The organism is Vibrio sp. 9-16B-A1 (genome assembly GCF_056726165.1).
In genome coordinates this window covers 1-53648 of record NZ_JBSDZD010000021.1, presented here as the reverse complement: position 1 = coordinate 53648, position 53648 = coordinate 1, and the positions used below count along the sequence as shown (strand labels likewise).

Below are 53648 nucleotides of genomic sequence, written 5' to 3'. Positions count from 1 at the left end.
TGTTCTCTGAAACTGAACATGCGCCGCAAGGGCAAAAAACGCTTACCCAAGCGCGAGCCCGCGCCCCTGATATGCCCGGACTGGGTCAACAGCTGTTGGTCTATCGACTTTATGAGTGACTCACTGAACTGTGGCAGACGCTTTCGCACATTCAATGTCGTGGATGACTTCAACCGTGAAGTACTCGCGATTGAAGTGGACCTGAATCTGCCCGCTCCACGGGTGATACGGGTTCTCGAACGTATCATTGCCTGGAGAGGCTATCCCGGAAAACTGCGAATGGACAATGGGCCAGAGTTTATCTCAACCGCTTTGGCTGAATGGGCAGAAAAAAACAAGGTGGAACTTGAGTTCATTCGGCCAGGAAAGCCCACAGAAAACTCGTATATCGAGCGTTTTAACCGGACGTACCGGACAGAAGTTCTGGACATGTATGTGTTCAAAACACTGAGTGAAGTCCGGGAACTGACGGAAAACTGGATGAGGGAGTACAACGATGAACGCCCTCATGAATCACTGAATGATCTGACTCCCTGGGAGTATTTAGCAAGGCATGAAAACAGGAAAACCTCTAATTTAGAATGCCACTAAAACAGGGAGGGTTACACAATCAATACCAAATGAAATTTGTTGCTTAAACAGCACAAATCTAAACCTCTCCCATTGATCTAAAAAGATTTTTACATAAAAAATAGATGCAATTGATGTAAAGGCCTAATGCATATGTCCAAAGTTCTTTTAACGTTCTTACTCGTATTATCAACTATTCTAGGTAGCTCAATAACTTTCGTAGTGATTGCAGTATTCTTTGGTGGGGACGTCCAAAAGCTTCTAACTGCAGATCCTTTCCTTCTGAGTGATAGCACTTCTAAACTAAGCTATGTAGATCAACTCCGAGTTGATCGCCTGATAGAGAAAAATCTCATTTTTTCGAGTGAGGACTTACTAGGCCAAATCGGTTCTTTTTACTCAACCATAATTTTAGTATTGGTAACTCTCATAACTATTGTGAGTCTATTTACATACTTTTTCGTGAAAGGTAGTGCTGAAGAAAAAGCGGAAGCACAAGCTAAAGCTGTAGCGAAGCAGGTTGTAGATGATAAAATCAGCCCTAAGCTATCTCATCTAGACGATGCTTTGCAGAGAATAAGCGAAGACTCACTAAACAATACAATTGATGTTCAACTCCAGCATAAATTGTTTGATTCTCTTTCTTTTTGGTCAAAAGTCGAAGCGGTCATCTACAGCAAAAATGAAGAAGCGCTAGAAGACTACAGCATCAGCTCAATCAAAGATGACTTAGCGAAACACCAGTTGGAAATCGAGAAAATCACAGCTGCAGTTCAAGATATCAATGCCCTCTTAGAAGCCTCAACTGCTTCTGATGAAGGCAATGTTGTAGACATTGGCACTCAATAGACATGGCAATCAGAATTAGAAAGAAACAACAACGTTCTACTACCGGACTTCACTACCAAAAAAGCCCACAAGAGCTTATAGAAATAGCGAAACAGAACGGTATAGAGACCGAGCCTCTAGATCTGACATCTCTTTGCCAGATTCTTAACTTGGGTATCAAGTTTATGCCTCTTGAATCAGAACTATCTGGGTACCTTGAACATGATGGGTATCGTTGGGTTATATGTGTAAATGCTTTACATCACCCACGAAGACAGCGATTTACGCTAGCCCATGAACTTGCTCACTACTTCTTACACAGAGATGAACACAACCAGATCATTGAAGAAGTTAGGTTTCACAGAGGAAAGCAATACGATACCAAGGAGCTAGAGGCAGATAACTTTGCGGGAGCTCTGCTTATGCCAAAATCAGAGTTTGTCCGGTTTGTTAGTGAAAACTCCAATAAAATTGACGATATCGCTGAGCACTTTGGTACATCAGGTATCGCAGTTAAAAAAAGAGCCGATGTAATAAGGAGCAATGCATATGAGTTCTGAACACTACTTTCCAATATTGAAAACGACCGTATCCGAGATCAGAGCCCTAAGGCATACAAACTGCTTGCAAGGGAGTAAAATTCATCCCATTTTTGAGCTTACTAAGGCGAGAAAATCCAAGAAAGATGAGATTGGAGATGTTTTCAAAAGAGTAGAGGAAGTACGTGATATCGTAGGAGAAAACCACTTCATCCTAGATCTCACATCAGAACAAAGCCTTACTAATGCTCAGATAGAATCTTACTTTGATGATCACAATGACTTTGAAAACTGGAGAAATTTTGTAGCATCACTAAGGTTATCAGGGTTAAACATATGCCCTGTAATTCAAGCCTATGACGATAGCACAACCGGTGAACTGACATCCCAGATGCGCTCATTTACCGAAACCTGCGGTCAGTTCGCGATTCGACTTAAGCCTTCTTACTTTGAAATGGATATCGCTAAGAGGCTACTACAATCCGCTCAAGATTTTTCCTTTACATGCATACTCGACTTGGAGTACGTAAACGAAGATAACCATCACCAAAGAATTGCTGAAGCAAGCTCTTTTATTAACAAATGCCTTAACGACAACCTATCCTTAGGGAGTCTTATCATTTGCTCATCTTCATTCCCAGCAATGGTAAACCATAATAACAAGTTCTCAGGCTCATTTAACACATATGAGCGCTCTCTATATGAAGCCTTAGTTAAAGCATATCCTAAGCTTTCACTACGCTATGGTGACTATGGCTCTGTGCACCCATTCAGGAATGATGTCACAGCATATAACTGGGTACCAAGAATTGACTACCCTCTTGATAGTTCGGTTATTTTCTTCAGAAAGCAACGAGATGCTGGTGGCTACAAAGACTGTGCAAAATCACTTGTTCTCGAACCACTGTTTAAACGCTATCCCATTGAATGCTGGGGATATGATGAGATAATAGCAGCAAGCACGAAACCCAATGGCAAGAGCCCATCTTACTGGATATCAGTAAGAATCAATCTACACATGCACAGGGTGGCTGACTGGCTAAAATAAGTGAACCTTGTCACTACGCAATGACAGAATTCCCAAATCGGCGGGGCTGGTAGTAGCCCCTCCTCTTTCTTTGCAAAATAGTGCATAGAGAGGCTCGTATCGTGTGCACAGCCAATTCACATATAGATCATTTATGGATTGTTGTTCACTATCAAGAACCAGTTGTGGCCGAGCACTGAGCTTTTCGATTAAAGCCCGTTTCCGCGCTTTTCTTACAAGTACAAGCTTCCCTGCCTCATTATACTTAAGCACACCAAACCATAAGCCAAACTGCTTGACTACCTCTACGTACTTTTCTGTCGTCACAACATATACATAGTTAAACGTGTCTCTATAATCGTCAAGCTGCCCCTCTAGTCGCCCCAAGTTGTCGACATCACTCTTTATTTCGAAAGCATATGTACTCATACTTTTCTTACAAGCAGCCACCAAATCAGCACGCCGCCTTCCTGAGCAAAAAGGAACTTCTCTCGCTATAAAATCAAAACTAAAAGCGCCCTCTAAGTAATCAATCAGGCCACATGTTATTAGCTGCTCGTCAACCATAAAGCCTTCGAATCCTCATAAAAAGTGCAAGTACTCTACCAGTGTAAAGCAAGGTGTTCGCCATTCTAGATAGTTCCTATATTGAAGCCAAGTATGCTAATTAAGAATCATCCACACTTCTCCCCCTCTTAAAGGCTGCGTATATCATTAAGAAGCTTACAAGCTTTTTCAAAGTCCTTGGCTTCCAAGGACTCACCGATAGCTTCACATATGTACTCTGTAATATACCTGTTCCGAGCCACATTTTGACGGCCATCTCTAATCCACGAGCTAATAGTCCTTTCTGACACACCAATTATTTCGGATAACTGCCGCTGGGTAGCTCCCGCCTCCCATAGCACCAAAACTGCTGATGTGCGCCAATTGTAAGTATCGACAGAAACAGCTTTCTGCCCTCTCCCAACACGCCACGCTTTCTTGCCCTCAGCCTCAAGTTCTAAGTTCCCAAGGATGTATTCTAATAGTCTTGTATCTGGCTTCTCCCCAGCCCTCATAACAGACACAAACCTATTAATAAGAGCCTGCTTCTCTTCCGTGCTTGAAGCTTGGTACAGTTCTTCTGCTGGTGGCTCTTCAACAACCATGTTGTCCTCGGATAGCCATTCAATCATCTCATCAGTATCCATATCCTCGATGTTGTCCGGTAGATCCTGATCGTTCATAAGAAATTTTCCCCATTACATTGTCAATAAGCTTAGACTTGTGCTTTGTACACAAGTGGGCATACCGCTGAGTCATTTGGATTGATTTATGTCCAAGCACTTCGGAGATCTCCAAAAGAGAGGCCCCCGACTTAGCCAGTATCGAAGCTGCTGTATGTCGGAGGTCATGGAATCGAAAATCCAATACAGCGGCTGTTTTAAGGGCTGTTTGCCAGTGCTTGTCAAAGTTTCGAAAGTAGTTTTGCTGGTGGTTCGGATGAGGGAAAACATAAGCCTTGCCCACCTCACGAAAACGGGATAACTCTTCAATACCCGCTGGCGTTAAAGGCAGTACTCTTGGTTCACTGTTTTTGGTTCTCTCCAAACGTGCCGTACGACTTCTGAAGTCAATACAGTCCCATGTAAGACCAAGTAACTCACTCCGTCTTGCCCCTGTAGTTACCGCAAGAAGAACAAGCAGGTACAAACGATCCCAACTTGAGTTTCGGGTTGCGGCCAGCAAGCGATCCAGTTCTTCATCACCAAGGAAGCGAGTACGTCCATTATCTTCTTTAAACTGCTTCACCTCCCTCGCCGGGTTGTGTGTACAGTCAAACTCATCCCCAAGAAAAGCGTACAGAGCGCTCAGAGCGGCTTTATAGCGATTCAGTGTTGCAGGGGCCTTCCCTTCCCCCTTTAGCTCTCTTAGCGCATCTCTGACGTTCGCCTTTGTCACCTTACCAGTTGGCTTATCACCATACATTTCACACCACCAGCGCAATCGCTGGCCGATAGAGGTATCCCTGCCGGTGTGTTGAGAAAGGTATTCACGACACGCTTCGCTCAGTGTCATTTTTGCGGTGGCATTGTTCGTCAGAAGATTTGAAAGATCGTCATTAGCCAGAATCTGGGCCAGATATAGCTCAGCATCTCGCTTACGAGGGAAAACTTTGGAAATACGCTTACCATTACGCATCAAATGGGCACGGTAACGCTTGCCAGACTTACGCTGGATAACTTCAATAGGCATGGGCTGATCCTCATTACGCATATTTACACACGAAAAGTTTCAACCGCAGTTTGTGAGAGAGAGAGTTCCGTACCCCAGACACGAAAAAACCCTGCTAAAGCAGGGTCTTAGAATATGGTACCGGTGAGCGGACTTGAACCGCTACGCCCGAAGGCAACGGATTTTGAATCCGTCGTGTATACCAATTTCACCACACCGGCATTTGGGGCTGTTGCCTCAATTGTTCTGGCATTATACGGAAGGCCTGACGGCGTGCAAGTGGTTAATGTTTAAAAACCATTTGTTTGGCGATTATTTCAACATTGCCTTCGTCGCTGTGCGCCAAATCACTTTCCTAAATCCGCGCATCTTTATATGCTGTCGCACAAACTAAAAATGCAATGGAACACTATATGCAAAATCCACCAGCAGGCCTGCTGCGAAGACTTGGGGCGCTCTGTTATGATGCGCTGATCATTATTGCTGTTGAGATGATGGCCGGGGGGCTGGTTATCGCGCTCATGTTTGCGTTCAACGCGATGGGGCTGCTCAGTTACGGTGAATATCTGGACGCCAGTGATATGCTGACCCGTCATCCTCAGCTTGGCCCGATCTATACCCTTTATCTTGCCACGGTTTGGGTTAGCTTCTTCGTTTTTTTCTGGACCCGAGCAGGGCAGACACTTGGCATGCGCGCCTGGAAACTGAGAGTACAAAATGAAGATGGCTCAGCTATCACTGTCACCCAGGCGCTGATCCGCCTTGCGACCTCGGTATTTGGTCTGGGTAACCTGGCGGTCCCGTTTGATCCGAAAAAGCGCAGCTTTCAGGACATCTGGGCAAAAACTGAGATGGTGGTACTGCCCAAAGCTCAATAGCCAAACTGAAAAGATCAAAAAAGGAGGCCAGGCCTCCTTTTTTTGATTTCGCTCGTTTTTACAGTTTTCGTCGCATCATAAACAGCGCAATCACCATAAACACCAGACTCGGCACCAACGCGCCAACCGGGGCTGGCAGGCTGTAAAGCAGACTAACGTTAGAGAAGGTTTCAGCAAAGATATAGAAACCAAAGCCTGCGACCACACCTGACAGGATCCGGGTACCCATGGTCACACTGCGAAGCGGACCAAAAACAAACGACATCGCCACAAACATCATCACCGCTACTGACAGTGGCTGGGTTGCCTTACGCCAGAAAGCCAGTTCATAACGTGAAGCATCGAGCTGAGAATCACGCAGGTAGGTGACATAGCTGTAAAGGTCACTCAGTGCCAGCTCCGATGGCTGAACCGATACCACCTGAAGCTTGTCAGGAGAAATGCTGGTCTGCCACTCCAGGCTGTCGTAGCTCTGGCGGCTGATCTCTTTGCCATCCACAAACTCCGTTTCCACCACATCCATTGCGCGCCAGGTTTTATCCCCCAGGAACTGCGCCTTTTTGGCACTCATAACCCGGTCAAGTTCCTGGTTCTGATTAAACTCCCAAACATTCACGGCCGTCAGCGTCTCGTCATTGACCTGACCGATAAAGATATAGTTTTCCGCATCCTTGGCCCAGACACTGTTTCGTACCGACACTATACTGCCGCCAGAGACGGCAAACGCCCGCAGATCACGGGCCATTTTCTGGGTCGCAGGCGCACCCCACTCGCCCAGCATCATTACCAGCAACATGATAGGCACGGCGGTTTTAAGTACCGACACACCGATGTCCACTTTTGAAAAGCCCGATGCCTGCATCACCACCAGCTCAGAACTGGTCGCCAGCATCCCCAGACCAATCAGCGCACCAAGCAGTACCGCCATTGGGAAAAACAGCTCAATATCACGGGGAACCGACAGCAGGGTGAAGTAAAGTGCCAGCAGGGCGGTGTATGCCCCCTGCCCCACTGACTTCAGCTGCTCCACATACTTAACGATGGCAGACAGCCCCACCAGGGTCGTCAGTGTCAGGCCGGTGGTAGCCATAATGGTGCGGCCAATATACAAATCTAGGATCTTAAACACGGATCAGGCCACCTTTTTACGGAATTTATCTTTCATGCGACGGAACCAGATGCTGTCCATACCATTGATGGCGATACCGATAAACAGGGTAAGACCGTTAAGCCCCCACATACCGATGTAGGTCGGCAGGCTCCCCTCCTGCATCGCAGACTGACAGGTACTCAGCAGCAGGAAGTAGGTCAGGTAAATCATTACTGCCGGTGCCATCTTGGCAAAGCGTCCCTGACGCGGGTTTACCGCGGACAGCGGGATCACAATCATGGTCAGCAGCGGAATACAGACGATAAGGGAGATCCGCCACTGCAGCTCCGCCTGGGCATAGCGATCATCATCGCCCAAAAGCTCGATAGTCGGTTTGGTTGTCCAACCAGAACTGCCCCTGGTCACTTCTTTCTGACCAATCAGAGCTTCGTACTCATCATAGTCGGTCACCATATAGTCCTGACGGGTCGGGATCCCTTCGTAGCGCTTACCATCCTTCAGCTTAAGGATCTGGCGGCCATCAGACAGCTCATGAGTCGTACCTGTTTTCGCCAGCATCACACTCGGGCGGATTGAATCACGGGGGCGCAGCTGCGCAATAAACACGTTCTTCAGGTTCTTTTTATCAATATCATCAATAAACACCACCGCCGAACCATCCGGTGATGACTGGAACTGTCCTTTTTGCAGCAGTTCTACTGTGTTGTCGGTTGCTACCTGCTGGTACACCTCGGCGGTGCGGGCCTGACTCCACGGCGCAAGAAACAGTGAGTTACCCGCAGCCAGTGCGCCGGTAATGATGGCCAGCAGCATCGCCGCCTGAATCAGGAACTTATTACCGATACCCGTGGCGTTCATTACGGTGATTTCACTCTCGGCGTACAGGCGGCCAAACGTCACCAGAATACCGATATAGAGGCTCAGGGGCAGCATCAGCATCGCCATGGTCGGCATGTTCAGTCCGACCAGCGGCAGGATAAGTCCGGAAGGAATATCACCGTCAGAAGCATCAGCCAGCACAGCGATAAATTTCTGGCTGATAAAAATCAAAAACAGCACCACAAAGACCGCCAACTGTGTCTTGAGTGTTTCGCGGATCAAATATCTAACAATAATCACGCTGAAAATACCTATAGAAAACTTGTTTTTTTAATTGAATCACTATAATTTTCCGTTGAATCTATTATTTTTTATTTTTTGGCCAAATGTTAGTCAACAAAAATCACCAGCCGTTCCGGCGCTGATGCGTGAACCGAATGGCATTATCTAACATTTAGCCGAGTTTGTCTTCAGGATGTAGGAGTACGCATGGAGTTCAGTGTAAAAAGTGGCAGCCCTGAGAAACAGCGCAGCGCATGTATCGTTGTCGGTGTTTTTGAGCCCCGCCGCCTCTCTCCTGTAGCCGAGCAGCTGGATAAGATCAGCGATGGCTACATCAGTTCACTACTGCGCCGCGGCGATCTGGAAGGAAAACCAGGTCAGATGCTGCTTTTGCACCAGGTTCCGGGCGTTCTGTCTGAGCGTGTACTGCTGGTAGGTTGTGGTAAAGAGCGCGAACTCGGTGAGCGCCAGTACAAAGAGATCATTCAGAAAACCATCAGCACCCTTAACGAAACCGGTTCGATGGAAGCCGTCTGCTTCCTGACCGAGCTGCACGTTAAAGGCCGCGACACCTACTGGAAAGTGCGTCAGGCAGTAGAGTCTACCAAAGACGGTCTGTACACCTTCAACCAGTTCAAGAGTTCCAAACCAGAAACCCGTCGCCCGCTGCGCAAGCTGGTATTTAACGTACCAACGCGCCGTGAGCTGAACATTGGCGAGCGCGCGATTAACCACGGTCTGGCAATCTCTTCCGGTGTTAAAGCGAGTAAAGATCTCGGCAACATGCCACCAAACGTAGCCAACCCGGCTTACCTTGCTTCTCAGGCTCGCCGCCTGGCTGACGAGTACGAAACCGTCAGCACCAAAATCATCGGCGAGCAGGAGATGGAAAAGCTGGGTATGACCTCCTACCTGGCTGTCGGTCGTGGCTCGCACAACGAATCCATGATGTCGGTTATCGAGTACAAAGGCGCTGCGGATCCGGATGCCAAGCCAATCGTTCTGGTTGGTAAAGGTCTGACTTTCGATTCAGGCGGTATCTCGCTGAAACCAGGTGCGGGCATGGACGAAATGAAGTACGACATGTGCGGCGCTGCTTCTGTATTCGGTACCATGAAAGCACTGGCGAAACTGAACCTGCCGGTGAACGTGGTGGGTATTCTGGCTGGCTGTGAAAACATGCCTGGCAGCAACGCTTACCGTCCGGGTGATATCCTGACCACCATGTCAGGCCAGACCGTTGAAGTACTGAACACCGATGCGGAAGGCCGTCTGGTTCTGTGTGACGCCCTGACCTACGTTGAACGCTTCGAACCAGACTGCGTTATTGACGTAGCCACCCTGACCGGTGCATGTGTTATTGCCCTTGGCCATCACATCAGCGGCGTTATCGCCAACCACAACCCTCTGTCTCACGAGCTGGTGAATGCTTCCGAGCAGGCTGGTGACCGCGCATGGCGTCTGCCGATGAGCGACGAGTACCAGGAGCAGATCGCCAGCCCGTTTGCCGACATGGCGAACATCGGCGGCAAGTCTGCCGGTACGATTACCGCGGGCTGCTTCCTGTCACGCTTCACCAAGAAGTACAACTGGGCCCATATCGACATCGCCGGTACGGCCTGGAAATCAGGTGGTAAAGACAAAGGCTCAACCGGTCGTCCGGTCTCTATGCTTGTCCAGTTCCTTTTGAACCGCAGTGGCCAGGAGACCGAAGAGTAATTCTTCAAAACAGTAAAAGGGCCGCAAGGCCCTTTTCTTTTATCAGGCAGCTTTTATTTAGCAGACAGCTCTCTTTTTACAGGCAACAGAGATGGCAACGGCAACTTTCTACATCATAAAACCAGACAGCCCGCAGGCAGAGCGCGACGGGCAGCTCAGGTATGTGGTTTTTCTGGCCGGACACTTTGCCCGCCAGGGCGCCAAAGTCTATCTCAATTGCGCTGATAAGAGAGAAGCGGAGCAGCTTGCCGAGTACCTCTGGCAGGCTGAACCCAAAGACTTCATCGCCCATAACCTGACCGGTGAAGGGCCGCGAAGCGGAACTCAGGTCGAGATTGGTCATTCCGGTGTAAAGCCCGGCTGGCACCGTCAGCTGGTCATCAATCTGGCCAATGATCAGACAAATTTTGCCCCGGGGTTCCAACAAGTGATAGACTTCGTTCCCTGCGATGAAAAAGCCAGGCAGCTGGCCCGGGATCGGTATAAAATTTACCGTCAGGCGGGCTATGAACTGCAAACAATCGAAATTGAACACAACTAACTAAACCTTACAGGTAAACGAGCTCATTACCTGTACGGTTTAGCCACATACAACTATCGGTATCCATTAAGAACGCTATGGAAAAGACATACAACCCAACATCAATCGAACAGGCACTGTACCAGGCCTGGGAAGAGAAAGGCTACTTTAAGCCACACGGTGACACGACCAAAGAATCATACAGCATCATGATCCCGCCACCGAACGTCACCGGCAGCCTGCACATGGGCCACGCGTTCCAGGACACCATCATGGATACGCTGATCCGTGCAGAACGTATGAAGGGTAAAAACACCCTGTGGCAGGTGGGTACTGACCACGCTGGTATCGCAACTCAAATGGTTGTTGAGCGCAAGATCGCCGCAGAAGAAGGCAAAACCAAGCACGATTACGGCCGTGATGCTTTCATCGACAAGATCTGGGAATGGAAAGGCGAGTCTGGCGGCACCATCACCAAACAGCTGCGCCGTCTGGGTGCATCTGTAGACTGGGACCGCGAACGCTTCACCATGGATGACGGCCTGTCTAACGCGGTTCAGGAAGTATTCGTACGCCTGTTCGAAGAAGACCTGATCTACCGCGGCAAGCGCCTGGTTAACTGGGATCCGAAACTGCACACTGCAATTTCTGACCTGGAAGTAGAGAACAAAGACAAGAAGGGCCACATGTGGCACTTCCGTTACCCGCTGGCAGACGGCGTAAAAACCGCAGATGGCAAAGATTACATCGTAGTTGCGACTACCCGTCCTGAGACCATGCTGGGTGATACCGGCGTTGCAGTAAACCCGGAAGATCCGCGCTACAAAGACCTGATTGGTAAAGAGATCATCCTGCCGATCGTCGACCGTCGCATTCCGATCGTAGGCGATGAGCACGCCGACATGGAAAAAGGCACCGGCTGTGTGAAAATCACCCCGGCACACGACTTTAACGACTACGAAGTTGGTAAGCGCCACCAGCTTCCAATGATCAACGTACTGACGTTTGACGCCAACATCCGTGACGCAGCAGAAGTATTTACTACCAACGGTGAGCCAAGTGACGCGTACAGCACTGAACTTCCGGCCAAATACCACGGCGTGGAGCGCTTTGCTGCGCGTAAAGCGATCGTTGCTGAATTTGATGAACTGGGCCTGCTTGAAGAGATCAAAGACCACGAACTGACCGTACCGTACGGCGACCGTGGTGGCGTGGTTATCGAACCTATGCTGACCGACCAGTGGTACGTGCGCGCTGCGCCTCTGGCAGAGACAGCGACCAAAGCCGTAGAAGACGGCGAAATCCAGTTCGTACCTAAGCAGTACGAAAACATGTACTTTGCCTGGATGCGCGATATTCAGGACTGGTGTATTTCCCGTCAGCTGTGGTGGGGTCACCGCATTCCTGCGTGGTACGACAACGACGGTAACGTCTACGTTGGCCGCAGCGAAGAAGAAGTGCGTAAGAATAACAACCTGGCACCGGTTGTGGTTCTGCGTCAGGACGATGACGTACTGGATACCTGGTTCTCATCTGCACTGTGGACTTTCGGTACCCAGGGCTGGCCTGAGCAGACTGATGATCTGAAAACCTTCCACCCGTCAGACGTGCTGGTAACCGGTTTTGACATCATCTTCTTCTGGGTTGCACGCATGATCATGATGACCATGCACTTCTGTAAAGATGAAAACGGCAAGCCACAGGTTCCGTTTAAGACCGTGTACGTAACCGGCCTTATCCGTGACGAGAACGGCGACAAGATGTCCAAGTCGAAAGGTAACGTACTGGACCCTATCGACATGATCGACGGTATCGACCTGGAATCTCTGGTTGAGAAACGCACCGGTAACATGATGCAGCCTCAGCTGGCCGCCAAGATCGAGAAGAACACCCGTAAGACGTTTGAAAACGGCATCGAAGCCTACGGCACCGACGCCCTGCGCTTTACCCTGGCTGCCATGGCTTCTACCGGCCGTGACATCAACTGGGATATGAAGCGTCTGGAAGGTTACCGTAACTTCTGTAACAAACTGTGGAACGCAAGCCGCTACGTGCTGATGAACACCGAAGAGCAGGATTGCGGCTTCGGCGAAGGCGAGATTGAGTACTCGCTGGCAGACAAGTGGATCGAATCCCAGTTCGAACTGGCAGCAAAAGAGTTCAACGTACACCTGGACAACTACCGTCTGGATATGGCCTCGAACACCATCTACGAGTTCATCTGGAACCAGTTCTGTGACTGGTACCTGGAGCTGACCAAACCGGTTCTGTGGAAAGGTAATGAAGCTCAGCAGCGTGGCACCCGCCGCACTCTGATCACCGTACTGGAGAAGACCCTGCGTCTGGCTCACCCTGTGATCCCATACATCACAGAGACTATCTGGCAGAGCATCAAACCTCTGGTAGAGGGCGTGGAAGGCGACACCATCATGCTGCAGGCGCTCCCTCAGTACGACGAAGCCAACTTCGACCAGAAAGCTCTGGATGACATCGAGTGGGTAAAATCGTTCATCACCAGCATCCGTAACCTGCGTGCAGAGTACGACATCAACCCGGGTAAACCTCTGGAAGTGATGCTGAAAGCCGCGAGCGAAGAAGATGCTGCCCGCCTTGAAGCGAACAAGCAGGTTCTGGTTTCTCTGGCGAAACTGGAAAGCATCCGCGTACTGGCTAAAGGCGAAGTGACACCAGCCTGCGCGACTGCGCTGGTAGCCAAATCAGAGCTGATGATCCCGATGGCAGGTCTGATCGACAAAGACGCAGAGCTTGCGCGTCTGGACGGAGAGATCAAGAAAACCCACGGTGAGATCAAACGCATTGAAGGCAAACTGGGTAACGAAGGCTTCGTTGCCAAGGCACCGGAAGCGGTTGTCGCCAAAGAGCGTGAGAAGCTGGAAGGTTACAAAGAGACCCTGACCAAGCTGGAAGAGCAGAAAGTGACCATCGCGGCACTGTAAGCATCTCCCCTCCCTTCTGAAGACCGGCTTTCGAGCCGGTCTTTTTTTGCCTGTCTTCTTTTGTCAATTGATATGACCTTTCGCACTGATAGTCATTTTCCGCTTTACTAAATGAGAATGATTATCAATAATGGGCATATCAAGGTTACAGATGAACAGGTGACACCATGAAAAAGACACTCTCCTTTGCCGTTATCCATTTCAGCATTGCTTCCCTGGTGGCTTACGCGCTGACCGGAGACATCCTGCTCAGCAGCCTGATCGCTATGACAGAGCCGGCGGTCAACACCGTCGCGTTCTACTTCCATGAAAAAGCCTGGCTGCGCAAGCCGGCGAACCCAAAACTGAAAACCGCCAGCTTCGCCGTCGTGCACTTCTCCGTGGCTTTTACCGTTGCATGGCTGATTTCAGGCAATCCACTGGTCGGTGGCATCATGGCTATGCTGGAGCCAACCATCAACACGTTTGCCTACTACTGGCATGAAAAAGGCTGGCAGCTGCTGCACAAAAGCGCCCACAGCCCTCTGGCGCACAGCTGACTGGCAGCCTCACTCAAGACTGAAATGCTGGGCGCACAACTCAGGGCTCAGCTTAACCGGCAGCACCAGCTGCTGGCCGTCCAGAGCGACTTCCAGCAGATAGATCACTCCGGGGCTGGTATTGGGGGCATCGAGCTGGAACAGGGCGCTGACCTGACCGGCACGCACATCAACCGGCAGCTGATAACGGCGGCCGTCAAAGCGGGCTGAGGCTGAGATCAGTCCCGGGGAAAAAGTCTCAAAGAACATGTCCACCTTAAACTCGCAGCCTCCGGTCTGGTGCCAGATCTGCTCTGTGGTGACATGAGTCAGTTTTACGTGGCGGATAAAGTGCAGGTAAGGCGCCTGCCAGATCCCCACTCTCTGCTCGCCTTCACCGGCAACAGGAAACGTCAGCGGGCAGGCTGGTGCTGACTCCAGCAGCCAGTCTTCATCCTGTTCCAGGAACAACACCTCAACCCGGTTACCGCCTTTTTGCAGGTATGGACGAATATTTTTCACATAGCGGCCACTGCCGGTATCACAGTCCATCACCGCCAGACCATTCACCCTTACTTCGGCGTACTGATAGACCCCCTCAAGCACCAGGTCGACGCAGGGGAAAGCCAGCTCAGCTTCATCAAGCTCAAAGTCATGCATCAGATGCCACTCCTGCTCTGCGATCGCCGCTTCAGAAACAGAATCCGGCAGAACCTGACTCAGGGGAGCAGGGAAAAACAGATCGTCCTGAGGCAGGGAGAGATCAGTCAGCGGGGAGAGTTGCCATGGGCCAGGCAGTTGACGTTGCATAGTAGAATCATGATCCAGATCAAAGTGGCCGGATTATAACGGGAACCATTCCCGTTTGACAGTGATTCCTGTTTAATAAATACCCTGCGAGAGAGGGATAAAGACAGGCAATGGATTCAGATATGAAAAAGGCCGGCATTGCGCCGGCCTCTTATAATTACTCTTCGTCTTCGTCGTCTTCTTCGTCGTAGAGCGCGTCTTCACCTTCGTAGAAAGTGCCCCAGCCGTCGTAGATGATGTCGTACTTCTCAGCCAGATTCACCAGCTTCTCTACCTGAGCATCGATCAGCTCAGGATCCAGCGCAGACTCCATGGTCGCGTCAAAGCACATCAGCTTGGTGCCGTCTTCGTCTTCGATCTCTTCAGCTTCCAGAACTTCGAAGCCCATCTTGAACGCGTCTACCGCTGCTTTTTCCAGGGTCGCGAAATCTTCTGAGAACAGGTGGTGTTCGATTGCGTACAGAGCATCCGGCTCACTGCCATCTTCAAGCAAAGCGTTGATGATTCCACGGGTTTCTTCTTTCTGTTCCGCCAGTAGTTCTTCAACTGTCATGTATTCGTCTTGTTGAGACATCTCGTTGCTCCCGCATTATCAGGTAAATTAAAGCGCAGTGAATATGGCATGGATCGCCCATAATTTCCACCGGGATCGCCGGATCCTTCCGATTTTTTTGTTGCAACAAAGCTTTGCCGCCGTCACAGAAACAAAATATTAACAAAAGGCTCAGATTCCGGGCTTTTCAGCACAATCACCGCAGCTCCACAGGCGTCCCGAACCAGTCGTAATAAGCAAGTTTATCTGCCCTGAGTGCATACTTCATGACAGAAGCAGAACTGCCCGCCCCTTAAAGATCAACCTCTGATCCGGTCTGAGCTATATAGCGGCGACTGCATGTTCACGCAGCTCAACCACCGGGCGAAGCACAGGATCACTCACCGGATCAGGCCGGTTTATCAGCTATTTTAGCCAGACTCATGCGGGTTTTGCCCTATAAGCCTCTCCCCCTGGGGCTTGAAACCTGAGCAATACCCTGCAATAAATGGCAATGATCCGGTTATAGGATCACAATGATACAGGGAACACAAAAAGATAAGGAAAGCCAAATGAGTAAGCTGTACGTCGGTTCAGAAGTCGGTCAACTGCGCCGTGTTTTGCTCCACCGCCCGGAGCGCGCGCTCACCCACCTCACCCCCTCTAACTGTCAGGAACTGTTGTTTGACGATGTGCTGGCGGTGGAAGAAGCCGGGAAAGAGCACGATGCGTTTGCCACTACCCTGCGTGACCAGAATGTGGAAGTCCTGTTACTTCATGATCTGCTGGCTGAAACCCTGGCCATTGATGAAGCCAAAAACTGGCTGCTCACTACTCAGGTCTCGGATTACCGCTTCGGGCCAACCTTCGCCCGTGAACTGCGCGGCTACCTGAGTGCGATGGAGAACGACCACCTTGCCAGCATCCTGCTTGGCGGGCTGGCCTACTCTGAACTGCCGGTACACTCCGCCTCCATGATGCCAAAGCTCCACCAGCCACTCGACTTTGTGATAGAGCCGCTGCCCAATCATCTGTTTACCCGGGATACCTCATGCTGGGTGTACGGCGGCGTTTCGCTTAACCCGATGATGATGCCGGCACGCCAGCGTGAGACCAATCACCTGCGAGCGATATACCGCTGGCACCCAACGTTCGCCGGTCAGTCGTTTATCTCCTATTTCGGCAACGAAGACCTCCACTACGACAACGCCAATATCGAAGGCGGCGACGTACTGGTGATCGGCAACGGTGCGGTGCTGGTAGGCATGTCAGAACGCACCACTCCGCAGGGAGTCGAGAACCTCGCAGCAGAGCTGTTCCGCCACGGACAGGCAAGCAAAGTCATCGCCCTTCACCTGCCCAAGCACCGATCGTGCATGCACCTGGATACGGTGATGACCCACATGGACGTCGATACCTTCTCTGTCTATCCGCAGATCATGCGCAGCGATCTTGAAACCTGGTGCCTGACCCCGGACGGAAAAGGCGGCGTGCAGGCCAAACAGGTCTCCAACTATATCCATGCGATTGAATCAGCACTGGGGCTGGATCAACTCAGGATCATCACCACCGGAGGAGACAACTATGAGGCCGAACGCGAGCAGTGGAATGATGCCAACAACGTACTGACCGTCAGCCCGGGTGTCGTGGTCGCTTATGAGCGCAACACCTGCACCAATGAAAAATACGACAAAGCGGGCATAAAGGTACTGACCATTCCCGGTAATGAACTGGGCCGTGGCCGCGGCGGGGCGCGCTGCATGAGCTGTCCGATAGAGCGGGATCCGCTGCCGGCGAAATAATCTGGTAAAACAGCCAGCCTGGTGCCGGCTGTTTTTTTAAATGACGCCAAATATAAATTCACAATTAATGAATTTATATGTATAACTAACTCTTATCTTCAAATCTGCGAATACAGGGATGACGTATGGCTTTCAACTTACATCAAAGAAACTTCCTTAAACTGCTGGACTTTTCCGGTCAGGAAATCCACTTTCTGCTCGACCTGGCCACCAGCCTGAAAAGTGCCAAATACGCCGGGGTAGAACAGGCCCGTCTGACAGGGAAGAACATTGCATTAATATTCGAAAAGTCATCCACCCGAACCCGATGCGCATTTGAGGTTGCCGCCTTCGATCAGGGCGCACAAGTCACCTATATCGGCCCTTCCGGCTCACAAATCGGCCACAAGGAGTCGATGAAAGACACCGCCCGGGTACTTGGCCGTATGTACGACGGCATCCAGTACCGTGGCTTTGGCCAGGAGATCGTGGAAGAGCTCGGTGCGTACGCCGGTGTACCGGTATGGAACGGGCTGACCGATGAATTTCACCCGACCCAGATCCTGGCAGACTTCCTGACCATGATTGAACACGGCCGCGGCAAACAGCTGCACCAGATGAGCTTTGCTTACCTGGGCGACGCGCGCAACAACATGGGTAACTCCCTGCTGGTCGGCGCGGCAAAAATGGGCATGGACATCCGCCTGGTCGCACCAAAAGCGTACTGGCCGGACAAAGCCCTAGTGAAGCAGTGTCAGGCGATTGCGCTCAACACCGGCGCCAAAATCACCCTGACTGAAGATGTCAGCGAAGGCGTCAAAGGCTGTGACTACCTCTATACCGATGTGTGGGTTTCGATGGGTGAACCGGAAGAAGCCTGGCAGGAGCGTATCGAACAGATGAAGCCGTATCAGGTGAACCAGAAGGTACTTAAAGCCACCGGCAACCCACAGGTGAAGTTCATGCACTGTCTGCCTGCTTTCCATAACGATGAAACCACCGTCGGTAAAGAAGTCGCCGATAAATACGGAATTAACGGGCTGGAAGTGACCGAAGAGGTATTTGAGTCAGAGCACTCTATTGTGTTCGATCAGGCCGAAAACCGCATGCATACCATTAAGGCCGTAATGGTTGCGACACTCGGCAGTTAATCATCCCGGCGATGTTTGACGTAATCGCTTGCGCTCACAATTCTTCGGCGTATAATTCAGCGCAATTTGTCTGAGGAACCCAAAATGCGCCAAGCCGTTACATTGCCAAACAATGCATCAACTAAGCTGTTTTGCTTAGCCGGCGGCCATTGCTGTTCCCGTTACCGATTTTAAAGCCTCCCTTTTCAGGGGGGCTTTTTTATGGCATCACCACAGGGAAAAAGATCATGGCGAATACGCTCTACAACAAGCACATTATTTCCATTCCGGAGCTTTCCCGCGAAGAACTAGAGCTGGTAGTTCAGACCGCGGGTCAACTCAAAGCAGAACCTCAACCTGAGTTGCTGAAGAACAAGGTTGTGGCCAGCTGTTTCTTTGAGCCATCTACCCGTACCCGTCTCTCTTTTGAAACCGCGATTCAGCGCATCGGCGGCAGCGTGATCGGCTTTGACAGCGGCGGCAACACCTCGCTGGCCAAAAAAGGCGAAACCCTGGCTGACTCGGTACAGGTGATCTCCACCTATGTGGACGCTTATGTGATGCGTCACCCTCAGGAAGGTGCAGCCCGCCTCGCTTCTGAGTTCTCAAATGGCGTACCGGTGATCAACGCCGGTGACGGTGCCAACCAGCACCCGACCCAGACTCTGCTGGACCTCTACTCTATCTATGAAACCCAGGGCCGCCTGGATGACCTGAAAGTCGCGTTTGTCGGTGACCTGAAATACGGCCGTACCGTGCACTCCCTGACTCAGGCACTGGCCAAGTTCAGCAACATCCGCTTCTACTTCATCGCGCCGGAAGCACTGGCAATGCCGGACTACATCTGTGAAGAGCTCGATGATGCGGGTATCGAATACAGCCTGCACACCGAGATGGAAAGCGTGATTGGTGAGCTGGATATCCTGTACATGACCCGGGTTCAGAAAGAGCGTTTCGACGAATCAGAGTACGCACACATCAAATCGGCCTACGTGCTGACTGCCGCGACCCTGGCGGATGCCAAACCAAACCTGAAAGTGCTGCACCCGCTGCCACGGGTAGACGAGATCACCACCGACGTGGATAAGACCCCGCACGCTTACTACTTCGAGCAGGCCAACAACGGCGTTTACGCCCGTGAAGCCCTGCTGGCACTGGTATTGAACGAAACGCTGTAATTGGAGGAATTAAACATGGCAAAACAGAATCAGTTACAGGTAGAAGCGATTTGCAACGGCACCGTCATTGACCACATCCCGGCACACATTGGTATCAAGGTGCTTAAGCTGTTTGATATGCAAAACAGCGGCGAGCGCGTTACTGTTGGTCTGAACCTTCCTTCTTCAGCGCTGGGCCACAAAGACCTGCTGAAGATTGAAAACGTGTTCATCACTGAAGAACAGGCACAGAAACTGGCGCTGTACGCTCCGAACGCGACCGTGAATCAGATTGAAGACTACCAGGTCGTGAAGAAGCTGGCCCTGAGCCTGCCGGAGAAGATCACCGGTGTCTTCGCCTGTCCGAACAGCAACTGTATCTCACACAACGAACCGGTAGACACCAGCTTCACCCTGCTGACCCGCGGTGAAGATGTCCGCCTCAAGTGTAAATACTGCGAAAAAGCCTTCTCACGCGATGTGATGAAAGAGATCTGAGATCAGAAAGGCACCGGTTAATCCGGTGCCATTTCCGCGCAAGGTCACAATTCTGCGCATCCCCTGCTGCAAATTACACGAAACTGACTTGCGGCAATAATGTTATGTTATTACATTAATTCTCTTTATAAATGTGACCCTGTTTTAAATGCACTCAAAAAAGCTGGCCATTTCGCTGCTCGCGTGTGCTCTGGTTATCTGGCTGGGGTTTGCTTACGCACACCATCAGACCGAACTCCACCACGAGCCGCACCCTGAGCATATCTGTCAGCTGTTTTCCGTCGCCAAGCATGGCAGCAGCTTTGCCCTGCCGGTGGTAGCAGTGCTTTTAAATATCACCCTTGCACCACTGCAAGCCGCCCGCCCGCTTACGGGAAGGTCGGTTCCGTCGCAACAAGCCCGTTCTCCGCCCTGTTATTTCTGAATTTTATCTTACACTTACACTCAATTCAGATTAATAAGGCAACAAAATGAAAAACGTATTCGCCCTCTCTCTTATCAGCACCGCATTCCTGTCAGCCGGCGCTGTCGCCGATGACCATTTCCGTCAGCATGATGCGCACGTACACGGTGTGGTTGAAATGAACATCGCCCAGGATGGCAGCGAGCTGCTGTTTGAAATCACCGCTCCTGGCGCGGATGTAGTGGGCTTCGAGCACGCTCCAAAAAATGATGAGCAAAAGGCGCAGCTGGAGAAAGCGGTCAAACTGCTGAACCAGCCAGAGCAGTTGCTGGCGATCAACTCAGACGCCGGGTGTAAAGCGGCCCATATCAGCGTCAGCCACACCCTGGAACATGGTGACCATGATCATCATGATGATCATAAACACGATGAGCATCATGACCACGACCACGACAAGCATGATCACGATGAACACCACGACCACGACCACGACCACGACCACGACCACGACCACGACCACGACCACGACCACGGCGAGTTTACCCTTGAGTACCACTACCAGTGCAACAACATCGCCGCACTGGAGCAGATCGACACTCAGTGGTTCAGCCACTTCGGCAACACGGAAGAAATCAGCGTTAATATGATCACTGACAGCAAACAGCTGGCGACTGAACTGAACAAAAACAGCCACAAAATCTCACTGTAAGCTGTTACCGCTGGCCGGGTTTCAGCCCCGGTCAGCGCCTGTTCCACTCTTATCAGGAGAGAGTTAAACCATGTCAGTTGAAAACCAGACTCCGCGTCAGCCGATCGTAGAGATCTCTGCGCTCGAATACCGCTGGGCGGAGGGCAAGCCGCTCACCCTGGCGATAGACGAGCTGAGCGTCATGCCTAACGAGCGACTGTTTATCAAAGGCCCGAGTGGCTGCGGAAAATCCACCCTGCTTGGCCTGCTGACCGGGATCAACCAGCCGGAAAAAGGCGGCCTTAAAGTATTGGGCCAGGATCTCGCCTCACTGTCAGGCAGTGAGCGGGATCAGTTTCGTGCAAATCACATAGGCTATATTTTTCAGCAATTTAATCTGCTTCCTTACCTTTCGGTACTGGATAACGTGATCCTGCCGTGCCACTTCTCCACGCTGCGCAAGCAAAAGGCCGGCAATGACCTGGCCGCACGCGCCAGAGAGCTGCTGACCCGGCTCAAGCTGCCGGAAGAGCTGATGCACGCGCCGGTCGCCGAGCTGAGTATCGGCCAGCAACAACGCGTCGCTGCCGCCCGTGCCCTGATAGGTCACCCTGAACTGCTGATCGCCGATGAGCCAACCTCCGCGCTGGATCACGATAACCGGGAAGCCTTTATCCAGCTGCTGATGGAAGAAGCCCGCCAGGCCGGCACAACCCTGGTGTTTGTCAGCCACGACCCGACGCTGGAAAAACTGTTCGACCGGACCATCGACCTCCCCCAACTTAATCAGGCCATGAGGAAAGCATCATGAGTGCCATTATTCGTCTGGCGTGGAAAAGCCTGATAAACCGTAAAGCCACCGCGCTGCTGACTGTACTGACCGTCGCCATCTCCGTTGTACTGCTGATGGGCGTGGAACGGATCCGCACCCAGGCCAAAGCCAGCTTCTCCAATACCGTCTCAGGCACCGATCTGATCGTTGGCGCGCGTTCCGGTCAGGTTAACCTGCTGCTCTACTCGGTATTTCGTATCGGCAATGCCACCAATAACATCGACTGGAAAAGCTTTAAAGAGTTCAGCCAGAACCGCTCGGTCAAATGGGCGATCCCGATGTCACTGGGAGACTCCCACCGCGGCTTCCGGGTGCTCGGCACTAACCAGGACTATTTCAAATACTTCCGCTTTGGCAAGAAACAGCATCTCAGCCTGAGCGATGGCAGGCCATTCGAATCCCTGTTTGAAACGGTGATCGGCGCGGACGTCGCGAAAGAACTTGGCTACAAAGTAGGGGATGAGATCATCATCGCCCACGGGATCAGCGATAAAGCCTTCAACCGTCACGACAATCTGCCGTTTAAGATCGTGGGGATCTTCGACCCGACCGGTACACCGGTAGACAAAACTGTCCACGTCTCGCTTGAAGCGATCGAAGCGATCCACGTTGGCTGGGAATCCGGTGCCAGACTGGGCGATACCCCGGATGCGAAACAGCTGGAAAACGTGGCCTTCGAACCGAAACAGATCACTTCATTTATGCTGGGACTGAAGTCGAAGATCCGCACCTTTGCCCTCCAGCGTCAGATCAATACCTACAGCAAAGAGCCGCTGACCGCGATCCTGCCCGGCATTGCCCTGCATGAGCTGTGGAGCATGATGTCAGTCGCCGAACAGGCGCTGCTGGCCGTATCTGTGTTCGTAGTGATCGCCGGACTGCTGGGGATGCTCAGCAGCCTGCTCACCAGCCTGCAGGAGAGGCGGCGTGAAATGGCAATACTCCGCGCCATGGGTGCGCGGCCAAAGCACATCTTCTTTTTGCTGATCAGCGAAGCCAGTGTGCTGACTTTCGCCGGGATTGGTGCCGGTGTCAGCCTGCTCTATATGGGGCTGGCGGCTATCCGGCCTTTTGTCGCCCAGCACTACGGCATTGTGCTGGAGCTTACCACCATCAGCTCCCATGAATGGCTGCTGCTTGGTCTGGTTCAGTTTGCCGGAATAGTGATAGGATTAATCCCGGCATTTCGCGCTTACCGCCAGTCTCTGGCCGACGGCATGACCATCAGAATTTAAGGAAAATTGAGCAATGAAAAAACTCTTTGCGACACTGCTGTGCGCACTGACCATGCTGACCCTGCCAACAGGGATGGCGACCGCGGCAGACGATGTGCTGACGCTGGACTGGATAGACCTTATCCCGGAAGCGGAACGAAATCAGTTTGATAACAGTGGTATGCCGATGGTCGAGCACAGCGGTGACAAAGCCCTGCAGTCCAAAGTGGGCAATGTTCGTCCGGAGCTGAACGGAAGCCAGGTACGCATTCCTGGCTTTGTGATCCCGCTGGAAGGTGACGATCAGAAAGTAACAGAGTTTCTGCTGGTGCCTTACTTTGGTGCCTGTATCCACGTACCGCCACCGCCACCAAACCAGATCATCTATGTGAAGTTTGAAGAGGGTGCGCCAATCCACCAACTGTGGGATGTGATCTATGTGGTCGGTACCCTGAAGACCGAAACCGTCAACTCAGATCTGGCGGAAACCGGCTACCTGATCGATGGCATCCGGATTGAAGAGTACGACGACATGTAACAGCGCTTCAGGTTAGTCACGCGGTGCTGGTCACAGCAGCAGATAACGGCCCAGCCAGGCCAGCACCGCGACATAAATCACCACCAAAAGAAACAGTGAGAGCCACCTGCGATAATTGGTACGCTTAAAACTCATAGGCCCTCCCAATTAACTTCTGAGCAACAATTTTAACAAACAACCCAATTCCGCAACAGCGAAAAATCTTGATAAAGTTCCAGGTTATTTGAGCGAAATCAGCCTATTGTTATTCAGTCAGTTAGAATAGCGGTAACTCGTTTCAGGAACTTCACATGGCAGAGACCCGTAAACCCGTCACCATCGACCAGCCCGCCGGCAGCGCCAGTACCAGTGGCACCACCACAACAAACGGCAGCAGCAAACGCAAGAGCAGCTACATTAAAGACAGCGCCAGCCGGGTGATGCAGATCGCCGAAGAACACGGCCTGGGAGCCCTGCTGCAGGACAATGCCGCGGCCGCCACCACGACCCTGCTCGACCGGGCGATTGCACGGCAGAAAAAGCGTCAGGAGCAAAGGCAGAAGAACCTGGAGAAGATCCTCAAGTACGCCCATGCCAGCTGCCGGGATGAAACCGCCGGTGAACCGGATGCCGACTGGCTGCACCGCTTTTTTGATATGGCCCAGGAGATCCACAACCCGGCGATGCAGAAACTGTGGAGCCAGGTACTGAAAAGAGAGATCACCAATCCGGGCGCGACCTCGATGAAAGCGCTGATGATCTTAAAAGACATGTCGCCGAAAGAGGCGCAAACCCTGCAGCGCGCCTCCTCACTGGCGTGCAGCTTTGGCGGTGACCACAGCAAAAAACTGCTGCTGGGTTACCGCTCCAAAGGCGGGCTGCTTGACTTCTACAAGCGTGAAACAACCAACTCGGTTAACCTCGGCAGCCACCAGCTGCCCTACTCCAGCCTGCTGCACCTGATTGAGCTGGGACTGCTGCTCGGCACCGAACTGGAGTCTGGCGAAGTGGACTTCGACCCGGCGCTGGTGCTCAGCTACCAGGGAAAGCAGCTGGCACTGCAGCCAATGAGCAAGGGGATCCGCCTGGTCTATTACCGCTTCAGCCCGACCGGGGATGAACTGTGTAACCTGCTCGGCAACCGTCCCAACATGGGCTATTACGACCAGCTGGTCGCCCTGCTGAGCCAGAAGTTCACCCTGCAGAGCGATGCGGGCAGTATGGTGGATGAAAGCGCATAACTCTCAGACAGGCCACTTTTCAGGAAGATGTTGAACACAGACACGCATGAACCCATCCATGGGGCTCCACCTTACCATCCATGGTAAGGAGGGTCTGCTTATCAACATCTACCTGTAATCCGCTCAACGACCAGGAAGGCAGATAATCTCTCTTGCTGATAACTGTTCGAGGCAGTGATCCACCAGCTGATCAACCGACAGTTCTCCCGCCGCCAGATCGATCTCCGGGCTGAGCGGCGCTTCGTACTCTGAGTCGATCCCGGTAAAGTCCGGGATCTCCCCGGCACGGGCTTTTTTATACAGCCCTTTGGGATCCCGCCGCTCACACTCCGCCAGCGACGTATTCACGAACACTTCAATAAACTCACCCTCAGGCAGGAGTTCACGCACCATCTGTCGTTCTGCCCGGTGAGGAGAGATAAACGCCGACAGCACAATCAGCCCGGCGTCCGCCATCAGTTTGGCCAGCTCCCCAATACGGCGAATATTTTCCCGCCTGTCCTGTGAAGAGAATCCAAGGTCGCGGCACAGACCGTGGCGCACATTATCCCCGTCGAGCAGGTAGGTATGGTAGCCAAGCCCGGTCAGACGGCTCTCCAGCGCTCCGGCGACCGTGGATTTACCCGCACCGGACAGGCCGGTAAACCACAGCACAGCCGGGCGCTGGCGCTTTTGCTCAGCGCGCTGCGCTTTGGTTACGTTATGCTGGTGCCACACCACGTTGGCATCGACTGCAGTCATCCTTGTTATCCTTCAGTTTGTTAAAAGGGAAAAAAGTACGGGATCAGGGTCAGAACCAGCAGCGAATAGACCAGCGAGACCGGCAGGCCAAGGCGCAGATAGTCACGCAGCTGATAGTTACCCACGCTGTAGACCAGCAGGTTGGTCTGATACCCGTAAGGGGAAAGAAAACTGGCGCTGGCGCCAAACAGCACCGCCATAATGAACGGCATAGGATCGACCCCGTAGCCCAGCGCCATACTGTAGCCAAGCGGAAACGCCAGCGCCGCAGCGGCGTTATTGGTCACCAGCTCGGTCAGTACCAGGGTGAGCAGGTAAGTCGCCACCAGCGCACCATATACACCCCAGCCGTTAAATGCGCTGATAAACAGCCCGCCAATCGAGGCCGACAAGCCTGAACTGGTCATCAGCTGCGCCAGAGTCAGCGCGCCGCCAACGATCACCACAATATCGAGCGGAAAGCGTCGTCTCAGCTCAGACAGCCCAACGATCCCAAGCGCCACCATCGCCAGCAGAAACACCGCCAGACTCTTCAGAAGCGGCACCCACCCCGCCAGTGCCAGTGCAATCGAGAGGCCAAAGCCTCCCATCACCAGTGCAGACTTAGTGGCATCGAGCCGGGCCGCTGAGTCCAGCTCACTGACCAGCACAAACTCGCGACTCAGCGCCTGGCGGTGGGCAGCAAAACCTTTACCCGGCACCAGCACAAGGGTATCCCCGGCGGCGAGGGCAATATTACCCAGCCCGCCTTCAAGGCGCTCGTGGCCACGGCGAATCGCGACGACCACCGCATCAAACCGGTCACGGAAATGGCTGCTCTTAAGGGTTTTGCCGCGGATAGAAGCCGAAGAGCCAACCACCGCCTCGATAAACCCCTGGCCATTAAGGTGATGCTGGCCAAACAGGGTCAGGCCCGGGATCTCCTGCAGGGTGGCAACGCTCTCCACGTCACCACAAAACAGCAACCGGTCCCGCTCCTGCAACACAAAATCCGGCCCGACAGACGCATAGGTTTTGCCTTCCCGGATCACCTCTGCCAGGTAGAGCTTTCGCAGTGCACGCAGATTGTTCTGCGCCACACTTCGCCCGACCAGCGCAGAACCCGCTTCAACCCTGGCTTCAAGGAAATATGGCAGCTCATCCTGGTTATCATCGTCATTACTTGGCAGCAGATAGGCGAGCGGGATCAGGATCAGCAGCCCTCCCGCCAGTACTGACAGGCCGATCAGGGTCGGGGTAAAAAAGCCCAGTCCGGGCAGACCGGCGTCTTCAACGAAGCTGTTGATGATCAGATTGGTTGAAGTACCTATAAGAGTAAGAGTACCACCGAGGATCGCCGCATAACTCAGCGGCAATAGCAGCCTCGAAGGAGAGTGTTGCTGATTGCGTTTGATCGCGCCGATCAGCGACACCACTACCGCAGTATTATTGGTAAATGAAGAGAGCAGCGCAGTAGACACCCCGAGCTTGGCGACCACCTCACCCAGCCGGCCACCGGTGATCCGGCGGCTGACCCAGGTGATCAGCAGGGTTTTCTCCAGCGCGCAGGAAGCCAGCACCAGCAGCACCAGGGTAAGCAGGGACGGGTTGGTAAAATTGGCGCTGATCGAACCGAGATCACTCAGTCCGGTCAAAAAGGCCAGCATAGCCGCCGCCGCGAACAGGCTGGCCGGTTTTATCCGGGTCAGCAGCAGGCACGCGACGATCGCCACCAAAATTGCCAGTACGGTTCCCTGCTCCAGATTCATCCCTGCACTCCGTGCTTACAGCTGACGCAGATCTTTGGCATCCCAGTGCGGGAAGTGCCGGCGGATCAGTGCGTTCAGCTCAAGTTCAAACTCAGAATAGTCCGATCCGGCTGCCTGCTGATTTTCAAGCCGTCTGCGGATCATCCCCGCGCCAACGGTTACATTGGTCAGGCGGTCAATGACGATAAAGCCACCGGTATCCTGGCTGTCAAAGTAGCGGTCCAGTGCCACCGAATCGGTAAAGTGCCATTCACACAGACCGATGCCGTTGAGCGGCAGTGCATCCGCTTCATGCTCACTCAGTTGGTTAATGTCGTACTGGTGAACAATACGTGACACCTCGCCCACGGTTTTCTTACCCGCGACTTTGATGTCATAAGCACGGCCCGGCTCAAGTGGCTGTTCGGTCATCCACACCACATCCGCCAGCACCTGGTTGGTGGATTTGATTTCCGAGTCCGCCAGCACAATCAGGTCACCGCGGCTGATGTCGATTTCATCGCCCAGAGTCAGGGTCACTGCCTGCCCGGCATGGGCGGTCTCTAAATCGCCGTCAAACGTTACGATACGTTCAATGACCGAAGTCTTGCCGGACGGCAGGGTTTTCACCGCATCGCCCACTTTGACCTGACCGGACGCGATGGTGCCGGCAAAGCCGCGAAAATCGAGGTCCGGACGGCTGACGTACTGAACCGGGAAGCGGAACGCGCCGTCGTTCTGACGCTGGCCCACTTCCACGCTCTCAAGCAGATCCAGCAAAGCCGGTCCCTGATACCATGGGGTATGGGCGCTCTTTTCCACCACGTTGTCGCCATCGAGCGCCGACAACGGCACCAGCTCAATGTCGATCCCTTCAGGCAGCTTTTGGGCAAACGTCAGATACTCTTCTGAGATCTCATCAAAGCGCGCCTGGTCAAAGCCCACCAGATCCATCTTGTTCACTGCCACGATAAAGTGACGGATCCCGAGCAGACCGGCGATAAAGGAGTGACGCCGGGTCTGATCCAACACGCCTTTGCGGGCATCGATCAGGATCACTGCCACATCACAGGTTGATGCGCCGGTGGCCATGTTTCGGGTGTACTGCTCGTGTCCCGGAGTATCGGCGATAATGAACTTACGCGTCTGGGTCGAGAAGTAGCGGTACGCCACGTCGATGGTGATCCCCTGCTCACGCTCGGCCTGCAGGCCGTCTACCAGCAGTGCCAGGTCTGGTTTTTCGCCGGTGGTGCCGACACGCTGGCTGTCCGAATGCACCGCCGCCAGCTGATCTTCGTAGATCTGTTTTGAGTCATGCAGCAGTCGACCGATAAGGGTACTCTTGCCGTCATCCACCGAGCCACAGGTCAGAAACCGCAGCAATGATTTGTTCTGGTGCTGGTCGAGATAGCCCTCGATCCCCAGCTGCGCCAATTGCGCTTCTACCGCACTGTTCATGTCATTATTCCCTTAAATCAGAAGTAACCCTGGCGCTTTTTCAGCTCCATCGATCCGGACTGATCGTGGTCGATCGCCCGCCCCTGGCGCTCACTTGAAGTCGCTACCAGCATCTCTTCAATAATCCCGGTCAAAGTGTTGGCCTCAGACTCAATCGCACCGGTCAGCGGATAGCAGCCGAGGGTACGGAAACGCACGCTGCGCTGCTCCACTTTCTCGCCCTCTTCGAGCTCCATCCGCTCGTCATCGACCATGATCAGCATGCCGTCACGCTCGACCACCGGGCGCTTGTCCGCCAGGTAAAGCGGCACAATCTCGATGTTTTCCAGATAGATGTATTGCCAGATATCCAGCTCAGTCCAGTTAGAGAGCGGGAACACCCGGATGCTCTCACCTTTGTTGACCTGGCCGTTATAGGTACGCCACAGTTCCGGACGCTGGTTTTTCGGGTCCCAGCTGTGGTTTTTGTCACGGAAGGAGTACACCCGCTCCTTGGCGCGGGATTTCTCTTCGTCGCGGCGGGCACCACCAAAAGCAGCGTCAAAACCGTGCTGATTGAGCGCCTGCTTCAGCCCCTGGGTTTTCATAATATCGGTGTGTTTGGAAGAGCCGTGCACAAACGGGCTGATGCCCATCGCCAGGCCTTCCGGGTTTTTGTGCACCAGCAGGTCAAAACCGTACTTCTCAGCAGTACGGTCACGAAACTCGATCATCTCGCGAAACTTCCAGTCGGTATCGACGTGCAGCAGCGGGAACGGGATCTTGCCCGGGTAAAATGCCTTGCGTGCCAGGTGCAGCATCACCGAGGAGTCTTTACCGATTGAGTAGAGCATCACCGGGTTATCAAACTCGGCCGCCACTTCGCGGATAATATGGATGCTCTCAGCTTCCAGCTGTTGCAGGTGGGTCAGTCTTTGCTTGTCCATGTTGATTTTCTTCCTTTAAATGGCGGCTTGTGCCTGTACCGCTGACTGAGGGGGTAGCTGCGAAGAGGTCTGAAACCAGCTCAGCTGAGAAGCCAGGCTGACCACTTCACCGACAACGATCAGCGCCGGTGATTCAGCGTCTTTTGCCAGCTCTGCCAGCTCACTCAGTGTGCCGGTCAGTACTTTCTGGTTTTGTTGGGTACCGCGTTCGATGACCGCGACAGGGGTTGAGGCCGCGCGGCCATGTTCAATAAGCTGAGCCTGAACGTTCGCGGACTTCATCAGCCCCATATAGATCACCAGGGTCTGTTTACCGCGGGCGAGCGTTGACCAGTCGAGCTGGTCGCTGCCCGGTTTGAGGTGACCGGTGATAAACATCGCAGACTGAGCGTAATCACGGTGAGTCAGCGGGATCCCGGCATAAGCGGTTGCCCCGGCTGCGGCAGTGATGCCTGGTACCACCTGAAACGGAATGCCCGCCTCTGCCAGTACCTGCAGCTCTTCGCCACCGCGGCCAAAAACAAACGGATCGCCACCTTTGATCCGTACCACCCGGTATCCCTGGCGGGCAAAATCAGCCAGCAGCTGGTTGGTTTTCTCCTGCGGCACACTGTGATGTCCGGCCCGCTTGCCCACACACACCAGCACCGCCTGATCAGATACCAGCGCCATGATCTCGTCTGAAACCAGATAGTCATACAGCACCACATCCGCCTGTTGCAGCAGGCGCAGCGCTTTTACGGTCAGAAGGTCAGGGTCACCGGGGCCGGCGCCTATAAGCGCAACTTCACCACGGGCCAGGCTCGCTTTGCTGCCTTTTCCGGGGATCACTCTCGGTTTGGGAAAGGGGGTCAGGTTGTGTGATTGTTCCGTCATCACTGCTCATCCATGCTCTGTGTTAGGCGTTCTCTGTTGATGGCATTATGACCAGCTGACGTTATTACCTGAAATTCTAAAATTTCATTTTTTATTCGAAAAGCTGATAAGCAAGATTTCACACCGGGAATCCGACCAAGGCATTCCATTTAACTCAGATATGAAACGCTTCATCGGCCGGGTGCATATTTTGTACTGCGGTTAACACTTTGGCACATCAATGCTTAACGGCGATCACAGTTAAAAAAGTTGCAATGCAAGCGTTACATTACTTTTTGTTACATTAGCCGTGACTTATCACTCAATGGAGCAAAACATGAAACTGGCTGTTAAACCTATCTCCCTCGCAGTACTCAGTGGCATGCTGATGGTCGCCGGACCGGCTATGGCGGACACCATCAAACTACGGATCATCGAAACCACCGATATTCACACCAACCTGATGGACTACGACTACTACAAAGACAAACCATCACAGAAGATCGGTCTGGCCCGCGCCGCGACCCTGGTAAAAGAAGCACGCGCAGAAGCAAAAAACAGCGTGCTGGTCGATAACGGTGACCTGCTTCAGGGCAGCCCTATGGGCGACTACATGGCCGCCAAAGGGATCAAAACCGGTGAAGTTCACCCGGCTTACAAAGCGATGAACCAGCTGGGTTACGATGTGGGTAACATCGGTAACCACGAGTTCAACTACGGCCTGGACTTCCTGCTGGAAAGCATCAACGATGCGGACTTCCCGTACGTCAACGCCAACGTGTTTGATAAGAAAACCGGTGAGCACTTCTTTAAGCCATACATCATCAAGACTCACACCTTTACCGATACCGACGGGCAGGCGCATGAAATCAAAGTCGGCTACATCGGCTTTGTACCGCCTCAGATCATGGTATGGGACAAGAAGAACCTGGAAGGCAAAGTCTTCGCCAAAGACATCAAAGAAACCGCTGAGAAGCTGGTTCCTCAAATGAAAGCAGAAGGCGCTGACGTGATTGTTGCCGTACCTCACTCAGGTCTTGCCAGCGAACCGCACAAAACCGGCGCAGAAAACTCGACTTACTACCTGGCGGACGTAGAAGGCATCGATGCGATTGCCTTTGGTCACTCACACGCGGTCTTCCCGGGTAAAGGCTTTGACAACATTCAGGGCGTAGACAACAAGAAAGGCACCATCAACGGCGTTGCCGCTGTGATGCCAGGCCGCTGGGGCAGCCACGTGGGCGTGATGGACCTGGTTCTGGAGAAAAAAGACGGAGCGTGGGATGTGACCGGTGCGCAGACCGAAGCCCGCCCTATCTACGACAAGAAAGCGAAGAAATCTCTGGCCGATGCGGATAAAGGCATCCTGACAGCGCTGGAAGCAGACCACAAAGGCACCCGAGACTTTGTTAACCAGCCTATCGGTAAAGCCAGCGATGTGATGTACAGCTACCTGGCACTGGTTCAGGACGATCCAACCGTACAGATCGTTAACCTGGCTCAGAAAGACTACGTTGAGCGCTTTATCCAGGGCGATCCGGATCTCGACGGTATGCCGGTTCTGTCTGCCGCTGCACCATTCAAAGCCGGCGGCCGTAAGAACGACCCGGCTAACTTTACCGAAGTAGAGTCCGGCCAGCTGACATTCCGTAACGCAGCGGACCTTTACCTCTACCCGAATACCCTTGTCGCACTGAAGATGACGGGTAAAGAAGTAAAAGAGTGGCTGGAGTGCAGCGCCGGTCAGTTTAAGCAGATCGACATCAACTCGACCCAACCTCAGCACCTGATTGACTGGGACGGCTTCCGTACCTACAACTTCGACGTGATGGATGGCGTAACCTACCAGATCGACATTACCAAACCAGCCAAGTACGACGGTAACTGTAAAGTGGTTAACGCGGATGCAGAGCGTGTCGTTGGCCTGACCTTCCGTGGCAAGCCAATCGACCTTAAGCAGGAGTTTATCGTTGCGACCAACAACTACCGCGCTTACAGCAACAAGTTCCCGGGCACAGGCAGCGAGTTTGTGGCGTTCGATTCTCCGGACGAAAACCGCAGCATCGTGGCAGACTACATCACGCGCGTGAGCAAAGAGAAAGGTCAGGTTGTGCCAAGTGCTGACAACAACTGGTCATTTGCACCAATCAACAGCAAGGTGAAACTGGATATCCGTTTTGAAACCTCTCCGGGCGAAAAAGCGGCGCAGTTCATCAAAGACAAAGCGCAATACCCGATGGAGCGTGTTGCTACCGACGATGTTGGCTTCGGCGTCTACCGTCTGGATCTGCAAAAATAGTCCAATACCCTGTACAATCAAAACCGCAGCTCCGGCTGCGGTTTTTTTTGATAAGGAGAGTGATGTGCACCGGTTTATGCAGCAGCTTGAGCTGTTTGGTTTTACCCCGTCAGAGCAGGAAGAAATCGCTCAGGCCGCCACAGAGCTGGAACTGCCCACACGCCATATCCTGACGGCTCAGGGAGAAGTGGCCACTCACATCTATTACATCCTCGATGGCCTGTGCCATGCCTGCTACCTGACCGAAGATGGCAAACAGTACAGCAAGGAGTTCTGCTGGGAACAGGACTGGGTAATTGGCTTTGAGAGCCTGATTCGTCAGCAGCCTTCTCCTTATCTTCTGGAAACCCTGACACCGGTTACCCTGCTCTGCCTTCCGGTTGAAACCCTGCAACGCTGGCGGGATGAACGTCATCCCCTGTATATAAAACTGCTTGAAACTCAGCTGATGTACAAAGAGAACAAAGAACGCTTTATGCTGCTGCATACACCTGAAGAGCGCTATGAACTGTTCTGCCAAAGCTTTCCTGCTCTGGAAGCGCGCATTACTGACAGCCAGATTGCATCCTACCTTGGGATCACTCCGATAAGCCTCAGCCGGATAAAAAAACGACTGAAACTTAACAAAGGTTAACGCCAGCCCGGGAAAAAGGTGCCTATACTCCCCATTCAACCTGAGGAGTAACTATGTACCAGTGGAAATGCCTGTCTTTTGACGAACTGACCAATCACGAACTCTACGATCTGCTCAAACTAAGAGTGGACGTATTCGTGGTAGAACAGACCTGTCCCTATCCGGAACTTGATGACAAAGACAGGGCAGAAGGCACCCGTCACCTGCTGGGCTATAAAGACGATCAGCTGATCGCCTGCGCCCGTCTGCTGGGCAGGGATATCAGTTACCCGGGCCATACCAGTATTGGCCGGGTCGCCACCGCGCAGGAGTGCCGGGGCAATGGTCTTGGCCACGAGCTCATCCGTCAGGCTCTGGCTTCCATGACGCAGTACTTCCCGGACCAGCCAGTAAAAATCGGTGCCCAGGCTCACCTCGAAGCTTTCTATCAGGGCTATGGCTTTGTTACCTGCAGTGAACCCTATCTGGAAGACGGCATTCCCCATATCGACATGGTTAAGGCGTGAGATTGATAAGGCCACTTTCTGCTTTCAGTCAGGCCCTGCTGCTGCTGATCCTGGGTAACCTGCTGGCATCCCTGTCTGACGTGTCGGTCAAAATGCTCGACGGCGGCATTTCACCGTTTCAGTATATGTTCATCCGTCAGCTGCTCGGCCTGATGCTGGTGCTGCCATTCTGGCTGCGTCTGCCCAAAGCGCAGCAGGCCGTTGGCAGCTGGAAGCTGAACGCCTTTCGCGCTCACCTGGTGATTGCCGGAAGCGGCTGCATGATGGTAGCGGTCACTTACTTACCCCTGGCTACCGCCAACGCCGTGTTCTACGCCGCTCCGGTACTGATGTTGCCGCTGTCGGTATGGCTGCTGGGGGAAATTCCTGCCAGGCGTAAAGTGCTGGCGACCCTGGTGGGATTCATCGGGGTACTGGTGGTACTCAGGCCATCCCAGTTCCACTGGGCAGCGTTGTTTGCCATGGGGACCGCAATGACCCTGGCACTGTTCAATATTCTGGTACGCAAACTGCCTTCCGGTCAGCCGGTCGTCACCACCCTGTTCTGGACCTGTCTGCTCTCCCTGCCGCTCTCCGGCCTGCTGGCCGCCTGGCAATGGGGCCCGATAAGCCTGAGCCAGCTGGGATGGGTTGCGGCCAGCTCAGTAGCGATACTGGCGTACAACGGCTGCGCGGTAATGGCGTATAAAAAAGTAGTCGCAAACCAGATAGCCATGGCGGAATACTCCGGGCTGGTGTTTGTCACCCTGTTTGGCATGATGTGGTTTGATGAAGTGCCGGACTGGCTGACCCTGGCGGGGATAGCACTTATTGTGCTGCCGATGCTGCCGGGTAAAAGCAAACGCCGGCAGGAAGCCGGCGATGAGATAAAAGAACAGGTATCTTAGCGCGTTCGGCCCCTGGTTACTTACTCCGGCCAAAACCACCATCAGAAAGACGGAAAAACATCACCGCACCGTCTTTCTTTTCGAGCTGGAGAATATCAAGCTCTCCGGCTTCGTTGAGCTTATAGCGTACCAGCTGGCCCTGCTTGATCCGGCTGAGGGGTTTATCGCTGCCTTCAATACTGGCCAGAGCATTCAGGTCGGCCATCGGCAGACCGTTAGAACGGAACACCTGCGCCAGGGTATCCCCGGCCTGCACGGTGTACTCTTTCCATGCGTCGGTTTTAGGCGGCACCACCACGCGTTCATTCTGCTGTTCACTCAGTCCGGTAGTATTAAGCGCGACCGTTTTACGCCCGCCCTCTTCCGGCACATCATCCACCTGCTGCGCTGGCTGCGGGGCAGGCAAAATCAACAGCACGGCGACGACCACGGCAAGAGCCGCAATCACGCGCTGATGGAGTTTTGGCAGTCGCTGACGATAGCCATCGGCTCTGGTTAAGGCACTGCGCCAGTCTGTATTTTTGCAGCGTGTCAGCCACTGCTGCCATACCGGTTCGGTCGGTTTTTTCCTGCGTAAACGTCGGTTCATTACTGATAACACCCGGGGCTGAATACGAATTCCTGAATCGAAACTACATATTGGCATTTAACGTTTCGCCATGCCAGCAGAACTGTTATCCTTTCCCCGCAACTTTTCGCAAAATTGACAGAAAAAAGAGAGACACAATGTCTGAAATCAAACTAGAGACAGTAGAGCAAAAAGCCAGCTACGGCATTGGTCTGCAAATGGGTCAGCAACTGGCTGGCAGCGGCCTGGAAGGTCTGAACGTTGACGCTATCGCTAAAGGTATCGCAACTGCTCTGACCGGCGACATGCCAGAGATCGAAGTTGACGAGATCAACAAAGCTCTGCAGGAACTGCACACCCGCGCTCAGTCTGCACGTGAAGAAGCTGCAAAAGCAGCAGCGGCTGACGGCGAAGCTTTCCTGAAAGACAACGCTCTGCGTCCTGAAGTAACCGTTCTTGAGTCTGGTCTGCAGTACGAAGTGATCACCGAAGGTACTGGTGAGATCCCAACTTCTGACAAGCAGGTTCGCGTTCACTACCACGGCGAACTGACTGACGGTACTGTTTTCGACAGCTCTGTATCACGCGGCCAGCCTGCTGAGTTCCCTGTAACCGGCGTTATCGCTGGCTGGGTTGAAGCTCTGCAACTGATGCCTGTTGGCTCTAAGTGGAAACTGTACATCCCACAGGATCTGGCATACGGTGAGCGCGGCGCAGGTGCTGCTATCCCTCCGTTTGCTGCTCTGGTATTCGAAGTGGAACTGCTGGACATCCTGTAATCATTACCGGATTCTCAGTCATAAAGCGGTGCATTGCACCGCTTTTTTTGTATAGTGTTATCAAAACCTATAAGGATAACACTATGAAACGGATTACCCCTCCTCTCATTATTGGCCTGCTGGCCGCTTCTCTGCCTGCTCACGCATTCCTCAATCTGGGCGACAAAGAGGTCGACACCAAAGCACTTACTGCACTGGCGACCGATGCTCTGGACAGCCAGGCGCAGCAATCTCCCCTTGTGAACATGCTGACCGAGTCGCTGGATGTCAGCCCGGCTCAGGCCGCCGGTGGCGCAGGTGCCCTGCTCAGTCTGGCTAACAGCCAGCTTGGCAGTGAACAAAACAGCGAACTGGGCAGCCTGATCCCGGGTATGTCTCAGCTGACCGGAAGCAACGGCCTTACCGACATGATCACTAATATGGCCGGTGTAAATCAGGCATTTGAAAAACTGGGGCTGGATCCGGCTCTGATAAGCCAGTTCACCCCGCTGATCCTGAAATACCTGACCAGCCAGGGCGCAACGCAGGGACTGCTGGGCAGCCTGAGCTCACTCTGGCAATAAAACTGAGAGCCTGTCTGTAGACTCAGACAAGGCTGTTGACCCTCATCAGGTGGCTGTTGCATGCTTGATGAGTTAACCCGTTATCAAGGATGAATGATGAAAGACGATACCCTGGCCATACACCATGGCTACGAGACCGATCCAACCACCAAATCTGTTGCTACCCCAATCTACCAGACCGTTGCTTACGAGTTTGACAGCGCCCAGCACGGTGCAGACCTGTTCAACCTGGAAGTCCCGGGCAACATCTACACCCGGATCATGAACCCGACCAATGATGTACTGGAAAAACGTATGGCAGCGCTGGAAGGTGGTATTGGCTCGCTGGTGGTCAGTGCGGGCAGCGCAGCGATCAACTATGCGATCCTGACCCTTGCTCAGGCAGGCGACAATATCGTTTCAACCCCTCAGCTCTACGGCGGCACCTATACCCTGTTTGCTCATATGCTGCCAAACCAGGGAATCGGTGTGAAGTTTGCCAAAGACGACAAACCGGAATCACTGGCAGAGCTGATTGATGAGAACACCAAGGCGGTTTACTGCGAGTCTATCGGTAACCCGGCGGGTAACATCATCGACCTGGAGCGTGTTGCTGAGCTGGCCCACGCCAAAGGCGTGCCGGTGATCGTCGACAATACAGTAGCATCACCGGTACTGTGCAAGCCAATCGCGTTTGGCGCTGATATCGTGGTCCACTCCCTGACCAAATATGTGGGCGGACACGGCACCTCTCTCGGCGGGGTGATCGTCGATTCGGGTAAGTTCCCGTGGGCAGAGCACAAAGAGCGCTTCCCGGTGTTTAACCAGCCGGAGCCGTCATACCACGGCGTGGTGTACAGTGAAGCCTTTGGTGACGCCGCCTTTATCGGCCGCGCCCGGACCGTGCCGCTGCGTAATACCGGCTCAGCGCTCTCACCGATGAATGCCTTCATGCTGCTTCAGGGCATGGAGACCCTGCCACTGCGTATGGAGCGCCACTGTGAGAACGCGCTGAAAGTCGCACAATTCCTGCAGGAGCACGACAAGGTAAGCTGGGTAAGCTACGCTGGTCTGCCTGACTCTGAGTTCTACCCACTGGCTGAGAAGTATATGGGCGGCAAGCCTTCGGCGATCCTCTCTTTTGGTCTTAAAGATGGCTACGACGCGGGCGTGCGTTTCTATGATGCACTGAAGCTGATCAAGCGCCTGGTCAACATCGGCGACGCCAAAACCCTGGCCTGCCACCCGGCCTCAACCACCCACCGCCAGCTGGAGCCTGAAGAGCAGGCACAGGCAGGCGTCAGCCCGGAGATGATCCGTCTGTCGGTTGGTATCGAGCATATTGATGACATTCTGGAAGACCTGGATCAGGCGTTGAAGGCGTAAACGCTGGGCGCTGGGCGCTGGGCGCTGGGCGCTGGGCGCTGGGCGCTGCAAGATATTTCTAAAGCACTAATTGTAAGTCAAGGATTTCCTCCGGAACCCGGGGGAGTCCATGCCAAGAGCCCAGAGCCTAGGGCCAAGAGCCTTAAACGCAAAAAAGCCGCGCTTACGCGCGGCTTTTTGTTCTTACGAACTTTACTGATTACTCAGCAGCTTCTTCAGCAGCCGGGCGATCTACAAGCTCAATGTAAGCCATTGGAGCTTTGTCACCAGCACGGAAGCCAGCTTTCAGGATACGAGTGTAACCGCCCTGACGAGCAGCAAAACGTGGACCCAGTTCGTTAAATAGTTTTGCTACAACTTCGTTATCACGAGTGCGAGCAAATGCCAGACGACGGTTAGCAACGCTGTCAGTCTTAGCTAGTGTAATCAAAGGCTCAACTACGCGGCGCAGCTCTTTTGCTTTTGGCAAAGTAGTCTTGATAACTTCATGACGTACCAGAGAGCTAGCCATGTTGCTGAACATCGCTTTACGATGTGAGCTGTTGCGGTTGAGTTGACGACCACTCTTACGATGGCGCATGACCTAATCCTTCTAACTAGTATCGATTAATCTTCAGCGATAGACGCTGGTGGCCAGTTTTCCAGGCGCATGCCCAGAGAAAGACCACGTGATGCAAGTACGTCTTTAATCTCAGTAAGAGATTTCTTACCAAGGTTAGGAGTCTTAAGAAGCTCCACCTCAGTACGCTGTACAAGATCACCGATGTAGTGAATCGCTTCTGCTTTCAGACAGTTAGCAGAGCGAACTGTTAGTTCAAGATCGTCTACAGGACGCAGTAGGATCGGATCGAATTCCGGCTTCTCTTCTTTCTCTTCTGGAACACGGATGTCACGAAGATCAACGAAGGCATCCAGCTGCTCAGCAAGAATAGTTGCTGAACGACGGATTGCTTCTTCAGGATCCAGTGTACCGTTAGTTTCCATATCGATAACAAGTTTGTCCAGGTCAGTACGCTGCTCAACACGCGCCGCTTCAACTGCGTAGGCAATTTTGTCTACTGGGCTGAAAGTTGCGTCTACAAGCAGACGGCCGATTGGACGCTCGTCTTCTTCAGTGTGAATACGAGCAGAAGCTGGAACATAACCACGACCACGTTCAACTTTGATGCGCATAGCGATCTCAGCGTTGTCATCCGTCAGGTGACAAATTACGTGCTCAGGGTTAGCGATCTCTACATCACCATCATGGGTGATGTCACCTGCAACCACAGGGCCCGAGCCTGATTTGTTCAGAGTAATGAACACTTCATCTTTGCCTTCCGCTACTTTAACGGCCAGACCTTTCAGGTTCAGAAGGATCTCAAGGATATCTTCCTGTACACCTTCTTTGGTGCTGTACTCGTGTAGCACACCTTCAATCTCCACCTCGGTCACAGCGCAACCAGGCATAGAAGATAGAAGAATGCGGCGAAGAGCATTACCCAGAGTGTGGCCGAAACCACGCTCTAATGGCTCTAGAGTTACTTTTGCGTGTGTCGTGCTGATCTGTTCGATGTCAACAAGACGTGGCTTAAGAAATTCTGTTACAGAACCCTGCATTGTGTCCTCTCTTTAGTTTAAACCTTACTTAGAGTAAAGCTCGACGATCAGGTGTTCGTTGATGTCAGCAGACAGGTCAGCACGCTCAGGCATACGCTTGAAAGTACCTTCCATGTTGCTTGCATCGACTTCAATCCAAGTTGGTTTTTCGCGTTGTTCAGCAACTTCCAGAGCCGCTTTAATACGAGCCTGCTTTTTAGCTTTCTCGCGAATAGAAACAACGTCGTTAGCCGCAACTTTGAATGAAGGAACGTTTACAACTTTACCGTTTACCAGGATAGCTTTGTGGCTAACCAGCTGACGTGCTTCACAGCGAGTAGCGCCGAAGCCCATGCGGTAAACTACGTTATCAAGACGACCTTCCAGAAGCTGAAGCAGGTTTTCACCTGTGTTGCCTTTCAGACGTGCAGCTTCTTTGTAGTAGTTACGGAATTGTTTTTCAAGTACGCCGTACATGCGACGAACTTTCTGCTTCTCACGAAGCTGAACGCCATAATCAGATAGACGACCGCGACGAGCGCCGTGTACACCTGGTGCGTTATCAATTTTACACTTGGTATCAATCGCACGAACACCAGACTTAAGGAATAAGTCAGTGCCTTCGCGACGGCTAAGCTTCAGCTTAGGACCCAAATATCTTGCCATGTTCTTTCTCCAGTTTTCCTAGAAACGAAACGTTATACGCGACGTTTCTTAGGTGGACGACAACCGTTATGAGGGATCGGAGTCGCATCAACGATGTTAGTGATACGGAAACCCGCAGCGTTCAGAGCGCGGATAGTTGACTCACGACCAGGACCAGGGCCCTTAACCATAACTTCCAGGTTCTTCAGGCCATATTCTTTAGCCATTTCACCACAACGCTCAGCAGCAACCTGTGCAGCGAACGGAGTAGATTTACGAGAACCACGGAAACCTGAACCACCTGCAGTAGCCCATGCCAGAGCGTTACCCTGACGGTCAGTGATGGTTACGATTGTGTTGTTAAAAGAAGCATGGATGTGCGCTACGCCATCTGCTACTTGCTTGCGTACGCGCTTACGAGCGCGAGTTGGTTGTTTTGCCATTGTACTCTACCTTCCGATTATTTCTTGATCGGCTTGCGCGGACCCTTACGGGTGCGAGCGTTGGTTTTAGTACGCTGTCCACGTAGTGGTAGACTGCGACGATGACGAAGACCACGGTAACAACCAAGGTCCATTAGACGCTTGATGTTCATGGAAACTTCACGACGTAGATCACCTTCTACAGTGTACTTAGCTACACCATCACGCAGTTGATCGATCTGCTCTTCAGTTAGTTCACTGATCTTAACATTTTCAGCAATACCTACTTCAGCCAGGATAGCCTGTGAGCGGGTCTTACCGATACCGTAGATCGCAGTCAGAGCGATTACAGCATGTTTTTGATCAGGAATGTTAATGCCAGCAATACGGGCCATTATTCACTCCTAAGTGGTTCTATAAAAGAATTAGCCGCAGCAAAGCCCGTTTCGGATACGCTGCGGGATACTACTTCTTTTGCACGCAAAAGGTAGGCCGAGGAATATACTCGACACTACCTTATATTTCAAGTAAAAATTTCTGCTGATTAGCCTTGGCGCTGCTTGTGCTTTGGCTCACTGCAAATTACGCGAACGACACCGTTACGCTTAATGATTTTACAGTTACGGCAGATTTTTTTAACGGAAGCACGAACTTTCATTGCTAAACTCCGTAAATGAAATCTGTTAACTACCGCCGATTAACGGCCGTAGCCCTTCAGATTCGCTTTTTTCAACACAGAATCATACTGTTGTGACATCAGATGAGTCTGTACCTGTGCCATGAAATCCATGATTACTACCACTACGATAAGCAGTGAAGTGCCGCCAAAGTAGAAACGTACGTTCCACATGACCATCATGAACTCTGGGATCAGACAGATAAAGGTAATGTACAGGGCGCCCGCTAGGGTCAGTCGTGTCATCACTTTATCGATATATTTCGCTGTCTGCTCACCTGGGCGGATACCGGGTACGAACGCACCGGACTTCTTCAGGTTATCTGCTGTTTCACGCGGGTTGAATACCAACGCCGTGTAGAAGAAACAGAAGAAGATGATCGCTGCAGCATAAAGCATTACATACAGTGGCTGACCTGGGCTGAGGGCCAAAGACACGTCAGTTAAGAAACTGAGCGCGCTGTCCTCACCACCAGTGTTTCCGAACCACTGAGCCAGTGTTCCTGGGAACAGGATAATGCTCGATGCGAAAATCGCTGGAATAACGCCTGCCATGTTAATTTTCAGTGGCAGGTGTGTGCTTTGCGCTGCAAATACCTTACGACCCTGTTGACGCTTCGCGTAGTTAACAACGATTCGACGTTGACCACGCTCCATGAAAACAACGAAGTAGATTACAGCAAAAGCCAGTACACCGATTAGCAGCAGAAGAAGTACGTGCAATTCACCACGACGCGCTTGCTCAATAGTTTGTCCGATTGCCGAAGGCAACCCAGCAACAATACCTGCAAAGATAATCAGAGAAATACCGTTACCAATTCCACGCTCAGTAATCTGTTCACCTAACCACATCAGGAACATGGTACCGGTTACTAGACTGATGGTCGCAATCGGGATAAACATGGCTTGGCTCTCAGGGACAACCAAATTAGGGACCATGTTTGGTAAGCCGGTTGCAATACCAATTGCCTGGAATGTTGCAAGTACAAGCGTGCCATAACGCGTATATTGGCTAATCTTACGACGGCCTGCTTCGCCCTCTTTCTTGAGCTCAGCTAACGCAGGATGAACTACAGTTAGCAGCTGGACAACAATCGAGGCCGAAATATACGGCATGATGCCCAGTGCTAATATAGATGCACGCGAAAGTGCACCACCAGAGAACATGTTAAACATTTCAATGATGGTACCCTTTTGCTGATCGAACAAATCGGCGAGTACAGCTGCGTCAATACCAGGGATCGGCACAAAAGAGCCGGCGCGGAATACTAAAAGTGCACCAATTACGAATAACAAGCGCGACTTTAACTCTGCCACACCACTTTTTGCACTACTAAAATCTTGTCCTGGTTTTTTAGCCATCTGTACCTCATCCCTCGAGAATTATGCCTCGATTTTACCGCCTGCAGCTTCGATTGCAGCTTTAGCGCCTTTAGTTACGCGTAGACCTTTAACAGTCACAGCCTTGCTGATCTCACCAGAAAGAACAACTTTAACGAATTCGATGTTCTTAGTGATAAGGTTTGCAGCTTTCAGGCTGTTCAGGTCAATCACGTCAGCTTCTACTTTCGCCAGCTCAGCCAGACGAATTTCAGCGCTCACCAGGCTCTTACGAGAAGTGAAACCGAATTTAGGCAGACGCTGTTTCAGAGGCATCTGACCGCCTTCGAAACCTGGACGTACTTTACCGCCAGAGCGTGATTTTTGACCTTTGTGACCACGGCCACAAGTTTTACCAAGGCCAGAACCGATACCACGACCTACGCGCTTCTTAGAAGGCTTAGAACCCGCAGCCGGTGATAGAGTATTCAAACGCATTCTGATTACTCCTCAACTTTAACCATGTAGTAAACTTTGTTGATCATACCGCGTACGCACGGAGTATCTTCAAGTTCTACAGTGTGGTTGATACGACGAAGGCCAAGACCTTTCAGGCACGCTTTGTGCTTTGGCAGGCGGCCAATTGAGCTTTTAGTTTGAGTTACTTTAATAGTTGCCATGGTGTCTTACTCCGAAATATCTTCAACAGTTAGACCACGCTTAGCAGCAACCATTTCTGGTGACTTCATGCCGCTCAGACCGTCGATAGTCGCGCGAACGATGTTGATAGGGTTCGTTGAACCGTATGCTTTCGCAAGTACGTTGTGAACACCTACAACTTCCAGTACTGCACGCATCGCACCGCCGGCGATGATACCAGTACCTTCTGCCGCTGGCTGCATGTAAACTTTAGAGCCAGTGTGACGACCTTTCACCGCGTGGTGAAGAGTGCCATCGTTAAGCGCAACTGTAACCATGTTACGACGCGCTTTTTCCATTGCTTTCTGGATCGCAGCAGGTACTTCACGGGCTTTGCCGTAACCGAAACCTACACGACCGTTACCGTCACCAACAACTGTTAGTGCAGTAAAGCTAAAGATTCGACCGCCTTTAACCGTTTTAGAAACACGGTTAACAGCGATTAGCTTTTCTTGCAAATCTGTAGCTTGTGGTTGTTGTTCTTTAGCCATCATCAACCCTACCTTAGAATTTCAGACCAGCTTCGCGAGCAGATTCTGCCAGCGCCGCTACTCGACCGTGGTATTGGAAACCAGAACGATCGAATGCAACTGCAGCAACGCCTTTTTCAAGAGCGCGCTCAGCAACAGCTTTACCAACTGCCTTAGCTGCTTCGATGTTACCAGTGTATTTCACCTGCTCACGGATCGCTTTTTCTACAGTAGAAGCTGCAGCGATAACCTCAGAGCCGTTCGCTGCGATTACCTGAGCGTAAACGTGGCGAGGAGTACGGTGTACTACCAGGCGAGTTGCACCCAGTTCTGCAATCTTACGACGTGCACGTGTAGCACGACGGATGCGAGATGCTTTCTTATCCATAGTGTTACCTTACTTCTTCTTAGCTTCTTTAGTACGCACATTTTCATCTGCGTAACGAACACCTTTGCCTTTGTAAGGCTCAGGCTGACGGTAAGAACGAATGTCAGCCGCAACCTGACCAACTAGTTGCTTGTCACAACCGGTGATCACGATTTCAGTTTGGCTTGGACATTCAGCTTTAACACCCGCTGGCAGCTCGTGCTCAACTGGGTGAGAGAAGCCCAGGGTCAGGCCTACAGCGTTGCCTTTGATAGCAGCACGGTAACCAACACCCTTCAGGGTCAGCTTCTTGGTAAAGCCTTCAGTAACACCAACAACCATGTTGTTTACAAGAGCGCGAGCAGTACCTGCTTGTGCCCATGCGTTAGCAACACCTTCTTTTGGACCGAAGGTCAGGTTGTTTTCTTCCTGAGCGATAACTACTGCAGCGTTGAAAACGCGAGACAGTTCGCCTTTAGGACCTTTAACGCTTAGTTCCTGGCCGTTTAGTTTCACCTCTACGCCAGCTGGAATAGCGACAGGTGCTTTAGCAACACGAGACATGTTCTACTCCTTATTACGCTACGTAGCAGATGATTTCACCGCCAAGACCGGCTTTACGCGCAGCACGGTCGGTCATCAGACCCTTGGAAGTGGAAACTACAGCAATACCCAGACCACCCATTACAGATGGCAGCTCGCCTTTCTTCTTGTAAACACGAAGAGATGGACGAGAAACGCGCTGGATTTGCTCGATTACTGGTTTCGCCTGGAAGTACTTAAGGGTAACTTCCAGCTCTGGTTTAACTTCGCCGCTTACAGCGAAGTCTGCGATGTAACCTTCAGCTTTCAGTAGTGCAGCAATTGCAACTTTCAGCTTTGAAGAAGGCATTTTTACAGCAACTTTGTTTGCTGCCTGACCGTTACGAACGCGGGTCAGCATATCCGAAATCGGATCTTGCATGCTCATAGGTTTTACTCCAAATGATTAAAAGTGGCAATTACCAGCTAGCCTTACGAAGACCCGGAATCTCGCCTTTCATGCAAGCTTCACGAACCTTAATACGGCTTAGACCGAACTTACGTAGGTAACCGTGTGGACGACCAGTTTGGTTACAACGGTTGCGCTGACGTGATGCACTTGAATCACGTGGTAGTGATTGCAGTTTAAGAACTGCAGCCCAACGTTCTTCTTCAGATGCGTTTACATCGCTGATGATAGCTTTAAGCGCAGCGCGTTTTTCAGCGAACTGAGCTACCAGCTTTGCACGCTTAGCTTCGCGCGCTTTCATTGATTGTTTAGCCATAACAGTAACCCTTCACCTTACTTACGGAATGGGAAGTTAAAGGCAGCCAGCAGAGCACGGCCTTCCTCATCGGTGTTCGCAGAAGTCGTGATAGTGATATCAAGACCGCGTACACGATCGACTTTATCGTAGTCGATCTCCGGGAAGATGATTTGCTCGCGAACGCCCATGCTGTAGTTACCGCGTCCGTCAAAAGACTTAGCGCTAACGCCACGGAAGTCACGTACACGTGGAAGAGCGATGTTAATCAGACGCTCAAGAAAATCCCACATGCGTTCGCCACGCAAGGTTACTTTACAACCGATTGGGTAGCCTTCACGGATTTTGAAACCTGCAACAGATTTACGCGCTTTAGTGATAAGTGGCTTTTGACCAGAGATGGTCGCCATATCAGCAGCTGCGTTTTCCAGCAGTTTCTTATCGTTGATTGCTTCACCCACACCCATGTTCAGGGTGATCTTTTCGATTCTAGGGACTTGCATGACGCTTGTGTAGCTGAACTCTTTGGTCAGTTCAGCGACTACAGACGACTTGTAGTAATCATGCAGTTTCGCCATAGTAGAACTCCAAATTACTTCTATTAGTTAGAAACGGTTTCGCCGTTAGATTTAAAGAAACGAACTTTCTTGCCATCTTCGAAACGGAAACCGATGCGGTCTGCTTTGCCAGTAGCTGCATTGAAGATTGCAACGTTAGAAGCATCAATTGCTGCTTCCTGTTCAACGATGCCACCTTGTTGACCAAGAGCCGGTACAGGCTTCTGGTGTTTCTTAACAAGGTTGATACCTTCAACGATAACTTTACCGGTTGTCAGAACCTTAGTTACTTTACCGCGCTTGCCTTTATCTTTACCAGCAAGAACGATTACTTCGTCATTACGACGGATTTTAGCTGCCATTGTTGCCGCTCCTTACAGAACTTCTGGAGCCAGTGATACAATCTTCATGAATTTCGCGTTACGAAGTTCACGAGTCACTGGACCAAAGATACGTGTGCCGACTGGTTGCTCGGTAGTGTCGTTCAACAATACACAAGCGTTACGGTCGAAGCGAATGACAGAACCGTCTGGACGACGTACGCCTTTACGGGTGCGAACTACCACCGCCTTCAGTACATCACCTTTTTTCACTTTACCGCGAGGAATTGCTTCCTTCACTGTAACTTTGATGATGTCACCGATGTGTGCATAACGACGGTGAGAGCCACCCAGAACCTTAATACACATTACACTGCGAGCGCCTGAGTTATCAGCTGCGTCCAGCATACTTTGCATTTGGATCATGTTAGTGCTCCGCTAAATATTAAAAACTAGACCCTCACGGGTCGGGCTGCCTCTTTAATAAGGGCTGCGAATTGTACCACCCTTTTTTTAGATTGGGTAGCCAAAAAATAAGCGGCCCCAAAATTTTTTTGGAGCCGCTTGTTCATCGTATCAAAAGGAAATTAGTATTTCGCTTTTTCTACTACGCGTACCAGAGTCCAAGACTTAGTCTTAGACAGTGGACGGCACTCACGAACTTCAACAGTGTCGCCGATGCCACACTCGTTGTTTTCGTCATGTGCGTGCAGTTTAGTCGTGCGCTTTACGTACTTGCCGTAAATTGGGTGTTTCACCATGCGCTCGATTGCAACAACGATAGACTTGTCCATCTTGTCGCTGATTACACGACCTTGTTGAGTACGAATTTTGTCGCTCATTATGCGCCTGCCTTCTCAGTCAAAACAGTTTTCACACGTGCGATATCACGGCGTACAGCTTTCAGAGTATGAGTCTGCTGTAGCTGACCAGTCGCAGCCTGCATGCGCAGGTTGAACTGCTCACGCAGCAGATTCAGAAGCTCAGCGTTAAGCTCTTCAACGCTTTTTTCGCGTAGATCTTGTGCTTTCATCACATCACCTGCTTAGTTACAAATGTAGTTTTGAATGGCAGTTTACGTGCCGCCAGGCGGAACGCTTCACGTGCCAACTCTTCAGGTACACCGTCCATTTCGTACATAACCTTACCAGGTTGGATTTGGGCTACCCAGTACTCAACGTTACCTTTACCCTTACCCTGACGAACTTCAAGTGGTTTTTCAGTGATTGGCTTGTCTGGGAACACACGGATCCAGATTTTACCCTGACGCTTGATGTGACGCGTCATAGCACGACGTGCAGCTTCGATTTGACGAGCAGTCAGACGACCACGGCCAACAGCTTTAAGACCGAATTCGCCGAAGCTTACATCAGTACCTTTAGCCAGGCCGCGGTTACGACCAGTCTGAACCTTACGGAACTTAGTACGTTTAGGTTGTAGCATCTGTCGACTCCTTACTTACGGCCTTTGCGCTGCTTCTTAGGCTTGTCGCCTTTAGGCTCAACAGCGTTAGCTGCTGGCATGCCGCCCAGGATCTCACCTTTGAAGATCCAGGTCTTGATGCCGATTACACCGTATTGGGTGTGAGCCGAAGAAGTTGCGTAATCAATATCAGCACGCAGGGTGTGCAGTGGCACACGGCCTTCACGGTACCATTCAGTACGCGCGATTTCAGCACCGCCAAGACGGCCGCTTACTTCAACCTTGATACCTTTAGCACCCAGACGCATAGCGTTCTGTACCGCACGCTTCATAGCACGACGGAACATAACACGACGCTCCAGCTGAGACGCGATGCTGTCACCAACAAGTTGTGCGTCCAGCTCAGGCTTACGTACTTCAGCGATGTTAATCTGCGCTGGTACACCTGCGATCTTAGCTACAGCTGCGCGTAGCTTCTCAACGTCTTCACCTTTCTTACCGATTACAACGCCTGGACGAGCAGTGTGAATAGTCACACGGATGCTCTTAGCAGGACGCTCGATAACGATGCGTGACAGAGACGCTTTAGCCAGTTCTTTAGTCAGGAACTGACGTACCTTGAAGTCGCCGTCTAGGTTGTCAGCGAAATCTTTGGTGTTAGCAAACCATGTAGCATTCCAAGGCTTAACGATGCCAAGACGAATACCATTAGGATGTACTTTTTGACCCATTGCTTACTCTCCTAGTCTCAAGCGTCTGCTACAACAACAGTGATGTGGCTTGAACGCTTCAAGATACGATCCGCACGACCTTTAGCACGAGGCATAATACGCTTCATGATCGGGCCTTCATCTACGAAGATTTTAGCTACTGACAGATCGTCGATATCTGCACCTTCGTTGTGCTCTGCATTCGCGATTGCTGATTCCAGAACTTTCTTGATCAGATCAGCAGCTTTTTTGTTGCTGAACGTCAGAATTTCCAGAGCCTGATCCACAGATTTACCGCGGATCTGGTCTGCAACCAGGCGAGCTTTCTGAGGAGAAATACGAGCAAAGTTATGTTTAGCGATAGCTTCCATTATCTACTCCTTATTTCTTCTTAGCTTTCTTATCCGCAGCGTGACCGCGGTAAGTACGAGTTGGTGCGAATTCGCCCAGCTTGTGACCGATCATTTCTTCGGTTACGAAAACTGGTACGTGCTGACGACCATTATGGACAGCGATGGTCAAACCGATCATTGTTGGAATGATCATTGAGCGACGGGACCAAGTCTTAATAGGCTTTTTGTCTCCGCTTTCCACCGCTTTCTCTACCTTCTTCAGCAAGTGTAGGTCAATAAATGGACCTTTCTTGAGAGAACGTGGCATGGCTTATCCTCTTAAATAGATTACTTGTTACGACGACGTACGATGTACTTGTCAGTGCGCTTGTTCTTACGGGTCTTGAAGCCTTTAGTAGGCATGCCCCATGGAGAAACTGGGTGACGGCCACCAGAAGTACGACCTTCACCACCACCGTGTGGGTGGTCAACCGGGTTCATTACCACACCGCGAACGGTTGGACGAACACCGCGCCAGCGTGATGCACCAGCTTTACCCAGTTCACGCAGCATGTGCTCAGCGTTGCCTACTTCACCGATTGTTGCACGGCCTTCAGCAAGGATCTTACGCATTTCGCCTGAACGCAGACGTACAGTTACGTACGCGCCATCGCGAGCTACGATCTGAACGTAAGCACCAGCAGAACGTGCGATCTGAGCGCCTTTACCAGGCTTCAGTTCAACGTTGTGTACAGTGGTACCAACTGGGATGTTGCGCATCGGCAGGGTGTTACCTGCTTTGATTGGCGCATCAACACCAGACTGGATTGCGTCACCAGCTTTAATGCCTTTAGGGGCAATGATGTAACGACGCTCACCGTCTTTGTACAGTACCAGAGCGATGTTCGCGCTGCGGTTTGGATCGTATTCGATACGCTCAACTTTCGCAGGGATACCATCTTTGGTACGTTTGAAGTCGATTACACGGTAGTGTTGTTTGTGACCGCCACCGATGTGACGAACAGTGATACGACCGTTGTTGTTACGACCGCCAGACTTAGCGTTCTTCTCAAGAAGAGGCGCGTAAGGCTTACCTTTGTAAAGGTCTGCGTTAACAACTTTAACTACGTGACGACGACCAGCCGAAGTCGGCTTACATTTAACAATAGCCATTTTTCAACTACTCCTGTTATTCCGCGCCGCCAACAAAGTCAAGATCTTGACCTTCTTTCAAAGTAACGTACGCTTTCTTAACGTCTGAACGACGACCCTGGCGCAGACCTTGACGTTTGGTCTTACCCTTAGTGATAAGAGTATTTACAGACTTAACTTCAACTTCAAATAGCTTTTCTACAGCTGCTTTGATCTCTTTCTTAGTAGCATCTTTTGCAACTTTGAAAACGATAGTGTTCGCTTTCTCAGCAGCCATAGTTGCTTTTTCAGAGATGTGCGGAGCACGCAGAACTTTTAGGATACGCTCTTCAGTGATCATGCTAGCATCTCCTCAACTTGCTTAACTGCTTCCGCAGTCATCAGTACTTTGTCAAACGCGATCAGTGAAACTGGGTCGATACCAGCTACGTCACGAGCGTCAACTTTGTACAGGTTACGAGCAGCTAAGAACAGGTTCTCGTCTACTTCACCGGTAACGATCATTACATCGTTCAGCTCAAGCTCTTTCAGCTTAGCTACCAGCTCTTTAGTTTTTGGTGCTTCAACTGAGAAGTTGTCAACAACGATCAGACGCTCCTGACGAACCAGCTCAGACAGAATGCTCTTCATAGCGCCACGGTACATTTTCTTGTTTACTTTAACGCTGTGATCCTGTGGTTTCGCAGCGAAAGTAACACCACCTGTACGCCAGATAGGGCTACGGATAGTACCAGCACGTGCACGGCCAGTACCTTTCTGACGCCATGGCTTAGCGCCACCGCCAGATACTTCAGAACGAGTCTTTTGAGCACGAGTACCTTGACGAGCACCTGCTGCGTAAGCAACAACTACCTGGTGTACAAGAGCTTCGTTAAAGTCACGTCCGAAAGTAGTCTCGGAAACAGTTAGTGCATCAGCACCTTTAACCATCAATTCCATTACTTACTCCTAGACGTTATGCTTTAACAGCAGGTTTTACGATCACGTTGCCGCCTGTTGAGCCTGGTACTGCACCTTTAATAAGAAGCAGGTTGCGCTCAGCGTCAACACGTACGATCTCCAGGTTCTGAGTAGTAACACGCTCAGCACCCATGTGACCTGCCATTTTCTTGCCTTTAAACACGCGACCTGGAGTCTGACATTGACCGATAGAACCAGGAGCACGATGCGACAATGAGTTACCGTGAGTCATATCTTGAGTACGGAAGTTCCAGCGCTTAACAGCACCCTGGAAGCCTTTACCCTTAGATGTACCAGTAACGTCTACTTTTTTAGTTTCGTTGAACAGTTCAACAGTCAGCTCAGCGCCAACTTCAAACTCTTCGCCGTTTTCTAAACGGAATTCCCAAAGACCGCGGCCAGCTTCAACACCTGCTTTCGCAAAGTGACCAGCTTCTGGCTTAGATACACGGTTAGCTTTCTTAGCGCCTGCAGTTACCTGGATAGCAGCGTAGCCGTCGTTCTCAAGAGTACGTACTTGAGTTACACGGTTAGCTTCTACCTCAACAACTGTTACAGGGATAGAAACGCCTTCTTCGGTAAATACGCGGGTCATACCCACTTTACGTCCGACTAGACCAATCATTCTTCTAATCTCCCTTAACCTAGGCTGATTTGCACGTCAACGCCCGCAGCCAGGTCTAGACGCATCAGAGCATCAACAGTTTTGTCTGTTGGCTCAACGATGTCGATTAGACGCTTGTGAGTACGGATTTCGTACTGGTCACGTGCTTTCTTGTTTACGTGTGGAGAGATAAGAACAGTGAAACGCTCTTTACGAGTAGGCAGTGGGATAGGACCACGAACCTGTGCGCCGGTACGTTTTGCTGTTTCAACGATTTCCGCAGTAGAAGCATCGATCAGTTTGTAATCGAAAGCTTTCAGGCGGATACGAATACGTTGGTTCTGCATGAGACAGAGCTCCAATAATAAAAAATTACACAAACAATATCGCCACTCAAACTCGTCAGGACGAGTGAATGCCGATTGATTTATGTGAAACCGTAGCATCCAAGATCAGGATGCATTGTCAGTTAATTTTCGATTAACTCTTTCTGTCCGGAGACAGAGAACTAATTGTATTAACCGCGAACATAAGCTGAGTATACATTACCGGGCAATTTCACAAGGAAAGTAACCGCTCCTCAATGCTCATTGGTTCACAACTGGCTTAACCAGTGCGCTGCATTATACAGATCACAGTTTTACATGCAAGGGCTGTTTGAAAAATAAACGGAGAAACTGGTGCGAGAGTGCGAGAGTGCGAGAGTGCGAGAGTGCGAGAGTGCGAGAGTGCGAGAGTGCGAGAGTGCGAACTCATTTTAATCAGAGATAAATCCTGTCAACGATAATCCGTAGCCAGCTGGTACAAACAAAGCCCCTCGTCCCACGGAGCGTCAGCGTCACGCGAACCGCGAATCCCCGCCGCGCCGAAGGCCGGAAAACGAAAAAGGGAAGCCGAAGCTCCCCTTTTTCAGATGCGTGCTCTTCTAATGAAGAGAGTGCAAAATCAATCGAAATTATTCGAAGATTTTAGCAACAACACCAGCACCTACAGTACGGCCACCTTCACGGATAGCGAAACGCAGACCTTCGTCCATCGCGATTGGAGCGATCAGAGTAACAGTCATTTGTACGTTATCACCAGGCATTACCATTTCAACGCCTTCTGGCAGCTGAATGTCGCCAGTTACGTCAGTTGTACGGAAGTAGAACTGTGGACGGTAACCTTTGAAGAATGGAGTGTGACGGCCACCTTCGTCTTTAGACAGAACGTATACTTCTGACTCAAACTTGGTGTGAGGAGTGATAGAACCTGGAGCAGCCAGAACCTGACCACGCTCAACTTCGTCACGCTTAGTACCACGCAGAAGTGCACCAACGTTCTCACCTGCACGACCTTCGTCAAGCAGCTTACGGAACATTTCAACACCAGTACAGGTAGTAGTAGTAGTCTCTTTGATACCAACGATTTCTACTTCGTCACCTACAGACAGGATACCACGCTCGATACGGCCAGTTACTACTGTACCACGACCCTGGATAGAGAATACGTCTTCGATTGGCATCAGGAACGGCTGGTCTACAGCACGCTCTGGCTCAGGGATGTAAGAATCCAGAGCTTCAGCCAGTTCAACGATCTTCGCTTCCCACTGCTCTTCACCGTTCAGTGCACCCAGAGCAGAACCCTGGATTACTGGCAGGTCGTCACCTGGGAAATCGTACTCAGACAGAAGTTCACGAACTTCCATTTCTACCAGCTCAAGCAGCTCTTCATCATCAACCATGTCACACTTGTTCATGAATACGATGATGTAAGGGATACCAACCTGACGACCCAGCAGGATGTGCTCACGAGTCTGAGGCATAGGACCATCAGTAGCAGCAACAACCAGGATACCACCGTCCATCTGAGCAGCACCGGTGATCATGTTTTTAACATAGTCAGCGTGTCCTGGGCAGTCTACGTGTGCGTAGTGACGTGATGGAGTGTCGTACTCAACGTGAGAAGTTGCGATGGTGATACCGCGCTCACGCTCTTCTGGAGCGTTATCGATAGACGCGAAGTCTTTAGCTTCACCGCCGTATACTTTAGC

The 53648-nt window shown here is 51.7% G+C and carries 68 protein-coding genes and 1 tRNA gene (1 of these 69 running past the window's edge); 26 read left to right on the top strand and 43 right to left on the bottom strand.

Annotated features, from left to right (window positions below):
- The 4 genes from ACVB80_RS23050 to ACVB80_RS23035 all read left to right on the top strand — a co-directional run.
- Positions 1 to 591 (top strand): IS3 family transposase gene (locus ACVB80_RS23050; RefSeq protein WP_481081072.1) (it extends 521 nt beyond the left edge of the window). Within the gene, positions 1 to 591 belong to an annotated coding region that runs on past the window's edge; the region does not span the whole gene.
- 132 nt (positions 592 to 723) lie between these two features.
- Entirely contained in the window at positions 724 to 1419 is a 696-nt protein-coding gene (locus ACVB80_RS23045) for a hypothetical protein (protein WP_481083630.1), read from the top strand.
- 2 nt (positions 1420 to 1421) lie between these two features.
- Entirely contained in the window at positions 1422 to 1958 is a 537-nt protein-coding gene (locus ACVB80_RS23040) for an ImmA/IrrE family metallo-endopeptidase (RefSeq protein ID WP_481083629.1), read from the top strand.
- Positions 1948 to 2985: a beta family protein gene (locus tag ACVB80_RS23035; protein ID WP_481083628.1), complete on the top strand. Its 1038-nt coding sequence runs from the start codon at positions 1948 to 1950 to the stop codon at positions 2983 to 2985. Before ACVB80_RS23040 ends, ACVB80_RS23035 begins: the two co-directional genes overlap by 11 nt.
- Here ACVB80_RS23035 and ACVB80_RS23030 read toward each other — a convergent pair.
- The 4 genes from ACVB80_RS23030 to ACVB80_RS23015 form a co-directional block, all read right to left on the bottom strand.
- Positions 2977 to 3531, bottom strand: a complete 555-nt coding sequence (locus ACVB80_RS23030) for a sce7726 family protein (protein ID WP_481083627.1) — start codon at positions 3529 to 3531, stop codon at positions 2977 to 2979. The genes ACVB80_RS23035 and ACVB80_RS23030 overlap by 9 nt on opposite strands.
- A gap of 128 nt (positions 3532 to 3659) precedes the next feature.
- Positions 3660 to 4193: a helix-turn-helix domain-containing protein gene (locus ACVB80_RS23025; protein ID WP_481083626.1), complete on the bottom strand. Its 534-nt coding sequence runs from the start codon at positions 4191 to 4193 to the stop codon at positions 3660 to 3662.
- Positions 4147 to 5202, bottom strand: a complete 1056-nt coding sequence (locus ACVB80_RS23020) for a tyrosine-type recombinase/integrase (protein WP_481083625.1) — start codon at positions 5200 to 5202, stop codon at positions 4147 to 4149. The genes ACVB80_RS23025 and ACVB80_RS23020 overlap by 47 nt, the downstream gene beginning before the upstream one ends.
- 115 nt (positions 5203 to 5317) lie before the next feature.
- Positions 5318 to 5402 (bottom strand) — tRNA-Leu (locus ACVB80_RS23015).
- A 192-nt stretch (positions 5403 to 5594) separates the two neighbouring features.
- On the opposite strand from ACVB80_RS23015, the gene ACVB80_RS23010 reads away from it, so the two are divergent.
- Positions 5595 to 6059 carry an RDD family protein gene (locus ACVB80_RS23010; RefSeq protein WP_481083624.1) on the top strand — a complete coding sequence of 155 codons (465 nt, stop codon included), beginning with the start codon at positions 5595 to 5597 and terminating at the stop codon, positions 6057 to 6059.
- Between the two features lie 58 nt (positions 6060 to 6117).
- Here the strand turns inward: ACVB80_RS23010 and lptG are convergent, their stop codons facing one another.
- Positions 6118 to 7188: an LPS export ABC transporter permease LptG gene (gene lptG / locus ACVB80_RS23005; protein ID WP_481083623.1), complete on the bottom strand. Its 1071-nt coding sequence runs from the start codon at positions 7186 to 7188 to the stop codon at positions 6118 to 6120.
- A gap of 3 nt (positions 7189 to 7191) precedes the next feature.
- Positions 7192 to 8289, bottom strand: a complete 1098-nt coding sequence (lptF, locus tag ACVB80_RS23000; protein WP_481083622.1) for an LPS export ABC transporter permease LptF — start codon at positions 8287 to 8289, stop codon at positions 7192 to 7194.
- A 189-nt stretch (positions 8290 to 8478) separates the two neighbouring features.
- On the opposite strand from lptF, the gene pepA reads away from it, so the two are divergent.
- The 4 genes from pepA (at position 8479) to ACVB80_RS22980 (ending at position 14006) form a co-directional block, all read left to right on the top strand.
- The gene (pepA, locus tag ACVB80_RS22995) at positions 8479 to 9990 is read left to right on the top strand and encodes a leucyl aminopeptidase (protein WP_481083621.1); all 1512 of its coding nucleotides are present in this window, start codon (positions 8479 to 8481) and stop codon (positions 9988 to 9990) included.
- 91 nt (positions 9991 to 10081) lie between these two features.
- Positions 10082 to 10531, top strand: a complete 450-nt coding sequence (locus tag ACVB80_RS22990) for a DNA polymerase III subunit chi (protein WP_481083620.1) — start codon at positions 10082 to 10084, stop codon at positions 10529 to 10531.
- A 77-nt stretch (positions 10532 to 10608) separates the two neighbouring features.
- The gene (locus ACVB80_RS22985; protein WP_481083619.1) at positions 10609 to 13467 is read left to right on the top strand and encodes a valine--tRNA ligase; all 2859 of its coding nucleotides are present in this window, start codon (positions 10609 to 10611) and stop codon (positions 13465 to 13467) included.
- A 167-nt stretch (positions 13468 to 13634) separates the two neighbouring features.
- Positions 13635 to 14006 (top strand): DUF2061 domain-containing protein, encoded by a 372-nt coding sequence (locus ACVB80_RS22980; protein WP_481083618.1) that lies wholly within the window; start codon positions 13635 to 13637, stop codon positions 14004 to 14006.
- A gap of 9 nt (positions 14007 to 14015) precedes the next feature.
- Here the strand turns inward: ACVB80_RS22980 and ACVB80_RS22975 are convergent, their stop codons facing one another.
- On the bottom strand, positions 14016 to 14795 hold the full coding sequence (locus ACVB80_RS22975) for a glycosyl hydrolase 2 galactose-binding domain-containing protein (protein ID WP_481083617.1): 780 nt from the start codon (positions 14793 to 14795) through the stop codon (positions 14016 to 14018).
- Between the two features lie 157 nt (positions 14796 to 14952).
- Entirely contained in the window at positions 14953 to 15369 is a 417-nt protein-coding gene (gene rraB, locus ACVB80_RS22970; RefSeq protein WP_481083616.1) for a ribonuclease E inhibitor RraB, read from the bottom strand.
- A gap of 530 nt (positions 15370 to 15899) precedes the next feature.
- Between rraB and arcA the strand changes: the two genes are divergently transcribed.
- The 10 genes from arcA (at position 15900) to ACVB80_RS22920 (ending at position 24788) form a co-directional block, all read left to right on the top strand.
- The gene (arcA, locus tag ACVB80_RS22965) at positions 15900 to 17129 is read left to right on the top strand and encodes an arginine deiminase (RefSeq protein WP_481083615.1); all 1230 of its coding nucleotides are present in this window, start codon (positions 15900 to 15902) and stop codon (positions 17127 to 17129) included.
- A 125-nt stretch (positions 17130 to 17254) separates the two neighbouring features.
- A complete protein-coding gene (locus ACVB80_RS22960; protein ID WP_481083614.1) occupies positions 17255 to 18259 on the top strand; it encodes an ornithine carbamoyltransferase in 1005 nt (334 codons plus the stop codon).
- 227 nt (positions 18260 to 18486) lie between these two features.
- Positions 18487 to 19416: an aspartate carbamoyltransferase gene (gene pyrB, locus ACVB80_RS22955; RefSeq protein WP_481083613.1), complete on the top strand. Its 930-nt coding sequence runs from the start codon at positions 18487 to 18489 to the stop codon at positions 19414 to 19416.
- A 15-nt stretch (positions 19417 to 19431) separates the two neighbouring features.
- Positions 19432 to 19893 (top strand): aspartate carbamoyltransferase regulatory subunit, encoded by a 462-nt coding sequence (gene pyrI / locus ACVB80_RS22950; protein ID WP_481083612.1) that lies wholly within the window; start codon positions 19432 to 19434, stop codon positions 19891 to 19893.
- 148 nt (positions 19894 to 20041) lie between these two features.
- On the top strand, positions 20042 to 20317 hold the full coding sequence (locus ACVB80_RS22945) for a DUF2607 family protein (RefSeq protein WP_481083611.1): 276 nt from the start codon (positions 20042 to 20044) through the stop codon (positions 20315 to 20317).
- Between the two features lie 46 nt (positions 20318 to 20363).
- Positions 20364 to 21005: a zinc uptake protein ZrgA gene (gene zrgA / locus ACVB80_RS22940; RefSeq protein ID WP_481083610.1), complete on the top strand. Its 642-nt coding sequence runs from the start codon at positions 20364 to 20366 to the stop codon at positions 21003 to 21005.
- Between the two features lie 70 nt (positions 21006 to 21075).
- On the top strand, positions 21076 to 21795 hold the full coding sequence (locus ACVB80_RS22935) for an ABC transporter ATP-binding protein (protein ID WP_481083609.1): 720 nt from the start codon (positions 21076 to 21078) through the stop codon (positions 21793 to 21795).
- Positions 21792 to 23051 (top strand): ABC transporter permease, encoded by a 1260-nt coding sequence (locus ACVB80_RS22930; RefSeq protein ID WP_481083608.1) that lies wholly within the window; start codon positions 21792 to 21794, stop codon positions 23049 to 23051. Before ACVB80_RS22935 ends, ACVB80_RS22930 begins: the two co-directional genes overlap by 4 nt.
- Positions 23052 to 23103: 52 nt before the next feature.
- Complete coding sequence (locus ACVB80_RS22925) at positions 23104 to 23568, top strand: DUF3299 domain-containing protein (protein WP_481083633.1); 465 nt, start codon at positions 23104 to 23106, stop codon at positions 23566 to 23568.
- A gap of 290 nt (positions 23569 to 23858) precedes the next feature.
- Positions 23859 to 24788, top strand: a complete 930-nt coding sequence (locus ACVB80_RS22920; RefSeq protein WP_481083607.1) for a TIGR03899 family protein — start codon at positions 23859 to 23861, stop codon at positions 24786 to 24788.
- A gap of 123 nt (positions 24789 to 24911) precedes the next feature.
- Here ACVB80_RS22920 and cysC read toward each other — a convergent pair whose 3' ends face one another.
- Genes cysC through cobA form a run of 5 tightly spaced genes read right to left on the bottom strand, consistent with a single transcriptional unit; the run spans position 24912 to position 30516 of the window.
- Positions 24912 to 25529 (bottom strand): adenylyl-sulfate kinase, encoded by a 618-nt coding sequence (gene cysC / locus ACVB80_RS22915; RefSeq protein ID WP_481083606.1) that lies wholly within the window; start codon positions 25527 to 25529, stop codon positions 24912 to 24914.
- A 20-nt stretch (positions 25530 to 25549) separates the two neighbouring features.
- The gene (locus ACVB80_RS22910) at positions 25550 to 27277 is read right to left on the bottom strand and encodes an SLC13 family permease (RefSeq protein WP_481083605.1); all 1728 of its coding nucleotides are present in this window, start codon (positions 27275 to 27277) and stop codon (positions 25550 to 25552) included.
- 15 nt (positions 27278 to 27292) lie between these two features.
- Complete coding sequence (gene cysN / locus ACVB80_RS22905; protein ID WP_481083604.1) at positions 27293 to 28714, bottom strand: sulfate adenylyltransferase subunit CysN; 1422 nt, start codon at positions 28712 to 28714, stop codon at positions 27293 to 27295.
- Positions 28715 to 28731: 17 nt separating this feature from the next.
- Complete coding sequence (gene cysD / locus ACVB80_RS22900) at positions 28732 to 29640, bottom strand: sulfate adenylyltransferase subunit CysD (protein WP_481083603.1); 909 nt, start codon at positions 29638 to 29640, stop codon at positions 28732 to 28734.
- A gap of 15 nt (positions 29641 to 29655) precedes the next feature.
- Entirely contained in the window at positions 29656 to 30516 is an 861-nt protein-coding gene (gene cobA, locus ACVB80_RS22895; protein ID WP_481083602.1) for a uroporphyrinogen-III C-methyltransferase, read from the bottom strand.
- 316 nt (positions 30517 to 30832) lie between these two features.
- Here cobA and ACVB80_RS22890 point away from each other — a divergent pair, with 316 nt between their 5' ends.
- The 4 genes from ACVB80_RS22890 (at position 30833) to ACVB80_RS22875 (ending at position 34821) form a co-directional block, all read left to right on the top strand.
- The gene (locus ACVB80_RS22890) at positions 30833 to 32794 is read left to right on the top strand and encodes a bifunctional 2',3'-cyclic-nucleotide 2'-phosphodiesterase/3'-nucleotidase (protein ID WP_481083601.1); all 1962 of its coding nucleotides are present in this window, start codon (positions 30833 to 30835) and stop codon (positions 32792 to 32794) included.
- 76 nt (positions 32795 to 32870) lie between these two features.
- Entirely contained in the window at positions 32871 to 33428 is a 558-nt protein-coding gene (locus tag ACVB80_RS22885) for a Crp/Fnr family transcriptional regulator (protein WP_481083632.1), read from the top strand.
- 53 nt (positions 33429 to 33481) lie between these two features.
- Positions 33482 to 33934, top strand: coding sequence for a GNAT family N-acetyltransferase (locus ACVB80_RS22880; RefSeq protein WP_481083600.1), 453 nt, complete (start codon positions 33482 to 33484; stop codon positions 33932 to 33934).
- Complete coding sequence (locus ACVB80_RS22875) at positions 33931 to 34821, top strand: DMT family transporter (protein ID WP_481083599.1); 891 nt, start codon at positions 33931 to 33933, stop codon at positions 34819 to 34821. Before ACVB80_RS22880 ends, ACVB80_RS22875 begins: the two co-directional genes overlap by 4 nt.
- 16 nt (positions 34822 to 34837) lie before the next feature.
- Here the strand turns inward: ACVB80_RS22875 and ACVB80_RS22870 are convergent, their stop codons facing one another.
- Entirely contained in the window at positions 34838 to 35410 is a 573-nt protein-coding gene (locus tag ACVB80_RS22870) for a LysM-like peptidoglycan-binding domain-containing protein (RefSeq protein ID WP_481083598.1), read from the bottom strand.
- Positions 35411 to 35547: 137 nt separating this feature from the next.
- Between ACVB80_RS22870 and bamJ the strand changes: the two genes are divergently transcribed.
- The 3 genes from bamJ (at position 35548) to ACVB80_RS22855 (ending at position 38096) form a co-directional block, all read left to right on the top strand.
- Positions 35548 to 36168, top strand: coding sequence for a BamJ family beta-barrel-assembly machinery protein (gene bamJ / locus ACVB80_RS22865; protein WP_481083597.1), 621 nt, complete (start codon positions 35548 to 35550; stop codon positions 36166 to 36168).
- A gap of 83 nt (positions 36169 to 36251) precedes the next feature.
- Positions 36252 to 36731 carry a DUF2780 domain-containing protein gene (locus ACVB80_RS22860; RefSeq protein WP_481083596.1) on the top strand — a complete coding sequence of 160 codons (480 nt, stop codon included), beginning with the start codon at positions 36252 to 36254 and terminating at the stop codon, positions 36729 to 36731.
- A 96-nt stretch (positions 36732 to 36827) separates the two neighbouring features.
- A complete protein-coding gene (locus ACVB80_RS22855; protein WP_481083595.1) occupies positions 36828 to 38096 on the top strand; it encodes an O-acetylhomoserine aminocarboxypropyltransferase/cysteine synthase family protein in 1269 nt (422 codons plus the stop codon).
- Between the two features lie 199 nt (positions 38097 to 38295).
- Here the strand turns inward: ACVB80_RS22855 and rplQ are convergent, their stop codons facing one another.
- The 29 genes from rplQ to tuf all read right to left on the bottom strand — a co-directional run.
- Complete coding sequence (rplQ, locus tag ACVB80_RS22850; RefSeq protein WP_005383141.1) at positions 38296 to 38676, bottom strand: 50S ribosomal protein L17; 381 nt, start codon at positions 38674 to 38676, stop codon at positions 38296 to 38298.
- 26 nt (positions 38677 to 38702) lie between these two features.
- Positions 38703 to 39695, bottom strand: coding sequence for a DNA-directed RNA polymerase subunit alpha (locus ACVB80_RS22845; RefSeq protein WP_252021334.1), 993 nt, complete (start codon positions 39693 to 39695; stop codon positions 38703 to 38705).
- Positions 39696 to 39719: 24 nt separating this feature from the next.
- Positions 39720 to 40340, bottom strand: coding sequence for a 30S ribosomal protein S4 (gene rpsD, locus ACVB80_RS22840; RefSeq protein WP_481083594.1), 621 nt, complete (start codon positions 40338 to 40340; stop codon positions 39720 to 39722).
- Positions 40341 to 40372: 32 nt separating this feature from the next.
- Positions 40373 to 40762 carry a 30S ribosomal protein S11 gene (gene rpsK, locus ACVB80_RS22835; protein WP_101111171.1) on the bottom strand — a complete coding sequence of 130 codons (390 nt, stop codon included), beginning with the start codon at positions 40760 to 40762 and terminating at the stop codon, positions 40373 to 40375.
- A 17-nt stretch (positions 40763 to 40779) separates the two neighbouring features.
- On the bottom strand, positions 40780 to 41136 hold the full coding sequence (gene rpsM, locus ACVB80_RS22830) for a 30S ribosomal protein S13 (RefSeq protein ID WP_005383154.1): 357 nt from the start codon (positions 41134 to 41136) through the stop codon (positions 40780 to 40782).
- A gap of 149 nt (positions 41137 to 41285) precedes the next feature.
- Complete coding sequence (gene rpmJ, locus ACVB80_RS22825; RefSeq protein ID WP_039969906.1) at positions 41286 to 41399, bottom strand: 50S ribosomal protein L36; 114 nt, start codon at positions 41397 to 41399, stop codon at positions 41286 to 41288.
- A gap of 39 nt (positions 41400 to 41438) precedes the next feature.
- Complete coding sequence (gene secY, locus ACVB80_RS22820) at positions 41439 to 42779, bottom strand: preprotein translocase subunit SecY (protein WP_481083593.1); 1341 nt, start codon at positions 42777 to 42779, stop codon at positions 41439 to 41441.
- A gap of 21 nt (positions 42780 to 42800) precedes the next feature.
- Positions 42801 to 43235 carry a 50S ribosomal protein L15 gene (gene rplO / locus ACVB80_RS22815; protein WP_481083592.1) on the bottom strand — a complete coding sequence of 145 codons (435 nt, stop codon included), beginning with the start codon at positions 43233 to 43235 and terminating at the stop codon, positions 42801 to 42803.
- Positions 43236 to 43240: 5 nt separating this feature from the next.
- Positions 43241 to 43417 (bottom strand): 50S ribosomal protein L30, encoded by a 177-nt coding sequence (gene rpmD / locus ACVB80_RS22810; RefSeq protein ID WP_481083591.1) that lies wholly within the window; start codon positions 43415 to 43417, stop codon positions 43241 to 43243.
- Positions 43418 to 43423: 6 nt separating this feature from the next.
- Positions 43424 to 43927: a 30S ribosomal protein S5 gene (gene rpsE / locus ACVB80_RS22805; RefSeq protein WP_481083631.1), complete on the bottom strand. Its 504-nt coding sequence runs from the start codon at positions 43925 to 43927 to the stop codon at positions 43424 to 43426.
- Between the two features lie 13 nt (positions 43928 to 43940).
- Positions 43941 to 44294 carry a 50S ribosomal protein L18 gene (rplR, locus tag ACVB80_RS22800; RefSeq protein ID WP_481083590.1) on the bottom strand — a complete coding sequence of 118 codons (354 nt, stop codon included), beginning with the start codon at positions 44292 to 44294 and terminating at the stop codon, positions 43941 to 43943.
- Positions 44295 to 44303: 9 nt separating this feature from the next.
- Positions 44304 to 44837 (bottom strand): 50S ribosomal protein L6, encoded by a 534-nt coding sequence (gene rplF / locus ACVB80_RS22795; protein WP_481083589.1) that lies wholly within the window; start codon positions 44835 to 44837, stop codon positions 44304 to 44306.
- Positions 44838 to 44850: 13 nt separating this feature from the next.
- Positions 44851 to 45243 (bottom strand): 30S ribosomal protein S8, encoded by a 393-nt coding sequence (gene rpsH / locus ACVB80_RS22790; protein ID WP_481083588.1) that lies wholly within the window; start codon positions 45241 to 45243, stop codon positions 44851 to 44853.
- A 31-nt stretch (positions 45244 to 45274) separates the two neighbouring features.
- Positions 45275 to 45580, bottom strand: coding sequence for a 30S ribosomal protein S14 (gene rpsN, locus ACVB80_RS22785; RefSeq protein WP_481083587.1), 306 nt, complete (start codon positions 45578 to 45580; stop codon positions 45275 to 45277).
- A gap of 17 nt (positions 45581 to 45597) precedes the next feature.
- Positions 45598 to 46137, bottom strand: coding sequence for a 50S ribosomal protein L5 (gene rplE, locus ACVB80_RS22780; RefSeq protein WP_481083586.1), 540 nt, complete (start codon positions 46135 to 46137; stop codon positions 45598 to 45600).
- 23 nt (positions 46138 to 46160) lie between these two features.
- Positions 46161 to 46478: a 50S ribosomal protein L24 gene (gene rplX, locus ACVB80_RS22775; RefSeq protein ID WP_481083585.1), complete on the bottom strand. Its 318-nt coding sequence runs from the start codon at positions 46476 to 46478 to the stop codon at positions 46161 to 46163.
- A 12-nt stretch (positions 46479 to 46490) separates the two neighbouring features.
- Entirely contained in the window at positions 46491 to 46862 is a 372-nt protein-coding gene (gene rplN, locus ACVB80_RS22770) for a 50S ribosomal protein L14 (RefSeq protein WP_481083584.1), read from the bottom strand.
- A 161-nt stretch (positions 46863 to 47023) separates the two neighbouring features.
- Complete coding sequence (rpsQ, locus tag ACVB80_RS22765) at positions 47024 to 47278, bottom strand: 30S ribosomal protein S17 (protein ID WP_481083583.1); 255 nt, start codon at positions 47276 to 47278, stop codon at positions 47024 to 47026.
- Positions 47278 to 47469, bottom strand: a complete 192-nt coding sequence (gene rpmC / locus ACVB80_RS22760; RefSeq protein ID WP_004410456.1) for a 50S ribosomal protein L29 — start codon at positions 47467 to 47469, stop codon at positions 47278 to 47280. Before rpmC ends, rpsQ begins: the two co-directional genes overlap by 1 nt.
- Positions 47469 to 47879 (bottom strand): 50S ribosomal protein L16, encoded by a 411-nt coding sequence (gene rplP, locus ACVB80_RS22755; RefSeq protein WP_481083582.1) that lies wholly within the window; start codon positions 47877 to 47879, stop codon positions 47469 to 47471. Before rplP ends, rpmC begins: the two co-directional genes overlap by 1 nt.
- 11 nt (positions 47880 to 47890) lie before the next feature.
- On the bottom strand, positions 47891 to 48589 hold the full coding sequence (gene rpsC / locus ACVB80_RS22750; protein WP_481083581.1) for a 30S ribosomal protein S3: 699 nt from the start codon (positions 48587 to 48589) through the stop codon (positions 47891 to 47893).
- Positions 48590 to 48606: 17 nt separating this feature from the next.
- Entirely contained in the window at positions 48607 to 48939 is a 333-nt protein-coding gene (gene rplV, locus ACVB80_RS22745; protein WP_252021303.1) for a 50S ribosomal protein L22, read from the bottom strand.
- A gap of 10 nt (positions 48940 to 48949) precedes the next feature.
- Positions 48950 to 49228: a 30S ribosomal protein S19 gene (rpsS, locus tag ACVB80_RS22740; protein ID WP_004736729.1), complete on the bottom strand. Its 279-nt coding sequence runs from the start codon at positions 49226 to 49228 to the stop codon at positions 48950 to 48952.
- 20 nt (positions 49229 to 49248) lie between these two features.
- Positions 49249 to 50073 carry a 50S ribosomal protein L2 gene (gene rplB, locus ACVB80_RS22735; protein ID WP_481083580.1) on the bottom strand — a complete coding sequence of 275 codons (825 nt, stop codon included), beginning with the start codon at positions 50071 to 50073 and terminating at the stop codon, positions 49249 to 49251.
- A 16-nt stretch (positions 50074 to 50089) separates the two neighbouring features.
- Positions 50090 to 50392 carry a 50S ribosomal protein L23 gene (gene rplW, locus ACVB80_RS22730; protein ID WP_004398471.1) on the bottom strand — a complete coding sequence of 101 codons (303 nt, stop codon included), beginning with the start codon at positions 50390 to 50392 and terminating at the stop codon, positions 50090 to 50092.
- Positions 50389 to 50991, bottom strand: a complete 603-nt coding sequence (rplD, locus tag ACVB80_RS22725; protein ID WP_481083579.1) for a 50S ribosomal protein L4 — start codon at positions 50989 to 50991, stop codon at positions 50389 to 50391. Before rplD ends, rplW begins: the two co-directional genes overlap by 4 nt.
- A gap of 16 nt (positions 50992 to 51007) precedes the next feature.
- The gene (gene rplC, locus ACVB80_RS22720; protein WP_481083578.1) at positions 51008 to 51637 is read right to left on the bottom strand and encodes a 50S ribosomal protein L3; all 630 of its coding nucleotides are present in this window, start codon (positions 51635 to 51637) and stop codon (positions 51008 to 51010) included.
- Positions 51638 to 51651: 14 nt separating this feature from the next.
- Positions 51652 to 51963 carry a 30S ribosomal protein S10 gene (gene rpsJ, locus ACVB80_RS22715; protein WP_004410492.1) on the bottom strand — a complete coding sequence of 104 codons (312 nt, stop codon included), beginning with the start codon at positions 51961 to 51963 and terminating at the stop codon, positions 51652 to 51654.
- Positions 51964 to 52571: 608 nt separating this feature from the next.
- Positions 52572 to 53648 (bottom strand): elongation factor Tu (tuf, locus tag ACVB80_RS22710; protein ID WP_481083577.1); only part of this gene is annotated, 1077 nt, incomplete at its 5' end.

What these genes read in the sequence shown, in the direction of transcription:
- ACVB80_RS22960 (WP_481083614.1), top strand. Translation starts at nt 17,255, where the DNA reads ATGGCTTTCAACTTACATCAAAGAAACTTCCTTAAACTGCTGGACTTT.
- rplR (WP_481083590.1), bottom strand. Translation starts at nt 44,294, where the DNA reads ATGGATAAGAAAGCATCTCGCATCCGTCGTGCTACACGTGCACGTCGT.
- ACVB80_RS23035 (WP_481083628.1), top strand. Translation starts at nt 1,948, where the DNA reads ATGAGTTCTGAACACTACTTTCCAATATTGAAAACGACCGTATCCGAG.
- ACVB80_RS22945 (WP_481083611.1), top strand. Translation starts at nt 20,042, where the DNA reads ATGCACTCAAAAAAGCTGGCCATTTCGCTGCTCGCGTGTGCTCTGGTT.
- ACVB80_RS22845 (WP_252021334.1), bottom strand. Translation starts at nt 39,695, where the DNA reads ATGCAGGGTTCTGTAACAGAATTTCTTAAGCCACGTCTTGTTGACATC.
- rpsJ (WP_004410492.1), bottom strand. Translation starts at nt 51,963, where the DNA reads ATGCAGAACCAACGTATTCGTATCCGCCTGAAAGCTTTCGATTACAAA.
- rpsN (WP_481083587.1), bottom strand. Translation starts at nt 45,580, where the DNA reads ATGGCTAAACAATCAATGAAAGCGCGCGAAGCTAAGCGTGCAAAGCTG.
- rplO (WP_481083592.1), bottom strand. Translation starts at nt 43,235, where the DNA reads ATGCGTTTGAATACTCTATCACCGGCTGCGGGTTCTAAGCCTTCTAAG.
- rpsQ (WP_481083583.1), bottom strand. Translation starts at nt 47,278, where the DNA reads ATGAGCGACAAAATTCGTACTCAACAAGGTCGTGTAATCAGCGACAAG.
- rplF (WP_481083589.1), bottom strand. Translation starts at nt 44,837, where the DNA reads ATGTCTCGTGTTGCTAAAGCACCTGTCGCTATTCCAGCTGGCGTAGAG.
- rpsK (WP_101111171.1), bottom strand. Translation starts at nt 40,762, where the DNA reads ATGGCAAAACAACCAACTCGCGCTCGTAAGCGCGTACGCAAGCAAGTA.
- ACVB80_RS23030 (WP_481083627.1), bottom strand. Translation starts at nt 3,531, where the DNA reads ATGGTTGACGAGCAGCTAATAACATGTGGCCTGATTGATTACTTAGAG.
- rpsM (WP_005383154.1), bottom strand. Translation starts at nt 41,136, where the DNA reads ATGGCCCGTATTGCTGGCATTAACATTCCTGATCAAAAACATGCTGTA.
- rraB (WP_481083616.1), bottom strand. Translation starts at nt 15,369, where the DNA reads ATGTCTCAACAAGACGAATACATGACAGTTGAAGAACTACTGGCGGAA.
- ACVB80_RS22910 (WP_481083605.1), bottom strand. Translation starts at nt 27,277, where the DNA reads ATGAATCTGGAGCAGGGAACCGTACTGGCAATTTTGGTGGCGATCGTC.
- rpsC (WP_481083581.1), bottom strand. Translation starts at nt 48,589, where the DNA reads ATGGGTCAAAAAGTACATCCTAATGGTATTCGTCTTGGCATCGTTAAG.
- cysN (WP_481083604.1), bottom strand. Translation starts at nt 28,714, where the DNA reads ATGAACAGTGCGGTAGAAGCGCAATTGGCGCAGCTGGGGATCGAGGGC.
- rplV (WP_252021303.1), bottom strand. Translation starts at nt 48,939, where the DNA reads ATGGAAGCTATCGCTAAACATAACTTTGCTCGTATTTCTCCTCAGAAA.
- ACVB80_RS22860 (WP_481083596.1), top strand. Translation starts at nt 36,252, where the DNA reads ATGAAACGGATTACCCCTCCTCTCATTATTGGCCTGCTGGCCGCTTCT.
- rpmJ (WP_039969906.1), bottom strand. Translation starts at nt 41,399, where the DNA reads ATGAAAGTTCGTGCTTCCGTTAAAAAAATCTGCCGTAACTGTAAAATC.
- rplX (WP_481083585.1), bottom strand. Translation starts at nt 46,478, where the DNA reads ATGGCAGCTAAAATCCGTCGTAATGACGAAGTAATCGTTCTTGCTGGT.
- cysC (WP_481083606.1), bottom strand. Translation starts at nt 25,529, where the DNA reads ATGACTGCAGTCGATGCCAACGTGGTGTGGCACCAGCATAACGTAACC.
- rpmD (WP_481083591.1), bottom strand. Translation starts at nt 43,417, where the DNA reads ATGGCAACTATTAAAGTAACTCAAACTAAAAGCTCAATTGGCCGCCTG.
- rplD (WP_481083579.1), bottom strand. Translation starts at nt 50,991, where the DNA reads ATGGAATTGATGGTTAAAGGTGCTGATGCACTAACTGTTTCCGAGACT.
- ACVB80_RS22855 (WP_481083595.1), top strand. Translation starts at nt 36,828, where the DNA reads ATGAAAGACGATACCCTGGCCATACACCATGGCTACGAGACCGATCCA.
- rplQ (WP_005383141.1), bottom strand. Translation starts at nt 38,676, where the DNA reads ATGCGCCATCGTAAGAGTGGTCGTCAACTCAACCGCAACAGCTCACAT.
- rplB (WP_481083580.1), bottom strand. Translation starts at nt 50,073, where the DNA reads ATGGCTATTGTTAAATGTAAGCCGACTTCGGCTGGTCGTCGTCACGTA.
- rpsD (WP_481083594.1), bottom strand. Translation starts at nt 40,340, where the DNA reads ATGGCAAGATATTTGGGTCCTAAGCTGAAGCTTAGCCGTCGCGAAGGC.
- ACVB80_RS22980 (WP_481083618.1), top strand. Translation starts at nt 13,635, where the DNA reads ATGAAAAAGACACTCTCCTTTGCCGTTATCCATTTCAGCATTGCTTCC.
- cobA (WP_481083602.1), bottom strand. Translation starts at nt 30,516, where the DNA reads ATGACGGAACAATCACACAACCTGACCCCCTTTCCCAAACCGAGAGTG.
- ACVB80_RS22925 (WP_481083633.1), top strand. Translation starts at nt 23,104, where the DNA reads ATGCTGACCCTGCCAACAGGGATGGCGACCGCGGCAGACGATGTGCTG.
- pepA (WP_481083621.1), top strand. Translation starts at nt 8,479, where the DNA reads ATGGAGTTCAGTGTAAAAAGTGGCAGCCCTGAGAAACAGCGCAGCGCA.
- secY (WP_481083593.1), bottom strand. Translation starts at nt 42,779, where the DNA reads ATGGCTAAAAAACCAGGACAAGATTTTAGTAGTGCAAAAAGTGGTGTG.
- ACVB80_RS23045 (WP_481083630.1), top strand. Translation starts at nt 724, where the DNA reads ATGTCCAAAGTTCTTTTAACGTTCTTACTCGTATTATCAACTATTCTA.
- ACVB80_RS22870 (WP_481083598.1), bottom strand. Translation starts at nt 35,410, where the DNA reads ATGAACCGACGTTTACGCAGGAAAAAACCGACCGAACCGGTATGGCAG.
- ACVB80_RS23020 (WP_481083625.1), bottom strand. Translation starts at nt 5,202, where the DNA reads ATGCCTATTGAAGTTATCCAGCGTAAGTCTGGCAAGCGTTACCGTGCC.
- ACVB80_RS23040 (WP_481083629.1), top strand. Translation starts at nt 1,422, where the DNA reads ATGGCAATCAGAATTAGAAAGAAACAACAACGTTCTACTACCGGACTT.
- pyrB (WP_481083613.1), top strand. Translation starts at nt 18,487, where the DNA reads ATGGCGAATACGCTCTACAACAAGCACATTATTTCCATTCCGGAGCTT.
- ACVB80_RS22885 (WP_481083632.1), top strand. Translation starts at nt 32,871, where the DNA reads ATGCAGCAGCTTGAGCTGTTTGGTTTTACCCCGTCAGAGCAGGAAGAA.
- arcA (WP_481083615.1), top strand. Translation starts at nt 15,900, where the DNA reads ATGAGTAAGCTGTACGTCGGTTCAGAAGTCGGTCAACTGCGCCGTGTT.
- cysD (WP_481083603.1), bottom strand. Translation starts at nt 29,640, where the DNA reads ATGGACAAGCAAAGACTGACCCACCTGCAACAGCTGGAAGCTGAGAGC.
- rplE (WP_481083586.1), bottom strand. Translation starts at nt 46,137, where the DNA reads ATGGCGAAACTGCATGATTACTACAAGTCGTCTGTAGTCGCTGAACTG.
- ACVB80_RS23010 (WP_481083624.1), top strand. Translation starts at nt 5,595, where the DNA reads ATGCAAAATCCACCAGCAGGCCTGCTGCGAAGACTTGGGGCGCTCTGT.
- ACVB80_RS22920 (WP_481083607.1), top strand. Translation starts at nt 23,859, where the DNA reads ATGGCAGAGACCCGTAAACCCGTCACCATCGACCAGCCCGCCGGCAGC.
- rpsH (WP_481083588.1), bottom strand. Translation starts at nt 45,243, where the DNA reads ATGAGCATGCAAGATCCGATTTCGGATATGCTGACCCGCGTTCGTAAC.
- rplP (WP_481083582.1), bottom strand. Translation starts at nt 47,879, where the DNA reads ATGCTACAACCTAAACGTACTAAGTTCCGTAAGGTTCAGACTGGTCGT.
- rplC (WP_481083578.1), bottom strand. Translation starts at nt 51,637, where the DNA reads ATGATTGGTCTAGTCGGACGTAAAGTGGGTATGACCCGCGTATTTACC.
- zrgA (WP_481083610.1), top strand. Translation starts at nt 20,364, where the DNA reads ATGAAAAACGTATTCGCCCTCTCTCTTATCAGCACCGCATTCCTGTCA.
- rplN (WP_481083584.1), bottom strand. Translation starts at nt 46,862, where the DNA reads ATGATCCAAATGCAAAGTATGCTGGACGCAGCTGATAACTCAGGCGCT.
- ACVB80_RS22935 (WP_481083609.1), top strand. Translation starts at nt 21,076, where the DNA reads ATGTCAGTTGAAAACCAGACTCCGCGTCAGCCGATCGTAGAGATCTCT.
- ACVB80_RS22890 (WP_481083601.1), top strand. Translation starts at nt 30,833, where the DNA reads ATGAAACTGGCTGTTAAACCTATCTCCCTCGCAGTACTCAGTGGCATG.
- rpsS (WP_004736729.1), bottom strand. Translation starts at nt 49,228, where the DNA reads ATGCCACGTTCTCTCAAGAAAGGTCCATTTATTGACCTACACTTGCTG.
- rpmC (WP_004410456.1), bottom strand. Translation starts at nt 47,469, where the DNA reads ATGAAAGCACAAGATCTACGCGAAAAAAGCGTTGAAGAGCTTAACGCT.
- ACVB80_RS22975 (WP_481083617.1), bottom strand. Translation starts at nt 14,795, where the DNA reads ATGCAACGTCAACTGCCTGGCCCATGGCAACTCTCCCCGCTGACTGAT.
- rplW (WP_004398471.1), bottom strand. Translation starts at nt 50,392, where the DNA reads ATGATCACTGAAGAGCGTATCCTAAAAGTTCTGCGTGCTCCGCACATC.
- rpsE (WP_481083631.1), bottom strand. Translation starts at nt 43,927, where the DNA reads ATGGCTAAAGAACAACAACCACAAGCTACAGATTTGCAAGAAAAGCTA.
- pyrI (WP_481083612.1), top strand. Translation starts at nt 19,432, where the DNA reads ATGGCAAAACAGAATCAGTTACAGGTAGAAGCGATTTGCAACGGCACC.
- ACVB80_RS22985 (WP_481083619.1), top strand. Translation starts at nt 10,609, where the DNA reads ATGGAAAAGACATACAACCCAACATCAATCGAACAGGCACTGTACCAG.
- ACVB80_RS22880 (WP_481083600.1), top strand. Translation starts at nt 33,482, where the DNA reads ATGTACCAGTGGAAATGCCTGTCTTTTGACGAACTGACCAATCACGAA.
- bamJ (WP_481083597.1), top strand. Translation starts at nt 35,548, where the DNA reads ATGTCTGAAATCAAACTAGAGACAGTAGAGCAAAAAGCCAGCTACGGC.
- ACVB80_RS22990 (WP_481083620.1), top strand. Translation starts at nt 10,082, where the DNA reads ATGGCAACGGCAACTTTCTACATCATAAAACCAGACAGCCCGCAGGCA.
- ACVB80_RS22930 (WP_481083608.1), top strand. Translation starts at nt 21,792, where the DNA reads ATGAGTGCCATTATTCGTCTGGCGTGGAAAAGCCTGATAAACCGTAAA.
- ACVB80_RS23025 (WP_481083626.1), bottom strand. Translation starts at nt 4,193, where the DNA reads ATGAACGATCAGGATCTACCGGACAACATCGAGGATATGGATACTGAT.